Raw genomic sequence first — 55,198 nt, forward strand, 5'->3', positions numbered from 1 at the left:
GACGCCCGGGTCGTGGTTCTCGGCCTCCAACGGCGTTCCCTTCGTCTCCTTGACCAGGGTGACCCCGATGAACGAGATGACGCACAGCCCCATGATGTAGAGCCCGATGGAGCCGGACCAGCCGGTGCTGCTGAGCAGGGCCTCGGCGATGAGTGGCGCGAACGCCCCGCCGAGGATGGCACCCAGGGCGTACCCGATCCCGATCCCCGAGTAGCGGACGTTCGCGGGGAACATCTCCGCGTACATTGCGGACATGGGCCCGTAGGAGAGTCCGAGCCCGATGGTCAGGATGAAGATGGCGATGCCGTAGGCCCAGACATTGCGGGTGTCGATCATCATGAACATCGGGATCATCCAGACGAAGATGAGCCCGTACCCGAGCTGGAACGTCCGGACCCGGCCGATCCGGTCCGACAGGATCCCTCCGTACAGCGTGAAGATGAGCCACCCGAAGGAAGCCAGCAGTGTCGCGAGCAGGACGGGTGCGGCGGGCATCCCGAGCGCCCTCTGCGCATAGGAGGACAGGAACGCTATGACGAGGTACCCGGCGGCGTTGTTGCCGATGAAGATGGCGGCTGCCAGGACGACCTGCTTCTTGTTCGTTCGCAGCAGGCTCCGCAGGGGAGTCGCGGTGTCGCGCTTGCGCTCGATCATCCGCTTGAACACGGGACTCTCCGCCACGGCTGCTCGGATGAAGTAGCCGACGACGATGAGCACCACCGAGAGCAGGAACGGGATGCGCCAGCCCCAGGCGAGGAAGGCTTCTGGTGACATCGAGCTGCGGAGCAGGAACAGCACGAGGGTCGCCAGGATCATGCCCACGGGTACGCCGATCTGCGGATAGGCGCCCCAGAAGCCGCGTTTGGCCACCGGCGCGTGTTCCACGGCCATGAGGGCTGCTCCACCCCACTCGCCGCCGGCGGAGAAACCCTGGAGGATGCGCAGGAGGATCAGCATGATCGGGGCCCAGACGCCGATCTGCGCGTACGTGGGCAGCAGCCCGATCAGTGCGGTCGCGGAGCCCATCATCACGAGGGTGAAGACAAGCATCGCCTTGCGCCCGATCCGGTCACCCAACCGTCCCGCGATCACGGCGCCGAGCGGCCGGAAGAAGAAGCTGACGCCGATCGTCGCCCAGGAGGCGAGCTGGGCGAGGGTCGGGTTGTTCTCGTTCAGCGGGCCGAGGTACAGGCTCGCGAAGACGATCCCGGCGGCCTGCGCGAAGATGAAGAAGTCATACCACTCGATCGTGGTTCCGACCATTGTTCCCGCAAGGACCTTGCGGTCGGCGGCGCTCATCCGGCCTGCGGTGCCCGCGTCCGGACGGTCTGATGCTAGTGCCATGAAAAACCCCTTTGTCTTTCGGTGTACGTACAGGCGATCGCCCTACAGGGTGCCGTCGCAGTATTGAGTACGAAATCGTATACGAATGCTAGGCCTCCCTTCAGGGGCGGTCAAGGACTTCGGGCCCCGGATGCTCCCCTGCGGAGGAGCTCGAAGGGTTCCAGCTCAACGAGTGATTGCCACTCATCCGACGTGGATGAGTGGCAATCACTGGTTCGACCCTTATCAGGCGGTTGGTCCTACAGCCCCACAGCGGAGGTGGCGGCCCATGCCAGGGCTGTGATCGCGAAACCCGTGATGCCGAGGATGGTGGTCAGGACCGTCCACGAGCGGAGCCCGTCAGCGACGGACAGGCCGAGGAAACGGGTGACGATCCAGAAGCCTGAGTCGTTGATATGGGAGAACCCGAGGGCGCCGAAACCGATGGCCACGGCGATCAGGGCGGTCTGCACCGCGCTGAACCCGCCACCGGATACCGCCGCTGCGAGGAGGCCGGCGGTGGTGATGATAGCCACTGTCGCAGATCCCTGGGAGATGCGGAGCACCGCGGCGAGGATGAACGCCAGCAGCAGGACTGGGAGGCCGGCCGTCGTCAGCGTGTCGGCCAGCGCGGCGCCGATGCCGGACGTCGTCAGCACTTTCGCGAAAACGCCTCCCGCACCGGTGACGAGGATGACGATCGCCGTCGGGGCGAGGGCGGAATCCATGATCTCGCCGGTCTGCTGCGACGACCATCCGCGGCGGATGCCGAGGAAGTAGTAGGCCAGCGAGATGGTCACGAGCAGGGCGAGGATCGGTGCTCCGATGAAGGCGAACAGGGGCTGGAGCGCGCTTCCCTCCGGCAGGACGACGTTGGACACGGTGCCGACCATGATCATGGCGATGGGCAACACGATGAGGGTGATGATCATCCCCGGCGAGGGGGTTGCGGGCGCAGTGGCGAGGGCCACGCCACCTCGCTGGACCTCGGTGCCACCTGGGGCAGTGGAGGTCGCTGTCTGGCTCGCCGCGGCGTCCCGCTCGACCTCCGACGTTCCCGATCCGAACAGGCGGAACTGCTCGGCGGTGGCGGGCAGCATGACGAAGTCCCTGCGGTTGATGCGCTGGGCAACGAAGTACCCCAGGATGCCGACGGGTACGCAGATGGCGAGTCCGAGGATGGTGATCCAGCCGATGTCCGCTCCGAGTACGCCTGCGCCTCCGACGATGCCGGGGTGCGGTGGCACCACGACGTGGATGGCGAGCATGATGCCGGCGACAGGGAGACCGAACTTGACGGGATTCAGGCCCGCGGCTTTCGAGAAGCCGTAGATGATCGGCACGAGGATGATGAATCCGACGTCGAAGAAGACGGGGATGGCGAGCACGAAGGAAGCGGCGGTCAGGGCGGCGATGACGCGTTTCGGACCGAGGATCGAGGTGAACCGCCCGGCGAGGGCTTCGGCTCCGCCGGAGACTTCGATCATCTTGCCGAGCATGGCGCCCAGACCGACGAGTATCGCAACCGATCCGAGGGTTCCGCCCATGCCGTCCGTGACGGTCTTGATGACATCGCCGATGGGGATGCCGGCAACGAGGGCGGTCAGGATGCTCACCATCAGGAGGGCGAGGAAGGCGGGGATCTTGAACTTGATGACGGACACCAGCAGCAGGGCCACTGCTGCCAGTGCTATCAGGAGGAGGATGGGCGTGCTCATTGCGAGTCTCCTTTGACTGCGGGGTGGAGGAAGCGGGTCAGGCGTGCGAGTCGGGCTTGCGGGGTGCGACGACTGTGATGACTGCGGAGTCGTCGCGGGCTCCGTGTCCTTGCGCCTGACCCTGCAGGAAGAGCTGTTCGGCGGCGGCGGCGAGGGGGGTCGGTAGTGCAACGGCTCGGGCGGCCGAGGTCACGATGCCGAGATCCTTGACGAAGATGTCCAGTCGACTCAGCACTTCAGCACCCTCTGGGTCCCAGGCCTGCAGGATGCGGGGGCCGCGGTTTCCAAGCATGAAGGACGCCGCTGCACCGGCTTGGAGGGCCTCGAGTGTCTTCTCCGGATCCAGGCCCAGTGACTGCGCGAGTGCCAGCGCCTCGGCGGCGGCGGCGATGTGGACGCCGCAGAGCAGTTGGTTGACGGTCTTCAGTGCCTGCCCGTCGCCCGGCTTGTCGCCGACCACGGTGAGGGTCGAGGCCAGCAGGTCCAGGACGGGAGCTGCTGTCTCCCGGGCCGACGGTACCGCGCCCACGACGATGAGGAGGTCACCTTGACCGGCGCGGAGCGGACCGCCTGACAGCGGCGCATCGACGAGGTCGACGCCGAGCTCGGCAAGGCGACCGGCAACCTCGACGACGGCGTCGACTCCGACCGTACTGGTCATGATCACCACGGCGCCCCGCTTCAGCGTCGGCGCGATCCCATTCGCGCCGAAAAGAACCTCGCTGAGCTGTTCGGCGTTGCGGACTGCGAGCAGAACGGCGTCGACGCCTTCCACGGCCGAACCCGCAGTGTCGAACGTGGTGATGCCGGATTCACTCGCGAGCATCGATCGTTCGGGAGCGATGTCGAATCCGTGCACCGTGAGGCGGGAGGCGAGGCGGGTTGCCATGGGCAGACCCATGGCCCCGAGCCCGAGCACGGCGGCGGAGTACGAACCTGAGTACGAACCTGGACCGGACGGGGAGGTGGCGGGTGCACTGCTGGCATCTGTGGAGTTCATCGTGTTCCTTAACGTGCGTTGCGGGTGGGGACGGTCGTCTCGAAACGGCTGCTCAGTGTTCGGGTGACAGCCGCGAGGGAGGAGTCATCCCCGACATTGCCGGCGAAGACCACATAGGGGATGCCCTGCGCCGGCCCCTGTACGGGTTCCCAGAGCGACACGATCCCCGGCAGCATGGGACCGCGGACAAGGGCGCGGCGTATCTCGAGGCCATGGGTGGCGACGTCGGAGGAGGTGATGCCTCCCTTGGCGATGACGAAGCGCGGCGCATAGGTTTTCAGGGTGCGGTTGACGACCTCGACGAGGGCATCGGATACGCTTCGCGCGATACGAAGACTGGCTGCCGCGTCATCGGCACGAACCAGCTGCCGGCTGGTGTGGAGGACGACGTCGCCCGCCGTGAGCGCTGCGGTCACCTCACCCACTGCCTGGTCGAGATAGGCGCCGCGTCCGCCGGCGAGCAGGATCTGGACGTCGATCTCGATGACAGTCGCCGCGGGGTGCTGGCGAGTGAGTTCGGCCAACTGGCGACTCGTGAGACCGACGTGGGAGCCGACCACGATCAGGCCGCCCCGGTCCCGTGGTTCGAGGGCGCCGAAGACGTCGTCCGCGGAAAGGGGCGCGCGCATCTCCTGGCCGATGCGGCCCCTGACGAACGGCGGCCCCACCCGGTAGATGAACCGCTTGCCTCTGGCTTCAGCGGCCTCCAAGCCCAGAGCGAGCCTGCGCAGGTCGTTCTCGCTCACGCAATCCGCGACGATGATCGAACCGTCGTGTGCGCGGTCCAGGATGGCTGCGACAGCATGGGCCGTCCGCTGTTCATCGGGCTGGCGCAACACGGACAGGTCGATGCCGATGACCGACGCAGCCGGGATGCGGCCACCGGATTTCTCCTCGACGTACCGGGCCAGCTCTGAATGGGTGAAGCCGAACGTCGCATCCTGCGCGAACTCCGTCTCGCTCACCGGCACTACCGTGCCGTGGTCCTGGCGCATGTAGTGGACGCCGCCGATGGTGATGCGGCCGGCCTCGGGGAACGCGGGGACGATGACGACACCGTCGATCTGTTCGTCGAAATCGTTCGCGAGGGTCCCCGCGATGGCGTCGGGTTCCAGGGGGAAATGACCTCGAAGAGTCGAATCGCTCCGACTGACGAAGGTCACAGCTCGGCTCTCACCTGCGGCGACCCGGGCATTGCGGACCACCTGCCGGTTGCGCTCGAAGGCTTCCTGGGGATCGAGGCTGCGGGTGTTGGTGAGGACGTAGACGGCAGGCCCGTCCATGGCGAACGCCCATGCGAAGTCCTCCACCGTCCACGTCGTCAGGACGGGAAGATCGGCAACCGATTGTGTGCCTGTCGGGTCGTCATCAAGAACGACGAGGACTGGTTCGGCCTTGGTACCGCCCGCGTCGATCGCCTTCCGCACCGCTGCTGCGGACACAGGGGTGTCGGGCGGAAAAGAAGAAAGAAGCTCTGATTCGAGAAACACTGTCCACTCCGTCGTGCAAAAATCAGACGTCTGATGTCTGTTGCGTGTTAGTGTTGCAGAACACATGCCGTGGCGCAACCCGTGTCGCGTAGAGGTTTGGAACAGCTGGAGTGAGGGTATGGCGCGCAGGTCCTTGTCCGACGAAGTGGCAGATGCCTTGCTTCAGCGCATCGTCGTCGGGGAGTTGCCTGCGGAAGCGCTCGTCCCGGGCGAGAACGAGCTCAGCGCCCAGCATGACGTGAGCCGCCTGACCATCCGGGAGGCCATCAGAACGCTTGCAGCTCAGCGCATCCTGAGGGTCGAGCGCGGTAGGGGAACGTTCGTCAATCCCCTCGGACGATGGGCGTCGATGGATGCCGTCCTCCGTGCGGTGTCCGAGGGCCAGGACGACGCAGCCACCTCACTGCAACTCATCGAGCTCCGGCGCATGATGGAGACGGGGGCGTGTGAGCTCGCTGCCGGGAAGCTCTCCGACGAGGATCTGGCTGGACTGGCCGAGGACATCGAAGCGATGCAGGCCGCGCACGAGCTCCAGGACGTCCCCGGCTTCGTCGCCGCGGACCTTCGTTTCCACGAGCGGATACTTCAGGCATCGGGCAACGTGTTCGTGGCGGTGATGTTCGAGCCCCTGCATCGAATTCTCGAGGCCCGGCGCACGCAGACCTCCAAGGTGCCGCAGATCCAGGTGCATGCCATCGCCGAGCACCGGAAAATCCTCGCCGCCCTCACCAGCGGGACTCCGGGCACGGCCCGCCAAGCGATGGATGACCATATGCAACAGACCCGGGATGACCTGCAGACGTACATCCTCTCTGCGGGGGCCCCTCCGGCCCCTGCACCACCGGCTGCCGCGAATTAGGCAACAGGTTCGACGCCACCACGAACGACCCCCGAAGAAGGATGACTCTTGCGCGCCAATATGCTGAACGTCGTTGCTGACGCACTTGGAATGAACACTGCCGTTCCGGCTCTCACCACCTATGACTTCACCACCGCTCAAGCCGTGGTTGCTGCAAGTGAAGCCGCTGATCGTCCGGTCATCCTGCTCGTTCCGCCCAAGGCCGCTTCCGGGATGCAGGGGCTCCGGTTCGTCCGGGCCCTTCGGGGGCTGGCCGATGACGCAAGCACGCCGGTGTGCGTGCAACTCGACCATGCCACAGATCTGCAGCTCGTTCGCGCCGCTGTCGATGCCGGCGCAGACGCTGTCCTGGCGGACGGATCGGCGCTGCCCCATGACCAGAATGCGGAATTCGTCCGCCAGGCCCGGGCAGTGGTGGGCCCCGGGATCGTCCTCGAGGCCGAACTGGGTGATCTTCCGGGTGATGAGGACATTGCCCACGCCTCGGCTGCTTCGGGGATGACCGATCCGGACACGGTCCCTGACTTCCTCGAACAGTCGGCAGCCGACCTGCTCGCCGTTGCGGTCGGCAATGTGCACGGCCACTACGCAGGCGCGCCGAAGCTCGACTGGGATCGCATAGCGAAGATTTGCGTCCGAGCCGGAGATACGCCGCTGGTGCTCCATGGAGCGTCGGGTATACCGCAGTCGAGCCTGGAGCAGGCCGGCGCGGCGGGCATCGGCAAGATCAATATGAATACAGAGCTCCGATCGGCTCTCTTCACAACCCTCGCGGGCTCGTTGGATAGCCGAAGGGCACAGGGCCTCAACGTGCTGGCCCTCCTGCAGGACTGGACTTCAACCGTGGAGCACGTCACAGCCTCGATGCATGCCGTGACGACTGCCCGTCGGGACAGTGTGACGGGCTGACCGACCGATCGCCGAGGACGACTGGCGGCGACCCGTCATCGCTGTCTGCAGGGACAGGGGCGGTCCGCCCGCGAGGGCAGGGGTCCCCGCCCCTTTTGGTCGTAGTGTTCACGAGGCGCCGCACGTCTCCGGTGGATAATGCGCGGCAGTCCTCAGTAGTGTTTGAGCATGGCCACCTCCCTCAGAAACAGCCGCGCCGCTGCGCTTCCCGCCAAGCTCTCCCGATCCTGGCTGCTGGCGTCCGCTGCTTCCGAGGACAACTTCATCCCCGCCCTCACGTCCGAGGCGGATTCCGTGGTGTTCGACATGGAGGACGCCGTCCCGGCAGCGGGCAAGGCCGAGGCTCGTGATCGCGTGGTGGAGGCCCTGTCCACCGGCATGACGGCGTGGGTGCGTGTCAACGGAATCGAGACCGACTACTGGGCCGACGACCTCGCAGCCCTCTCCAGGGCGCCGGGCCTGCGCGGAGTCATGCTCGCCATGACGGAGAAGCCCGAGCAGGTTACACACACCGCCATGCGTCTCCAGGCGGGTACTCCGGTCCTCGCGCTGATCGAATCCGCCCTCGGCATCGAGAACGCGACGGCGATCGCGAGTGCGCCCGGCACCTTCCGTCTGGCCTTCGGCGTCGGAGACTTCCGCCGGGACACCGGCGCCTCGGATGACCCCATGGCGCTCGCCTATGCGCGATCCAAGCTCGTCGTGGCCTCGCGCGTCGGGCAACTCCCCGGTCCGATCGACGGACCGACGGTCGGAGCCCTGGGCGAGGAACTGCTCGAGGCGTGCAAGGTCACGGCATCGATGGGGATGACGGGCAAGCTGTGCCTGCTGCCCGACGCGACCGACACCATCAACAAGGGCCTCTCGCCGAGCGAGTCGGAGATCAACTGGGCGGCCGAGCTCCTGCGTGAGCACGCAGCGGGAGCGGTGGTAGGCGATGGCTCCTATCTTCCCCGCCTGGCGCGAGCGCAGAAGATCTCCTCACTCGCTGATTCCTACGGGTTGTGGAACGCCTAGCCTCGATCAGCGAGCGAGCGCGCGCTCTTCCGAGCCGCTGATCCTCGAGGTGCCGCCGCAATGGGTGCAGACCTGCAGGCGTGTCTTCTTGAGGGTGAGCAGTGGGATGAAGAACACCGAGAGCTTCGTCTTGCGCTCGATCACCTGCTGCGGGGCGTGCATACTGCAGTAGCGGCAGGTGGCGGAGCGCGTGAACCGCAGGTTCTCGCGCGTGGTCAGGCCGAAGAGGAAGAACATGGTTCCACCGTAACGGCCCGGCGGCGAAAAAAGACAGCTGACTTACTATCTTGTACCACCACGGTATGAGTGCCTACCGGGAGGTTCAGACCGCGGCCGGACGCGCCTGTGGGGGCGCCACCGGAAGCATGGAGGCATGACAACGAACCCCTCCGGCACCCCCGTGCCGCCCCGCCCTGCGACCACCGGCACCGCCGTCTTCAGCGCGCGCGGTCTGACGAAGAACTACGACGCGACCCGTGCGCTCGCCGACCTCAGCCTCGACATCCGTGCCGGTGAATCCGTTGCCGTCATGGGCCCCTCGGGTGGCGGGAAGACCACACTCCTCCACTGCCTCGCCGGGATCATCACGCCGGACGCCGGGCAGGTCCTCCTCCAGCGGGACGGCGGCACCACCGACGTCGCCCGCCTGTCCGACCGCGACCGGTCCGCCCTGCGGCGTTCGACCTTCGGCTTCGTGTTCCAACAGGGTCTGCTCATCCCGGAACTGACCGCCCTCGAGAACGTGGCCGTCGCCCTCATGCTCCTGGGTGTCGATCGTGCGAGCGCTGAACACTCGGCGGCACAGTGGCTGGCCGCGCTCGGGCTCGCCGGCATGGAGGACCGGCGCGTGGGCCAGTTGTCCGGTGGCCAGGCCCAGCGCGTCGCGATCGCCCGCGCACAGGTGACCGGCGCCAGCGTGATCTTCGCGGACGAGCCGACAGGTGCCCTCGACTCGGGCACATCTGCGGAGGTCATGGACATCCTCCTGCACTCGACCACCGGGACGGGGAAGACGCTCGTGGTGGTCACGCACGACGACGACGTGGCCCGGCGCTGCGCACGCACGGTTCGTCTGCGCGACGGCCGCATCGTCAGCGATTCCCTCCGGGCAGAAGTAGCGGCATGAGCGCGCGTGCCGGCACCGTCACCCTCCCGGCCACCGCAGTCGAGGCGTCCGCGCCGAGCGTTCCACTGATGGTTCCGCTCCGGCTCACCTGGCTGCTCGCCCGGCCCTCCGCGAACGGACTCTCGGCCGCGGCCCTCCCGGTGACGGCCTTCGCGCTCGTCACCGCGCTCCTGCTGACCGTCGTCGCCGGTGGCCTGTCCTTCTTCCAGTGGAAGGACGACACGGGTGAGCTGTACCTGGCCCTCGCCGCGATCGCGACGGCACTGCTCGTGGTTCCGCTGATGACGCTCGGCGGTTCCGCTGCGCGCCTGTCGGCACGGCGGCGGGACGAGCGGCTCGCGACCCTGCGCCTCCTTGGAGCGCCGGCCTCGACCGTCGCCGTCATGACGGTCGCCGAATCGGCGTTGCTCGCCGCCGTCGGCGCCCTCGCCGGAGTCATCGGGCACCTGCTGCTGGTGCCCCTGGTGCAGCTCATCCCCTTCCGCGGCGAAGCCCTGGGACGCTCCGTCTGGATGGGACCGGGGCCCATTGTGCTGGTGGCGACCGGCGTCGTCATCCTCGCCGCGGTCAGCGCGATGCTCGGGCTGCGGAAGATCGTCATCTCCCCCCTCGGGGTGCGCACGCGCCAGCAGCCCCCGAAGCTGCACTGGCTGCGAGCTGTCGGCGCGGTCGCGGTGATCGGCGCGGTGGTAGCAGTGATGAGCAACCTCGACGGCATCAGGGACTTCGCCGTGGTCGTCGTCGTGCTCGCCACCGGGTTCGCCGGGGCCCTGGCCGTCCTCAACCTGGTGGGACCGTGGCTGATCGGGGTCCTGGCCCGCCGGCAGCTGCGGGCGGCGCAGCTGCCCGAGCGGCTCCTCGCCGCGCGTCAGATCCTGGACTCCCCGAGAGGTTCCTGGCGCCAGGTCAGCGGTGTGGCGATGACGTGCTTCATCGCCGTCTTCGGCGGCACCGGGGCGGCGTTGATGAATGCGAGCGGCCCTCTGGAGGGCAGCGAGCGGTTCCTGGGCGACGACGTCCGCACCGGACTGCTGATCACGATCGTGGCCTCGTTCCTGATGGTCGCCTGCTCGGTCGGCGTCAACCAGTCCTCGCTGCTGCTCGACCGACGGGATCTCTACGTGAGCCTGGACCGCCTCGGCATGCCGGTCGCGACGATGAACGCCGCCCGGACCCGGGCCGTGATGTTCCCGCTGATCGTCGTGTCAGTGGGTAGCGCGCTCACCGCCGTCGTCGTCGTACTCCCGCTTGCCGGGATGGCACTGATCTTCGCGCCTCTGTCCGTGGCCGTGATCATCGGCTGCCTGGCGGGCGGTGTCGCGCTCGTGCTGCTGGGCCTCCGGGCCACGCAGCCGATCCTGGCACACATCCTCCGGACGCCCGGCGCCGCTCTGTAGCAGCAGCGACAGCCGGGTCAGGGCATGGAGGCGGCCCCGCCATAGTGCCCGGGCCATTTCTCGACGGGGATGCGCGAGATCTCGCGGACCGTTCCTGCAGTGCCCCACTCGTTCTTGCCGAGCCTCGAGAGGGGTCGGAGTGCGTCGATGGCCGGCAGTGCGCCGTCGAGCACCTCCTCGGACACCACGGCGTGGAGCACTTCGCCGAAGACGAGCGTGCAGTTCCCCATGTCCTGAATGAGGTGCAGCCTGCACTCGAGTGCGACGGGTGACTCGAGGACGCGCGGTGGCTTCACCGTCGCGCTGGGCTCGCGGGTAAGGCCGACGGCGTCGAACTCGCTGACATCCGGCGGGAAGTTCGTGCCGGTGGCATTGACGGCTTCGAAGAGGTGTTCGGGGGTGAAGCCGACGACGAACTCCCGGGTGGCCTCAATGTTGCGCACGGAATCCTTACGGCCCACGGAGGTGAACTGGACGATCGGCGGATCGACGGACGCGATCGTGAAGAACGAATAGGGTGCGAGGTTGTCCACTCCCTGCGTGGACGTCGACGATATCCAGGCGATGGGACGCGGCACGACGACGGACGTGAGGAACGAGTAGAAGGCCCGGCTGTTCGCCGGCTCCGGGACGACGTCTCTGCGCATGCTGCCGCTAGTTCTTCGCCGCGAGGAGGTCGTGGAGTGCGAGCGGCGGCCGGCCCGTGAGGTGCTCGACGTCCGGCGACACCTCCGCGAGCTCGCCGCGCGCGATTGCCGTGTAGGTGCTGACCCAGGCCTCGACCTGCCATCGGGGTGCGCCGTGGTGTGCGCGGCTCGCCAGCGCTTCCTCGTGCGTCTGGTCCTCGAAGCGGACCGTGGCCGGCGTCAGCTGCGTGATGGTCGCCGCGGCCTCGGCAAGGGTGAAGGCCTCGGGCCCCGTCAGGTCATAGGTCGTCCCGACGTGCGCCTGCGGAGCGCGCAGTACGGCTGCTGCGGAGCGGGCGACGTCGGCCTGTGCTACGGCGGACAGCCGCCCGCGTCCGGCAGGGCCGCGGATCACGCCGTCCTCGGCAAGGGCGGGCACGAAATCGAGGTAGAGGTTGTCCCGCAGAAAGGTGTAGTCCACTCCCGATGCGCGGATGTACTCCTCGGTGTACCAATGGTCCCGCGCCAGGAGGAACGCGGCGTCCGGAGCGGCACCGAGGAATGACGTGTAGACGATATGCCGTACCCCGGCAGCGCGGGCGGCATCGATGAAGGTGCGATGGGTGGCCACGCGGTTCTGCTCCTCGCCGGCGGACACCATGAAGAGGGTACCGACGCCGGCAAGGGCTTCACGGGCCGCGTCGGCATCGTCGTAGGCACACTGGCGGACCACCGACCCGGGAAGGTGCTGCACCCGATCCGGCGAGCGGGCCGGCAGGACGAGTGGCACTCCCTCGGCGGCGAGGATCCGGGCAACCCTGCCACCCACGGTGCCGGTCGACCCTGTCACTCCGATGCGTTGCTCCATGCGAGCTTCAGCCGCGCGATGCGGGCTTTTATTTCCGCGGCCGCGCTGCGCTCTCCAGGTCTGGTTCCTGGAGGAGCCCGGAGGTAGTCTGCGGGCAACGTCCTCGACCCCGCCGGGTGTCGGCGCCGACGAAGCTATGGTCGACGAAGCTATGATCAAGGAGGTCCCGTGGCGCGCAGGGTGATCTATTCGATGAGTATGTCGCTCGACGGCTACATCGTCGGGCCGGACGGCGGCTTCGACTGGTCGGTCCCGGACGAAGAGGTGTTCCAGGCCTCAATCGACGAAGTACGGGGGGTCGGCGTCCACCTGCTCGGACGCAACCTCTACGAGACGATGCTGTATTGGGAGACCGCCGATCAGGACTCCTCGCTCGACGACAAGGAGCTCGAGTTCGCGGACATCTGGAACCGGCTCCCGAAGCTGGTGTTCTCCAGGACCCTGGCGGCGGTGCAGGGGACCTACGGTCTGGCCTCCGGCAGTCTGGCCGACGAGATCCGTCGACTGAAAGCGGAGTCCGAAGCCGGTGACATCGCGATCGGCGGGGCGACCCTCGCCGCCGAGGCCGCCGCAGCGGGTGTGATCGACGAGTACCGGGTCCGGGTCTACCCGGTGCTCGTCGGCGGAGGCATCCCGTATTTCCCCGGACCTCAGCATCTCTCCGGTCATCAGCGGCAGATCGATCTCGAGCAGGTGGAAACCCGCACCTTCAGCTCGGGTGTCGTGTATCTCCGCTACCGCGTGGTGCGCTGACCGGCGGGATGCTACTCGTCGTGGGCGAGGGAGGCTGACAGTACGCCCGCGCAGCGAAAGTTCATCGGGGGTTGGTCCCACTGTTGCCCCGCGATTCATCCCCGACGGCTAGCGTTGCTCGAATGGCTGGCCGGTATGTTGCGATCGGAGACTCCTTCACCGAAGGCGTCGGCGACTGGAACAAGAGCTTCCCGAACGGCGTGCGGGGCTGGGCTGACCGGGTTGCCAAGCAGCTGGGCCGGCAGGACCCGAGGTGGGAGTATGCCAACCTCGCGATCCGCAGCAAGCGCCTGCACCAGATTCGCGACGAACAGGTGGAGCGGGCGCTGGCGTTGAAGCCCACGCTGGTGAGTCTCTACGCCGGCGGCAATGACATCCTCGAACTCCGTACCGACATGGGCGCGCTCATGCGGGAGTACGAGGCCATGGTGGCCCGCATCGCCCGGGCAGGGGCCCGTCCGCTTCTCTTCACGGGGTTCGACATCCCGTTGAGCCCGGTGTTCGAGCCCATGAAGCGGCGCAACTGGCTGTACAACGACCACGTCCGGCGCATCGCCCGCACCTACGACGCTGTACTCGTGGACTACTGGTGCTTCGACGAGTACTCGGATCCAGGCCTCTGGGATGCGGACCGCCTGCACATGTCACCCGCAGGGCACCGAAACCTGGCCGCGCACGTGCTGCGGATCCTCGGAGTCGACCATTCCCTGACGCCACGCCTGCCCGAGCGTGAGGGATACGCCGGATTGGTGGCGGGACTCCGCCGCGAGACAACCTGGCTGGGCGAGTGGGTGGTACCGATGTTCGGGCGCCGCCTGAGGAGGATCACCCTCGGTGACGAGCTGCAACCGCGGTGGCCCGAGCCCGTCCGGCCGGCGGACGGAATGAAGCGCCTGGCACGTGCGCAACGGGAGGCGTCCGTCCGGGCACGGACGAGCGGCGGAGGCTAGACTGGGGCCACTATGGACCACATGCGAAAGCTCCGCACCCCGATCGTCTGGCTCCTCGTCGCCGCCCTGGTCCTCAGCGTCGGTGCAGGTTTCTTCTCCGTCGTCTTCTAGCTCGGGGCGGTCACGCGCCTGTTGCGGGAGATATTCGTGAGCCCTAGGGTAATAAGTAGGCTTAGCTTTAACGGCCCAGTCGACAGCCCATATGCGTCCGACGCGGCGCGGGACACGCACTCTGAACAGGGAGAACACCTATGACCTCCGAGAGCACAGCAGGATCGACCGATCAGTACACCTTCCAGAACCCCGTCACGAGGTTCGAGAGCATCACGCCCCCGGCAGACCAGCAGGGAGAACCCGGGCTCGAAGCCGACATGGATCTCAAGGCCGACCGCGGCGAGACCTCCTACCGCGGGACGGGCCGGCTCACGGGCCGCAAGGCCCTCATCACCGGCGCCGATTCGGGGATCGGCGCAGCAGTTGCCATCGCCTACGCCCGGGAGGGTGCGGACGTCGCGCTCTCCTACCTCCCCGAGGAGGAGGAGGACGCGCAGGTCGTCAAGGGACTCATCGAAGCCGAGGGCCGCACCGCCGTCTGTATTCCGGGTGACCTGAAGGATCCCGCATACTGCACCTCACTGGTGCAGCAGGCCGTGGACGGGCTCGGCGGTCTCGACATCCTCGTCAACAACGCGGCCAAGCAGGTGGCGGTCGAATCGCTCGAGGAACTGACCGACGAGCAGCTGGACCACACCTACAAGACGAACATCTATTCGTTCTTCCGTGTGACGAGGGAAGCGCTCAAGCACCTCCAGCCCGGCTCGGCGATCATCAACAGCACCTCGATCCAGGCATACGAGCCGTCGCCGACCCTCATCGACTACGCGAGCACCAAGGCGGCGATCAACAACTTCACCAAGGGGCTGGCGCAGCAGCTCGCGCCGAAGGGAATCCGCGTCAACGCGGTGGCGCCGGGTCCCATCTGGACGCCGCTGCAGCCCTCGGGCGGCCAGCCCAAGGAGGCATTGCCCGAATTCGGCAAGGACACGCCGCTGGGTCGTGCGGGTCAGCCGACCGAACTCGCCCCGGCGTACGTCTTCCTGGCGTCGTCCGAGGCAAGCTACGTGCTCGGTGAAACCCTGAACGTCAACGGTGGAATGCCCTCGCCCTGATCCTCGTGGCCACCTGACGCAACAGCCCCGGACTCCTGCGAGTCCGGGGCTGTTGCGTTGTTCAGGTGGTGCTGCGGCGTGTGTCCGCAGCTCCTACTCGGCGTCCTCGAGTGCGTCGAAGTCCGTCCGGTCGATCCTCCGGTGGTATCGCATGCCCACGAGCCCACCCAGGATCGCACCGACAAGTGCGACGGCGGCCACCACGAGGAGTCCGAGGAGCCCGGGCCCGGTGAGCTCCTGCGAGGAGGGAACACCGAGACCCTGGAACCGCTCCGTGATGTTGGCCTGGTTGCCGAGGATGAAGCCGACGATCGCCAGCACGACGGCGACGATGATGGCCCACAGCCACACGGCGACGCCCTGCTTGACCCCGCTGAAACGCGCCATCCGGCCGGCGACGTACCCGCCGGCGAAGTAGGAGACCAGGAGGATGACGCCGAGGACGACGGCGGCCGTTATTCCGGTGGCCTGCGCTTCGCCCGAACCGCTCGTCACGTCCGACCTGGACAGGTTCGCTCCGAAGCCGAACGCCGTGGCCAGTGCCCCGACGAGGGCGGACAGCAACACGAACATCCCGGTGGCGGTGAGCCACCCGAAGAACGCCGAGCCGAACTTCATGCCACCGAAATGCTCCTTCTCGCGTTGGTGGAGCACCTTGCGGTCCTCGAGGCTGGGAACGCCCGATCCGACGCCCGCCCCTGCACCTCCTGCGGCAGCAGCGCGGGGCAGTCGGTGTTCGCGGCCCCGCTCGTCGTCGGACCGGGAGTCCGAGTGCTTCGTCGCCGTCACCGGGACCACCTTCGTGTGTGCCTGTGTTTCCGGTCCGTGCCGGCGGGTCGCCGGGACGTCGCGGGAAGCTGCCGGCTGGTTATGTTCACGTGTGGGGGTCGGATCACCAGCACCTGAGCCTCCGGAGTACATCCCCGGCACGTAGTCACCGCTCGTGTCGTCGTCCGCCGAATACGCACCGGGCACGTAGTCGCCTCCATCGGTGCCGTCCGCGCGGGTGGAGCCGCTCACATGGTGTCCGTTCGAGCCGCGGCCGGTGCTGCTCGCGCCTGCCCCGGAACGGCCGGTGTCCATCACCTCGGTGGGATTGTCCGGGTTGTCGGCGTGCCGTGGTCCGTCAGCGGATGCACCCTTGCGCTCGCCGTCCGTGTTCCCTGTTCCTGGTGTACTCACTGGTCCTCCTGATCTCAGGGCCCGCAGGCTCGCTAAGTTGGCTTAGTATTCACTCCAGTATTCCACGGAGCAGCGCGTCGGGCTCGTTCCATTGCTTCGGGTCGCGATCCGGGTGCAAGACTGGGGACATGGATCTACAGGTCTTCATGACGGTCGTGTGTGGTGCGCTCATCGCTGTCGGTATCGCTGGTGTCGTGGTCCCTGTGCTGCCCGGGAGCATCCTGATCATCGTGTCCCTGCTCGCATGGGCGCTGACGGTGGCGACGACCGAGGGGTGGGTGGTCTTCGCGATCGGGACGGTGCTGGCCGGAGCCGGTCTCGCTGCCGGGATCGTCCTCACCGGCCGGACGCTGAAGCAACGCCGGATCCCCGGGCGGTCGGTGACTGTCGGCGTTCTCTCGGGGGTTGTCGGCATGTTCGTGATTCCCGTCGTCGGCCTGTTCGTGGGCTTCGCGCTCGGTCTGTTCGCGAGCGAATTCGCCCGGCAGCGGAACGCCCGCGCCGCCCTGACGTCGAGTCTCCACGCACTGAAGGCGACGGGGCTAGGGATCCTCGCCGAACTCGGTCTCGCCTGCCTCGCCGGGACCACCTGGGTCATCGGCGTGTGGGTCTACTTCGCCACGGCCTGACCCTCAGGATTTGCCCGAGATGGACAGGGCGGCCACGATCAGCGCGAGGTGGCTCAGTCCCTGCGGGACATTGCCCATGAACGCGTTGTTTGAGGGCTCGATCATCTCGGACATGATGCCGACGTCGTTCGCGAGCGGCAGCAGTTCCTCCATGAGGTCGACGGCCTCGTCGCGACGTCCGACGGCGACAAGGGCCGACACCATCCAGTAGGCGCAGGCCACGAAGGTAGCCTCCTCCCGCTGCATCCCGCTGTAGCGGTAGAGGAGTGGGCCCGCTCCCAGCTCGGCGCGGAGGGCGTCGAGGGTGGACGACATGCGGGGGCCCGTGTCGAAGCCGCTCATGGCGTGCAGGAGGATCGAGGCGTCCAGGTCGGTCGATCCCGGGTACCAGATGTAGCTCTGGCGTTCCTCGGACCACCCGTGCTCGTGCACCCAGTCCCGGATGCGGTCGCGCTCGGCCGACCACCGCTCGACGGGACCCTGCAACTGCCCGCGCTCCACCAGGAGCACGGCGCAGCGCAGTGCGTTCCAGCATCCCAGCTTCGAGGTGACGTAATGGCGTTCCTCGGGCAGCTCCCACATGCCGGCGTCGCGCCGATGCCAGATGTCGCACGTCAGGTCCGCCAGATCGGCGAGCTGGCGCATCGTGGCCGGATCGAGCACATGACCGGCCTGGACGTACTGCCAGACGATGTCGAAAACATCCCCGAAGACGCCGAGTTGCAATTGGCCCGCCGCGGGATTGCCGTCGACGACGGGAGCGATGCCGCGCCAGCCCGTGAGGTCGGGCCGGTCCGTACCCTCGGGCAGCTGGCCGTTCAGCCGGGTGAACACCTCGAGGTCCGAACCCTGGGACCGGAGATTCTTCAGCATCCACGACACCGCGGCATGGACCTCCTCGCGGAGCCCGGCACGCGTGAGGGAGTGCAGTGTGTACGCGGTGTCCCGGACCCAGGCATAGCGGTAGTCCCAGTTCTTCCCGCCGGCCGCGCTCTCCGGCAGCGAGGTGGTCGCGGCTGCCGCGATGGACCCGGACGGGCTATGCAGCAGCAGTTTCAGGGTGAGCGCGCTGCGCAGTACAGCGTGCCGGTAGTCGCCGTCGTACGCGAAGTTGTCGGACCAGGTCTGCCAGTTGCGGATGGTGCGGTCCACGCCGTCGTCGATGGTCTGCGGATCGGGGAGCGGAAGTGGCTCGCCATGGGTGGAGACGACGGCGACGAGGTGCCGCGAGCCTTCCGAGGTGGTGAAGGAGCCCTCGATGGACTGGCCTTCGGGCGCCTTCAGCCCGTGATTGATACCGCGGATGCCGAGACCGACGGCATCGATGCGGAGGACGGGATCGTCGGGTCCGTTGTCGAGCCAGGGCGAGGCGGCTCCGAAGCAGGTTCCAGGGCTGATGGACCATGCCATGTCCACCGCTCCGGCCAGGCCGTCGACGCGGCGGGCGAGTTCGCCCCACGGCAGTCTGCCTGCCACGCCCGTGTTCAGGGAGTCGGTGACGCGGACGGTGCCCGTGTCCGTGGTGTACGTCGTCTCGAGCACATTGGAACCGTCCGCGTAGCGGCGTTCCACCGTGAAATCCCCCGTCGGCGCCAGCGCCATGAAGCCTTCGTCCCGGTCCAGCAGCCGCGCGAAGGCCGGCGTCGAATCGAGGTCGGGCGTCGGATACCAGTCGATCGCACCATCGAGCGACACCAGCGCGACGGTGCGGCCGTCACCGATTGCTGCGTAACTTCGGATGTCGGCGAAGCCGGCCTCGTCACGAGGTGCGATGATCAGTTCCTTCCTGGTCCCGGAGAGCCTTCCTGCTACCTGCCGGAACGGCCCCTGTAGCGGGTCTTGTTGGCGCGGGGCTGCTGTCCGGCACGCTTGTTCAGCACACGGGAGGCGATGACGGGCACCAGGGCCCAGAGGATCCTTTTCAGCACGATGAAGTCCTTATGGTCGGTAACCGACGGCGGCTGTCGCTGCGGTATCGATCATCCTACGTACTATTCCGGGCGGGATCGTCCCTCGGTGACGAAGGCTCGCAGGGCGCGCAACTGTGTATCCCGTGCTACCGGATTGAGGTACATCATGTGCCCGGCCTCGTGATAGTGGTGGGTGAAGCGGGCGCGGGCGGCGTCGTCCAGATCCATGTGCGCCCACACGTACTCGGCTGCGAAGTGCGGGGTCGCACCGTCGTGGTAGCCGTAGTCCACATGCACCCGCAGGTTCGGGTTGTGGACGAGGAGCCGTTCGAGGACTCCCGAGACGTCCACGGGAGCGCCCTCGAACGTGCGGTAGCTCCACGGCTGCACACGGGCTGTCAGGATCTCGTAGGGGAGATCGTTCTCGTATCCGAGTTCCGCGCGGACGTAGTGGTTCATCGCGGCGGAGTACGGTCCCGTGATGGCCCGGATGCTCGGATCATCGAAGGAGTCAGACGCCTGCAGGTTGTTCGGACGCGCGGCGAATCGGCCGTCGATGCGGCCGACGGCCAGCCCCTCGGCACGGAGGATCTCCGCCGCGAACTCGTGGTACGCCCAGCGGAAGTTGGTCCGGCGGATGAACCCCTCGTCGAGGGTGGTGATGGCATGGAGCCGTGCGACGACGTCGTCGTGCTCCTCGCTCGTCAGGCGACTGCCCTGGGTGAGGGCATAGCCGAAGTCCCGCGCTGCGTAGTCCTCGGCTTCCCGCAGGACGTCGGCGAGCTCCCGGTCACCGTGCCTGCCGTGGTAGTGCGCGATGGCGGCATAGGTGGGCAGGTGCAGTGCGTAGGGGAGGTCGCTGCCGGGGAAGAAGCGCAGCGTGGACATGTTCAGCACCGTGGAGATCAGGCCCAGGCCGTTGACCGCCATTCCGTAGGCATCGAACAGGCGCCCTGCGACGGCGACGGCGCGAAGGGTGCCGTAGGACTCGCCGACCAGGTACTTCGGGGACAGCCAGCGGTTGTTGCGCGTGGTCCAGAGGCGGATCACTTCCGCGACGAGGTCCCTGTCCTGCACGAATGCATGGAACTCGTCGGCCTTCTCGCCCGCGACCACGCGGGAGAATCCGGTGTTGACGGGATCGATCATCACGAGGTCGCTCGATTCGAGCAGGGTGTCCGGATTGTCGATGAGACCGAACGGTGCGCTCGTCATGGCCCCCACATCACCCGAATCGACGAGCCGTGGACCCAGCAGGCCCAGGTGCAGCCAGACGGAGGCGGACCCCGGCCCACCATTGAACGCGAACGTCACGGGCCGTCCCGGGTCGGCGTCCTGCTGGGTGTACGCGACGATGAAGATCTCGGCCTTCGGCTTGAAGCCGTCGGCCTTGCCGTCCTTCGTCTCCTCCCGGCGCAGCACAAGGCGACCGGTGGTCGTCCTGTACTTCAGGCCCGAGGGCGAGGTGTGGTCCCGGATCGTGAAATCATCCGACACCTCCTTGGCGTCGACGGGTCCGGAGTCCTTCGACGTGTCGTTCACTGTGTCCTGCGTCTCATCAGCCATGGCAGAAGACTACCGGTGGTTCCCCGAGGCAACAGCTCAGGGATCCGCAGGTGTCGTCTCCCGCCGACGATCCGCGGGCCCGTCGTCCTTCCCGGCTGGTGCGGCACCGGCGCCGCCGGACCACGCTGCGTTCTTCTGCGGCCTGGCGAAGAACAGTGCAGCAGCCAGGCCGAGGAGGATGACGACGGCGGGCAGGTAGAGCGCCTGCCCCATCGACAGGGCGTAACCCGCGCGGGCCCGGTCGGGAAGCGCCGCGCCCGGTGTGGCGCCCATCGCGCTGCCTCCGAGGTTGGCCATCAGGCGCGATTGCATCACAGCGGCGATCGCGGCGCTGCCGAGGACTGCACCCATCTGACGCGTCGTGTTGTAGACGCCGGATCCCGCGCCCGCGAGGGAGGGCGCGAGGTTGCGGGTCGCGGTCAGGGACACGGGAGCCCAGATGCCGGCACTCGACAGGCCGAGGAGCGAGACGGGGAGCAGCAACTGCCAGATCGGGACGTCCGGGGTGAGGATGGACCCGAGCCAGAAGAGCGCGCCGGACATGCCGGCGAACCCCGCGATGGCGATGTACTTGGGGTTGTTGCGCTGCACGTACTTGCCGACGAACGGGGCCAGTACACCGGAGACGACGGCCATCGGTGTCAGCAGGAGGGCGGCCTGCGTCGGGGAGAGGCCGCGGACGGTCTGTGCGTAGAGCATAAGAGGCAGCGCCAGGGTGGTGATCGAGAAACCCATGGCCGTGATCGAGGTGTTGGCGAGCGAGAAGTTGCGGTCACGGAAGAGCGTGAGGGGAACCAGGGGTTCGCCGCGGTTGACGTGCTGCCAGATGACGAACGCGACCAGGAGCACGATGCCCGTGATGATCAGCGACCACACGGAGAGAGGGCCCGCGATCCTGCCCCAGTCGTAGCTCTCGCCCTCCTGGATGCCGAACACCAGGCAGAACAGACCGGCCGCGCTGAGGAACACGCCGAGCATGTCGAACCGGCGCGACGTCGTGGGCAGGGTGGGAACCAGGCGGGAGGCAAGGATGAACCCGACGACTCCGACGGGGACGTTGATGAAGAAGATCCATTCCCAGCCTGCGGAATCGACCAGCACGCCGCCGAGCACCGGTCCGATGAGCGTTGCGATGCCCGCGACCGAGCCCCAGAGCCCCATGGCGGCCCCGCGGCGCTCGGGCGGGAAGATCCGCGTGATGACGGACATCGTCTGGGGCGTCATGAGTGCTGCGCCCAGGCCCTGCACGACCCGTGCCAGGATGAGCGCCTCCACGGAGGCGGAGAGTCCGCACCACGCACTCGACAGCGTGAAGACCACGAGGCCCACGAGGTAGACGCGCTTGGGCCCGAACCGGTCACCGAGCCTGCCCGTCACGAGCAGCGGCACCGCGTACGCCAGCAGGTAGGCGCTGGTCACCCAGATCACGCTGTCGATGCCGGCGCCCAGCCCTTCCATGATGGCGGGGGTGGCGACGGAGACGATGGTGGAGTCGACCAGGATCATGAAGAAGCCGATGACGAGCGACCACAGGGCGGGCCAGGGTCTGATGTCGGTGGACGTGTGCGGGCCGGGGGTTGCCCGATGGGGCGTGCGGGACATGGGGAGAAGACTACTCCCGGCCCGTGACACCCCGTCTCGGGATCAGGGTGCCGTTGATGCTTTGGGCTCAGGCCCTCCTCTTGGGTACAGTGTTGGTGTCCGCTAGTGGTTCCGGGGCTTTAGCTCAGTTGGTAGAGCGTTTCGTTCGCAATGAAAAGGTCAGGGGTTCGATTCCCCTAAGCTCCACGGATGACAGAAAGGCGAGGCTCCTGCAATCAGGGGCCTCGCCTTTCTGGTTCCCAGCGACGGCAGCTACTCCTCGGGCGCCTGCCGGACCCACGGTCTCGCTGCCAGGATCCGGACGAGCGGCCCGAGCCAGGACATCACCACGAGGAGGGTGAACGTGCTGCTCAGGGAAGATCCGAGGGACGTCGAGGGGAAGAGCTGATGCACGCCTAGGAGGATCGCGCCCACCAGCAGCACCTTCTTGACGCCGTTGAGGATGTGCAGCGGGACCGGCCGTGGCCAGGGCGTGAAGTCGACCGCGACCTCTGCGCCGTGTTCGTCCACGCCCATTCGCCCCACCTCCGCATTGTTCCGTTGGTTGAATTATCCACCGCCAGCCATTCTGCCGCCCGGCGGAGCGGGATGTGCAGGCGCGCGGACGACGCTCAGCCCAGGACCGCCCAGGCCCTCCCGGGCAGCACAGCCTCGCCGGCGGCAACCGAAGCCTGTCCGGCGAGCACGGAGCCGGCGCCCGCCGCATCGACCGACAGGGTGCCGTGTGACAGGTTCAGCGCGACCACCAGGCTCTCCGACGAGCTGGCGGCGATCCGATACACGAGCACCTCGTTGGACAGCTGAACGATGTCCGTCGTCGCTCGGTGCAGCCACGGATGGCGCCGCCTCAGGCCGATCAGCTCCTGATGCGCGGAGAAGACCGGCTGACCGATCGGGGACAGCTCCGAGGGCGAGGAGGGGAAGAGCGGCCTGACGTCGTCGTCGCCCCCTGCCCTGTCCTCCTTGATGCCCCTGTAGCCCTGCTCGTCGCCGTAGTAGATGGACGGCGTGCCGCCGACGGTGAGCAGGACGGCGACGGCGTGCTGGACCAGCGCAGGGTCGGTGAGCTTGCTCGCTATGCGGGTGACGTCGTGGTTGCCGATGAAGGTCAGCGGCGCAAACGTCCCGAGGAGGGCGTTGTGGCGCTCGAGGGCGGCTGCGAGCTCGAAGAAGTTCGCATCGTTGAGCGAACTCCACACCGCCTTCCACAGCTCGTACTGCGTGACCGAGTCGAGGCCGCCGTCCACCACCGCGGAGACGTAGTCGCCGTGGATGTACTCCCCGACGAAGTAGGAATCGGGGTGGTCTGCGCGGACGCGGGCCGTCACGTCGGCCCAGAACGACGACGGCACCGCGTAGGCCGCGTCGAGGCGCCAGCCGTCCGCACCGCGCCGGAGCCAGTGCTGCATGACCTCGACGACGAAATCCGCGACAGCCGGTTCCGTGTGGTCGAGCGCCACGAGATGGTGGTGCCCCTCGAAGTCCCGGTACCCCGGTTCGACGCCTGGAACTGCTCCTGCAGGCCATTCGAGCGAGAACCAGGACGCACTGGCCGCGGCGGGACCCTGCTCGAGCACTTCATGGAAGAGGCCGAAGGAGCGGCCCGTGTGGTTGAAGACGCCATCGAGCAGAACCCGCAATCCGCGCTGGTGGGCTTCCGAGACGAGCGTGTCGAAGTCCTCGGACGTGCCGAGCCGGGAATCGATGCGGAAGTAGTCGGTGGTGTCGTAGCCGTGCGTCTCGGAGGCGAAGACGGGACCGAGTGCGATCCCCGATGCACCGAGCCCCACGGCGTAGTCGAGCCACGGCACCAGGTCCAGCAAGCGGTGAGTGTCAGCGGGGTGCGGGGTTGCCGCCTTCTCCGCTCCTACGAATCCCAGCGGATAGACCTGCCACCAGATGGCGTGTTGTACCCACTCGGGCTCGTTCATTGCAGTTCACCCTTGCGTTGGATCGTGGCCGGCCCGTAGCGGACAGGGCGCCCGGGAACGGGTAGCGCCCTGACTAGCCTACGTCGACAAGCAGGTGGCTACCCGAGGCGAGCTGCCGCACCTCGCAGGGTTCGAGGTGGGCCGCTTCCGCGATGTCGGTGATCGCTGCACCCGCATCGGCTGCCCGGAGCACCGCCGATTCGAGTTCGGTCGTGAGCTGGTCGAGGTGCCACTGCACCGACTCGAGGTCCGCGGCGGCGGCTGCGACGCGACGGAGAGCGGGAGACAGCGGGAGTGCAAGCTCGGCGGGCTCCTCGTGGGAGAGCTGGAACCCGCACGAGCACGCCCAGACCAGTTCGACGTCGAACGCGGCGACCGGCTGCGGCAGCAGGCCGTAGGAAGACCCCCGATAGGACGTCTCGCGCAGGGTCATGGGTTCTCCGCAGTGGAGGGGGGCACCGACGGCCGTATCTCCTCGGCCAAGAGTGTCACCGATCGTCTGCGTCATCGCTCTTCTACCTTCCACCCAGAAATACGAAGTGTGCTGTCAACTAGTTCTACAAACTAGTTATATGCGGACTGACTCAATGCTGTCCACTTCATCATCATGAACAGCAGGAGACGGCCAGGGATCAAGGATGTGCTCGGGGCTTAGAGGGAATTCCGGAATGTGCCCTGCCATAGACCTGTGCGCAGAACACGACCAGCAGCAGCACGTGCACCGAGTCCCCGCCGTAGTACATGAGCTGTGCCGCCTGCTCCGTGTCCGCCGGCTGTCCGTCCCGATCGCCGACGGCATACAGGTGCTTCGCCACGATTCCGTGCACAGCGATCGACAGTCCGATCATGCTGCCCCGGAGCCAGGCGGGGGCGCGGTGCGGATTGGGGTCCAACCCGACGACGGCGTAGGTGAACAGGGTGCCCGAGGCCACGAAGTGGAGGTGCAGGAGGGGCCCGATCACCGGATCGTGAAGCATCGTCAATCCGGTGCCGTCCCAGTACAGGAATGCCATGGGCAGGGTATTCAGCAGGGTTGCGACGACAGGGTGGGTGAGCAGGCGCAAGGGTGCCGCCCGGAGCAGCCTGCTGAAGCGCCGACCCACGTCGACGGGGACCGCTCTCAGGAACAGGGATACCGGAGCGCCGAGGACGAGCAGCAACGGAACGAGCATGCCGAGGACGAGGTGCACGGCCGTGTGCACGGTGAAGCTCCCGGCGGCCGCATCGGCGACCGGCCCCACTGTCACCGCCAGGCCCAGCCCCGCGCCGGCCGACCAGGCGAGGGTGCGCCGAGCTTTCCAGTCGTCGCGTCCGCGGAGGGCGGCGGCCCGTCCGGCGAGTAGGTACAGCACGGCGAGCCCGATCCACACCAGCGCCACCGCGGTGTCCGCGACGAAGCCGGAGGGATCCCCACCGGCGAGTCCCGTGCCGCCTGGGTGATGGGAACTGTCGGTCAAGGCCGGGGGTTGGCCGGCCGGTTCGCTCGCCGGAGCGTCAGGAGCACCAGGATCCCGGCGATGAGGAATGCGAGAGCTGCACCGTTCCACATCAGGTCGTAGGGCAGCAGGTTGACTCCATAGCGGACCTCGTGCAGGTCGAGCAGTTTGTGCTGCACCAGGCCATCGAACAGCTGGAAGGCGCCGATGCCGATCAGGATGCCGCCGAACCAGCGGCGGATCGACAGGGCGCTGCGGCGCCTGAGGTCCGCGAAAAGGAAGAGCGAGGCGACCGTCGCGAACCAGCTGAAGGCGTGGAATACGCCGTCGGACACGAGACCGGCGGCCGGGGTGGAGCGGTCGTAGAAGTGGTGCCAGTGCAGCAGCTGATGGAAGACGGCCTCGTCGACGAACGCGATGATGCCACATCCGAAGAGGACGCCGACCAGCACGTTGCGGCGCTGCAGGTGGCCGCCCGGGGTGGGTGAAGCCGGCGTGGGAGGGGTCGACGAAGCGATGGCGATCTCCGTGGGTCGGATGGAGAGGACTGTCCCAGCGTGCCAGCGGCGTGCGAGGGCGTCCAGCATCTTCTTCCGGACGCACGCCCCGGCGGGGTATGACAAGCATCACGGGGACGGTCCCCAGACGGGTTCGGGCGCGCTCCCGGCCACTAGACTCGATTGCTGCACAAGCCCCAGCGGCACCAGTACCTCCCAGAGAAACGGCACCAGGCATGGCAACTGACTACGACGCACCGCGCAACAACGACGAGGACAAGGAAGCGGAATCACTGGAGGCGCTCCAAGCCAACCGGGGCGGTAGTACCCAGTCATCCTCCGTCGACGTGGAGGACGCCGACACCGCGGAGGGCATCGACCTGCCGGGCGCCGACCTCTCCGGTGAGGAACTCCTCATCCAGGTCATCCCACCCCAGGACGACGAATTCACCTGCGCCTCGTGCTTCCTGGTGCGCCACCGCAGCCAGATCGCCTCGGAGAAGGACGGACAGCAGTTCTGCAGCGACTGCGTGGGCTGAGCCGCCCTACGCCATCACGATTGCAAGGCACGGACGGCGCTTCCCGGGAGGGAGGCGCCGTCGTCCTGTTGTCGTCGTCCTGATGGTGGCGGCGCCGATCAGGACACCTTCTCGCCGTACCACCAGTGCGCGGATTCCGGCCGTGGCTGCTGGGCGAGCGGCAACTGCACGACGACCCCGTTGTGCCGAGGATGGGCCAGCACCATGCGCGCGACGGCGAGCAGGGCCGCGGGAAGGGACACGAGGACGACGACGGCGATCGCGTACATGGCGAGGGCTGCATGGAGGGGCGAGTGATAGAGATTGTCCAGCAGGGTGGCGCTGCCGAGCCACACCCACAACCAGAACAGGCCGATGACGTACAGCAGCGACCGAGCGCGCCTGTAACGCAACGGATAGTGCACCCGCCCACGCTTCATGTGCTGTCTCCCCAGACTCACGATCCGAGCCTGTCCCGACAGGCATAGCAGAAATAGTAGCGCCCGGCCGGGACAATTCCGGCGCTGGGAATCGCACGACGACCGCGCGACAGCGCTCCCTTCCCGGGAGGCGGACAGGGGTCGCCGGTGGAGCAGGTGCGGGATGGTATCGGAGGTCTCCGCTGGGAGTGGAAACCCCCGGGAGTGCTTCCGGCCATTGACAGCCTGCTGAGCTTTCCAATATGGCGGAGGTCACCTAGACTGCAGGAACTGGTCGAGCAGAAGGCCATGGGCCCACCGGACGTGGAGTTAACCATGGAACAGCATCCCCAGATCCTCGAACATCCGACCGTACCTCAGCATGGGGTGACGCAGTCCTGGGGAAGCGAGCGCGCGCTCCTGGCTCCCGTCCCTGGCACCGAGGACATCGGCTTTCCCGGCGATCTCTCCGCCGCATCGACGCGCCAGTTACGCATGCTGTGCAACCGCACGTACCAGCTTCTGGACATGGACCACCCGGCCCCCGAGTTGCGGGAGCGGTACGACGCCCTGATGGAGGAGCTCGGGCGCCGCGAACTCCAGGCCGGGAATCGTGGGAATGTGGACGATGCCCGCGAGAAGTTCCGTGACAACGCGCTTTTCTCGCGATTCGAGCTGTACCGCAACGGCGTCATGGCCGGCTACGTGCAGTACGACATGCGCGGCGGAGACGTCCACCTGCTGCACGCGGTCATCGACCCGAGGTTCCGCCGCCTGGGGCTCGAGCCCGTGCTCATGCAGGCGGTGCTGCTCAACGCGCACCGGCGGCGTCTCGCCGTCGTGCCGTACTGCCCCGAGGCCCAGGACTTCCTGCGCGATCACCCGCAGTTCCTCTCGCTGATTCCCGCCAAGCAGCGCCGACGCTTCAAGCAGCTCGTGGCTGCGCGGGGCGCGGCGGCGGACCGGGACCGCCGGTGACGTCGGTCGACGTCCTCTCCGAGGCGTTCGGGCGGTTGCCCGATCTGGTGCGCAGCGCGGTCGACGGCCTCGACGCGGAGCAGTTGTCCATCCGCCCCGCAGGCTCGGCCAACTCCATAGCGTGGCTCGTCTGGCACCTCACCCGGGTCGAGGACAGCCACTTCGCCGAGGCCTTCGGCCACGACGAGGTATGGCTGTCGAGCGGCTACGCCGATCGGTGGGGACTGGCGCTGGAGAGCGCCGACACCGGGTACGGACACTCGTCCGACCAGGTCGACGCCGTGCGGGTCGGGTCGGCGCAGCAGTTGCTGGACTACTTCGACGGTGTTCACACGCTCTCCGAAAGCCTTGTTGCAGGCCTCAATGACGAGGATCTGCACCAAGTGGTCGATGAACGGTGGGATCCACCGGTGACGCTGCTCGTCCGGCTCGTGAGCGTACTGGACGACGCCGTGCAGCATGCCGGCCAGGCCGCCTATGCGCGGGGAATCATCCTCGCCGGAGGCTAGGCAAGTCCGGTCTGCCTCAGCGTGATGTTGAGCCGACCGTCGAAGCCGATACCCTCGGGGGCCGTGCCGGGTAGCGTCCGGAGGACCCCGTGATAGGCGAACCGTGAGGGGCCTCCGAAGACGAAGAGGTCTCCGGACGCGAGTTCCACGTCCTGCCACGGCCGATTGCGGCTCTCCGTGTTGCCGAAGCGGAAGATGCACGCCGATCCCAGGCTCAGGGACACGACCGGCGCGTTGATGCGCTCCTCCCTGTCCTGATGCATCCCCATCTTCGCTGCGTCGTCGTAGTAGTTGACCAGGGCGGCATCGGGCTCGTAGGACGAGCCGGCCTCCGCCCCGTACGCGGTGGCCGCGGCGTCGCGCCCGAGGAGCCGGAGCATGGCGGGAAAGGGGGCGACGGCGCCACCGCCGGCGTCGTCCGCCGTGCGGCTGTACCGGTAGGGGAGCCAGTGCCAGCCGAGGCTCACGCTCCTCACGGACATCACGCCGCCGTTCGGCATCGTCACGGCCCGCATGGGCACCGGTCCGCTCGCCCACCCTCGGCACAGGTTGACGAGTTCCTGCTGGTGCTCCAGGCCGAGCCAGCCAGGAACATGCACGGCTCCTGGAGCCAGCTCGCGCCGTGGACGGGGGATCAGTGCATCCGTCAGCTCACTCACTCCACCATTGTGCGCCGCTACCACCGGAGACGCTGCCGTGATCCGGCATCGGGGGGAAGCCTGAGGAGCCCGCATTCCCTGGATGCTCCCGAGCGAGGAGCATGTGCGCTCCGTCAGGTCTCCGGGTCCTTCTCGCCGGCCTCGATCGGTGCGTCGATCGCGTTTCCGCTGACCGGCATCGGGCAGGTGCCGTAGAGGGGTGAAGGCGCTCGGGTAGTTGATGGCGCGGTTGAAGTCGAGGATGACGGTTCCGTCGGGTCGCGGTTTGCGCGCGGTCACTTTCCGCCAGGCAGCCGTAGACGTTCCGTTGGTGCTGTCATTGAACGTGATGACCAGGGAACCGGCGTCCTCCTGCGAGGCTTCGAGGCGGAACTCCCGACCATTGCCCGGCAGGGAGAACACGACGGCACCCACGATCCGCTCCGTACCCGGCACCTCCGGGTGCGCGGTGCGGATGCGTTCCTCGCGCGGTTCGTCGTACGGCTCGAACCGGCCCTGCACCACGAGGTCGGGACGGTAGTCGAACACCGGCACTTTGGCGAACTGCGTCAGCGTGGGAGCTTCGGCGTCCCTGGTCCGGACGGCGTAGCGGCCGGCGCGACGCGCGAGCTCCACGACGACCCGTCGGCCATCCGGCCCGCCGTGGGCCACCCACAGCAGCGAGGCGTCGTCGTCCAGGGCCGCTGTGATCGTGCCGTCCACGAGCTGTCCGGTGGCAAGGTCGGTCAGGCCGTCCTCGGGACGAGCGGTCAGGCGTGCCGTCCCTCCGGCTGCTGACCAGAGGCCCGGAACGGAAGCGACTTCGGCGGCCTCGCTGCCGAGCCACTGGAAGGACGTCAGGGTGAGCCAGCCGTGGGTTTCCGCGAGCGCTGCGTCGCGGCCCTCCCGGAAGCGGGCCCAGCGCTGCTCTGCGGTCTGCGGTGTGGTGGTCATGGCGTCCTCCTCGCTCGGCGTCGTGCACCGGCTAGAACCCCGGGACGGCGTTCCCCATTCCCCGGTACCGGCGCAGGTTCGTGCTCAGGCGACGGGCGGAATGACCTTGTCGGTAGCCAGCCCCTGCAGGAGCTCGATGAACCTGTCCTCCGTATCGAGGCAGTCCGCGAACCCGTGCTGGCGGGCCTTGATGGTCGAGGTGACGTTGTCGAAGCCCGACCGGAAGATGAAGTCGCCGAACGACCACCCTGCAAGGTCCCGGAAGGGCGTGGACACGAGGTCGTGCTCCACGACCATCTCGTTCCAGAGGTCCTCGTACTGGGGCATCGCTTCCGCGAGCAGGACGGGCTGCGGCTCGGCGTAGTCCATGTCGAAGTGGCGGGCGAAGGCCGGCCAGAGATGGCGCCAACGGATCTGGTCCCCGTTGGTGATGTTGTAGACCTCGCCCGCAGCTCGCGGTTCCGAGCCTGCCCACACGGTCGCCCTGGCCAGCAGCGAGGCGTCGGTCACCTGGTAGAGCGCATCGTAGGCGGCGTGCGTGCCCGGGAAGCGCAGCGGCTGTCCCAGTTCGCGGGAGATGCTCGCGTAGACGGCGACGACCATGAGGATGTTCATCGGGTTGCCGACCGCGTATCCCACGACTCCCTCCGGTCGCAGCATCGTGGCCTCGAAACCGTGCTCGGCCGCCGCGGCACGCAGGATGTCCTCCTGCTCGTAATAGAAATTCGGCTGGATCAGCCGTGGGTCACGTTCCTTGGCGGGAGTGTTGAAATAGCCGAGGTGGGCTCCATAGGCCTTTCCGCCCTGGTACAGGGTCACGTGGCGCAGGGGTGCACCTGCTGCCTCCAGGCCCTGCAGGGCGTTCCGCAGCAGGGCCGAATTCACCTCGATCTGTTCCCTGGTGGTAGGACGCTCGATGTAGGCGCCGAAGACCAGATGGGTGGTGTCAGCTGCCGCCTCGATCCCGGTGCGCGCTGCGTCTGCGTCCAGCAGGTCGACGGACAGGTGTTGCCAGCGCGCACCGGCGACCGGGCGGCGGCTCAGCCCGCGCACGGGCACGCCACGGCGAACGTATTCATCGGCCACGTGGCGGCCGATGACCCCGCCCGCTCCGGCCACCAGGACGCTCTTCACGTCGTCTCCTGCCGGGCGTGGCGTGCGTGTCTGCTCCGAGTGGGTCAACGGGTCTCCTGCGACGATGGCGATCAGTGCACGGTGTCGACTATAACTCGCACCCGCAGGCGGAGTTCTCCGGCCGACCGGGGGTGCCGGCCGTCCACGAAGGTGTGGTAGATCCGGGTCCCCGTGCGCTACGGGTGGCGCTCCGCCGAAGCTCTAGCAAAACGCCGCCAGCCCGTCCACCACCGTCCAGCCCACCTGGCCCAGGTGGTCCGTCTGGGACGATGGAACCGCGGAAACGCCGCCTTGAGCCACACCGGGACGCCCAGGTCGAGCACGAGGAGGGGCCCGATCGGTCGCACCAGGAGGAGACGGACATGGCGGAAGCATCAGTGACTGCGGCAGCGCCCGGGGGGAGCGACGGACTCACCGACGAGCCGACCGACGAGCCGACCGACGAACTGACCGATGAGCCTACCGATTCGCCCGCTGATCTGGCGGGGGAGGCGGCGGCCGACGTCGAGGACGAGACAGAACCCGCGGCTGTCCCCGTGCCGACGCCGCATGCCGACGGCGGGGACCATGTCCTCCTGCCACACCCGGACCAGCCGACCTGGCGGGAGGACTACCCGTACGACAAGCGGATGACGGAACGTGAGTACCAGAAGGCGAAGAGGGCCCTGCAGATCGAGCTGCTGAAGATGCAGGGATGGGTGAAGGCGAACCGTGCCAAGGTCGCCGTCCTGTTCGAAGGGCGCGATGCCGCAGGCAAGGGCGGCACGATCAAGCGGTTCACGGAGAACCTGAACCCCCGCGGTGCGAGGATCGTCGCGCTCGACAAGCCGAGCGAGAAGGAACAGACCCAGTGGTACTTCCAGCGCTACGTATCGGTGCTTCCGTCGGGCGGGGAGATCGTCCTCTTCGACCGGTCCTGGTACAACCGGGCGGGTGTGGAGCGTGTCATGGGCTTCTGCACGCCCGCCGAGTACCTCGAGTTCATGCGGCAGGCGCCGGAGCTCGAGCGCATGCTCGTGCGCAGCGACACCCACCTCATCAAGTTCTGGTTCTCCGTGTCCCGCGAGGAACAGCGGCGCCGCTTCGCCCAACGCCACACCGACCCGGTGCGCCGCTGGAAACTCAGCCCCATGGACCTGCAGTCCCTCGACAAATGGGACGCCTACACCGAAGCGAAAGAAGCCATGTTCTTCTACACGAACACGGCGGATGCGCCCTGGACGGTGATCAAGAGCAACGACAAGAAGCGGGCTCGGATCGAGGCACTGCGCTACGTGCTCTCGGTGCTCGACTACGACGAGAAGGACCACGACGTCGTCGGCACGCCCGACGCGTTGATCGTGGGAACGGGCCCGCAGTCCGGGGTCTTCGAGTCGGGCGAGCAGTCGACCAGTCTGTTTCCGAAGCTCTGACCGGGTTCCGGCTCGTTCCGGGACGGCTCAGCCGTTGTAGCCGGCAGATGCGCCCAAGCCGACCATGATGAGGATGAAGAACAGGATGCCGGCGAGAATCGCCAGCGCGTAGAGGATCGTGGTGATCCACCCCAGGACCTTGCCTGCTGTCGCGGGTACACCGAGGCGCTCGGCTTTCCGCGCCTGCCAGATAGCCATCGGCCCCAGGATGATGCCCGCCACGAAGAACCCCACGAGCCCGAGGATCAGGGAGAGCTGGGCTGCCTTCTCGCCCTCGATCGTTCGGGAGGAGGACTGGTACATCCCCTGCTGGTACGGCTGCTGGTACGGCTGCTGGTAGGGCTGGGTGGGCTGGTACGGGCCGCCACTGCCCTGCTGGCCGAAGGCGTCGCCGTCGTACGGGTTCTGACGGCTGCCGGAGAAGGGCCGCTCGCTGGGATAGGGGTCCTGGGACATGGTGGCGTTCCTTCGCTCGGCTGGTGTGATGGTGCACCCGGAGCTTCTGCTTCGGGGGCACCATCATCTCGCGGACGGCGTACTGGTGCACACCGCAGGGGGAGTAGGCCTACGCGTTCACGCGCTGTTCGGTGCGGAGGCGGGAATGCCGGTTGCCGTAGGCGAAGTAGATCGCGAAACCGACCACGAGCCAGATCGCGAAGAACAGCCAGGTGATGGTGGCCAGGTTGAACATCAGGTACAGGCAGAGGACTGCCGAGGCGATCGGGATGACCTTGCCGAACGGCACCCGGAAAGCAGGCTTCAGGTCCGGACGCTTCCGGCGGAGCACGATGATCCCGAGGCTCACGGTGATGAAGGCGGACAGCGTGCCGATATTGATCATCTCCGCGAGCACCTCCACCTTCGTGAAGCCGGCGAGGACGGCGACGACGACGCCGCACAGGATCTGGGTGCGGGCCGGCGTCGAGTGCTTGTCCGACGTACGGCTCAGTCCCCGGGGCAGGAGGCCGTCACGGCTGAGCGCGAAGATGACGCGGGCGAGGCCCATGAGCAGCACCATGATCACCGTGGTCAGGCCGATCAGGCTGCCCAGGGAGATGATCCCGGCGGCCCAGTCCGCTCCGACGAGCTGGAAGGCCGTCGCGAGCGACGGCGCCCCCGAGGCTCCGAGCTCCTTGTAGGACACCATCCCCGTCACCACCAGCGTCACCAGGATGTAGAGGACGCTCACGACGGCGAGGCCGGCGAAGATACCGCGAGGCAGGGTGCGGCTCGGGTTCTTCACTTCCTCCGCAGACGTGGCGACGACGTCGAACCCGATGAACGCGAAAAAGACCAGGGCTGCGCCGGAGATGATGCCGGTGAAGCCGAAGGCGGCCGGTGAGGCGCCGCTGAGGAAGGACAGGAACGGCTGCTCGGCCCAGCCGGCGCCACTCTCGGCAGCAGGTTCGGAGGCGGGGACGAACGGGGTGTAGTTCTCCGGGCTGACGTAGAAGAAGCCGACGACGATCACGAACAGCACGATGCCGATCTTGATCACGGTGAAGACGCTGTTGACCCTCGCGGAGAGCTTCGTGCCGTAGATGAGGACGGCCGTGAAAATGGCCACGATCAGCAAGGGGCCCCAGGTGAGGTTCAGGCCGAGCAGGCTGATCTCGGCCGGGATGTCGGCGTTCAGGACGCTGAAGAGGTCGCTCAGGTACACGCCCCAGAACTTGGCGATGACGGCGGCGGCCATGAGCAGTTCGAGGATCAGGTTCCAGCCGATGATCCATGCCAGCAGCTCACCCATGGTGGCGTAGGTGAAGACGTAGGCACTGCCTGCGACGGGGAGCGCCGTGGCGAACTCGGCGTAGCACATGATGGCCAGGGCGCACGTGATCGCGGCCAGGACGAAGGAGATGGTGACGGCTGGGCCGGCATTGAAGGCCGCAGCCTGCGCGCCTACCGAGAAGATGCCGGCGCCGACGGCTACGGCGACGCCCATGATCATGAGGTCCCAGGTGTTGAGGGACCGTTTGAGGCCGTGTCCCTTTTCGTCGGAGTCCTTGATCGACTGCTCGATGGACTTGGTCCGGAAGAGGTCCATGGGGGTGCTGGTCCTTCACTGCTCAGGGGGTGGTGTGGACGCCGGGTGCGGCAGGCCCTTGTGAAGGATAGGAGGGCGCACGCACCCGCCGCATCTTCGTTACGAGGCGGCGGGTCCGGGCGCGGCGGGGTCAGGCGTCGCGCTTCAGGAGTGCGTGGCGGGGGCTGTCCGGGTTCATGAGGGAGTGCTTCCGGCCGTAGAACCAGTAGACGGCGAGGCCTATCAGGAGCCACACGCCGAACCTCAGCCAGGTCTCCCAGTGGAGCTGGAGGATCAGGAAGAGCGAGGCGAGGACACCGAAAGCAGGGACGATCGGCATCAGGGGCAGCGTGAAGGTACGGGGGACCTCAGGCCGCGTGCGGCGTAGCACGATCACCGCGATGCAGACGACGATGAACGCGGCGAGGATCCCGATATTGGTGAGGTCGGCGACGGCGCGGATGGGGAAGACGCCCGCGAGCAGTGCCGATGCGACACCGGCGATCCAGGTGACGCGCTGCGGCGTTCCGTTCCGGTCCGTCGTCGAGAACCATGCCGGCAGCAACCCGTCCCTGCTCATGGAGAACCAGACGCGGGTCACGCCGAGGAGGAAGGTCAGCATGACCGTGAGGATCGAGATCACGGCGAACGCCGAGATGATCGTGGCGACGACGGGCAGACCGACGGACTGGAAGGCGGAGGCGAAGCCCGCCGTCGGGCTGATGTCCTCGTAGTTCTGCATGCCGGTGAGCACGAGCGTCGCGAGGACGTACAGCACCATGGCGATCAGGAGGGACAGGAGGATCGCCTTCGGCATGTGCTTCTTGCCGTCGGTGGCTTCCTCCGCCGCCGTGCTCATGGCGTCGTACCCGAAGACCGCGAAGAACACCGTGGCAGCGCCGGTGAACACGGCTCCGAGGCCCGAGGGCAGGAACGGCGAGTAGTTCTCCGCGTTGACGTAGAAGAATCCGAGGCCCACGATTCCGAGGATGAGCAGGATCTTGAGCCCGACGGCGATGAGCTCGAACTTGCCGAAGGTCTTGGTGCCGCGGCTCAGGATGAACGTGATGAGGAGGCACACCACGATCGCGGGTACGTTGACCACACCACCCTCGATGGTGTCCGGGGTGCCCTGCATCCACGTGGGCACAGTGACGCCGATGCCGGACATGAACTCGGTGAAATAGCCCGAGATGCCGATGGCGACGACGGCCACGATCGCGATGTACTCGAGCAGCAGGTCCCACCCGATGAACCAGCCGATGATCTCGCCGAGGGCTACGTAGCCGTACGTATAGGCGGAGCCGGCGCGCGGGATCATCCCGGCGAATTCCGCGTACGAGAGGGCAGCAGCCGCACTGGCGAGCCCTGCGACGAGGAACGATATCAGGACGGCCGGTCCGACGGGGGATCCGTCTTCGCCGCCGTTCGCGACGAGTCCGGCCAGGGTGAAGATGCCGACGCCGATGATGCCGCCGACCCCGATCGCCGTCAGTTGCCAGAGCCCCAGGCTCTTGAAGAGGCCGGTGCGGCCCGTCTCGTCCTCGACGTTGTCGATGGGCTTGCGCCGTAGGAGGGATTGTGGGCTCTGCACGCCTGGGTTGTCTGACATCATTGTCCGTTCTCGAAGGGAAGTGCTTGTGGCACGTGCCAAGTATGAGCGGCACAGTCGGTGAGGGGAAGTTGACGCTTCCGAAGGTGAATGGTCAGTTCTGCTTAACTGTCAAACGCAGTCGAGCGACGGACGGTTCGTCCTCAGACCGGATGATCGCGCACGGCCGTGCGATGCAGTCGGAAGGTCAGGAAGAGCCGGTGCGCGGTGATCACGACGGCGAGCCATGCGATGCCGAGTGTCCATGCCACGAGGACGTCGGTCAGCCAGTGGTGCCCCAGGAAGACCCGGCTGAGGCCCATCGTCACGGCGAAGAGGACGGCGAGCGTGATGGTCAGGGCACGGGTGCGCTTGCGACGCTGCCGCAGCACGAGCAGGTAGGCGACGATGCCGGCGATGACGAGGGCGTTGAGGGAATGCCCGCTGGGGAAGGACGGCGAGGATTCGTAGGGCGGAACGGCGAGTTCGACAGGGGGCCGCAGGCGTCCGATGGCGTCCTTGCCCGCCACGGTCATCAGCAGGGAACCGAACGCCGCGGCCGGCAGCAGGATCACGGGCGACCAGGATCGTCGGCTGACGGCGAGGAACACCATGATGAGGATGGCCAGGATCGGCATGCCGATCGGTCCGCCGATGTTCGTGTAGCCGGTGATGAAGGCGTTGAGCCAGTCCTGCCGGAGTGACACGGCGAGGTTGAGGGCGGGCTGGTCGAGGGCCGCGACGCCGTCCGCCTCCACGACGGACTCGTACACTTCAGCCGATGCGGCTGTCAGGGCCGCAGCGATCCCGCCGCCGATTCCGATGATGAGGAGCAGCGCTGTATGCGGACCCACCCATCGCACGAGGGGGCGGATGCGCCGGACGAGGAAGCGGCCGACCGGCGTCGTCCAGCGGGTGAGGTCCCGCGGCCCGACGTACTGGTCCTGGTGAGCTGGCATCCATCGACTCTATGCCGGAGCCGACGTCGGCGGCACCTCGGATGCCGGGCCGTGCTTCCGTTTGCGTCACCCGTCCATGTGCTGGTCTCCGTTGGTCTGCTCATGCTCTCCCGGGTCCGGCCGAGATAACCCGGCGTGCCATCGAGCATGCCATGAGGTATTCGCAGGAAGAGTCGCCGACCATCGGGGGGATGCAACTAGGCTGACCGCATGAGCGAGCCACGACAGATCCGCGACATCGTACGCGGCGTCCCCGTCTTCCCGGACGAGATGCCGCCCTTCGATCCGGGGGCGGCCCCTGCCTCGCCGATCGCACTGTTCATCGAGTGGCTGGAGCGTGCGGTGGAGGCCGGCATCGCAGCACCCCACGCGGTCAACCTGTCAACGGTCGGCGACGACGGAGCACCGGACGCCCGCGTCGTGATCCTCAAGGACGTCGTCGAGACGGGATGGCAGGTGGCGTCAAGCAGCGACAGCCCCAAGGGTAGGCAACTGACGGCCCGCCCAGCCGCGGCCCTCACGTTCTTCTGGCCGGCAGCAGGGCGGCAGGTCCGGGTCCGCGGGGCCGTGTCCACCGGCAGCACGCAGGAGAACGACGCCGATTTCCAGCGCCGGCACCCGGTGGCCCGGGCGCTCGTGCTGGCGGGTACGCAGAGCTCGGTGGTGCGGGGCCGGGACGACATCGACACCGCGGTAGCGGAGCAGGTACGCCGCATCGAGGCGACGGATGGACTGACCTCGACGACATGGACGGTCTTCACGATTGCACCGGACGCGGTGGAGTTCTGGCAGGCCGACCATGAGCGCCGGCACACCCGCCTCCTCTACACCCGCTTCGGGGAGGGCTGGCGCCGGGAGATCCTCTGGCCGTAGCGGGTTGTCTGCCTTCGCCAGGGTGTCGACGGGCGAGAACAGCAACTATGCTGCCGCCTACTATCGAGACGAAGATCGGAGCTCTGATGTTGGTCCGCCATCGTGACGCTGAACCGTCGATCGATCCCTCTGCGTATGTTGCACCGTCCGCGGTGATCGTGGGTGATGTCCGTATCGCTGCGGGTGCGCGTGTTCTTCATGGGGCTTTGCTCTCCGCGGAGGACGGCGAAGTCGTCATCGGTGAGGACACGGTGGTCATGGAGCAGGCGCTCATCCGTGGCCGCGCAGGTTCTCCGGCCCGCATAGGAGCGGCGGTGATGATCGGTCCGCACGCTCACGTGAACGGCAGCGTGGTGGAATCCGAGTGTTTCATCGCGACCGGGGCGGCATTGTTTCCCGGCAGCCGGGTAGGTGGGGGCTCGGAGATTCGGATCAACGGCGTCGTGCAGGTCAACACGGCCGTGCTTCCCGGTTCGATCGTACCGATCGGCTGGGTCGCCGTAGGCGATCCCGCCTCCATCCTTCCACCCGAACGACACGACGAGATCTGGGCGATCCAGCGTGAACTCGACTTCGGTGGCACCGTCTACGGTGTGGGCCGGGACGTATCGCTGCGGGAGATCATGCGCCGCCAATCCGAGTACTACGGTGTGCATGCCACAGACACCGTCATTGCCCCACAGCGGATTCTCCCAGCCGGCACATTCCCTCGCCCGCCATGGGCTTTGTCATCCTGCTGTCGACGGCGCCCGGAGGGGATGAAGACCCTGCGATGGCCCGCTACGCCGTCGTCGTTCCGTCGGCCGGTTCGCCGACGCGCACGCGCAGCTTGTGCACGAAATCGAGTTTGGCGATCACCGCAGGCGGCAGGACGAAGGGATACAGGTCGTTCGCGCCCATGCTGCGATTGACCTGGTTCAGTGCGACGGAGAGCGGGATCCAGGTCTCACGGACGACGACGGCGAAGTCCTCGGTGCTGTTCGGGCCGGGGCCGGAGGCGAGTCCGTACTGCAGGGCCGTATCAACGGTGTCGCAGATGTGGAGGTAATGCGCGAAGGTCTCGGCGAAGTCCTCGTAGGGGTGCATGGTCGCGTACATGGAGATGTGGTTCTTCTCCCAGCCCTCGGGCGCTCCCTCGTCGTAGTGCCGCTTGATGGCGTCCTTGTAGCTGGCCCGGTCGTCACCGAAGATGCTGCGGGCCCTGTCCGTCACCTCGGGATCCGAGAAGACGAGGGTGCCCTCGAAGTAGTGGCCGGTCTCGTGCCGGAAGTGCCCGAGCATGGTGCGATAGGGCTCGTCGAGCTTGGCGCGCATCTTCTCCCGGTGTGAGTCCACCGTCTCGGCGAGATCGATCGTGATGAGACCGTTCTGGTGGCCGATCACCACCTTTTCCTCGACGCTCGAGAGCAGGTCGAACGCGAGGCCGCGTTCCGGGTTTTGGATCCGGTCCTCGATGGGGAGTCCCAGGACGTCGAGTTCGTAGATCAGGTGCCGCTTCGACCGCTCGGCATCGAGGAACTGCGCCAGGCCGGTCGTGTCGTGGTCCTCGGGGCGGGTCCGCGTCAGGGTGCAGCTGAAGCACTCGTCCCCGTCCTCCCGGACCAGCCAGGTGCAACCGGACAGCGCGAGGTTGGTGCAGCGCCGGAGTTGCTGGCCCTGCAGGTCGCGGTACACGCCGGCGTCGTCGAGCGGAGCGATGATCCGCTCTCCGCGGTGGTAGCCCAGCTGCGTGCCGCAGGCGAGGCAGCGGGAGTTCTCGAAGAACAGGGCAGAGGCGCAGACGGCGCAGGTGAAGCGTTGCATGGGGTCCTGGATCTCGTGGTTTCGTGTTTTGGTGGGGTCAGCTGAAGAAGACGATGCGGATCAGTGCCGCGCTACCGATCACGAGGATCGTTGCGCGCAGCGCGAGCGGGGAGAGCTTGCGGCCCACGCGTGCCCCGAGGAAACCTCCGAGGGTGGCGCCCACCGCGATGATGAGCACCACGGCCCAGTCGATCGACTCCCACGCGAAAACCATGAAGGTCACGGCGGCGACGGCGTTGACGGCGGTGGTCAGGACGTTCTTGATGGCGTTGATGCGCTGGAGGCTCTCGATCGTGACCATGCTCATCAGTCCCACGATCAGGATCCCCTGCGCCGCACCGAAGTAGCCTCCGTAGACGCCCAGCACCGCGATGCCGGCGAGGAGGAGCAGCGTGCGGCGGCGCGACGGACCGACATCGGGCGGCGCCTCACCGGCCTTCGCGGCAGCGGCGCGCTGCACGCGCGGTGCAAGCGCCACCATGACCAGACCGATGATGATCAGGACCGGGACGATCGCCTGGAACGCTTCGGCCGGAAGCACGAGCAGCAGGAGCGCCCCGCCGAGCCCGCCGAGGACGGACAGGGGCAGGAGCCGCAGCAGGAGGCGCTTGTTCGCGGCGATCTCGCGGCGGTAGCCCCACGATCCCGAGAGTCCGCCACCCACCAGGCCGATGTTGTTCGAGATGTTGGCGACGATCGGCGGGTATCCGAAGAGCAGCAGGGTGGGGAAGGTGACCAGCGTGCCGGAGCCGACCACGACGTTGATCATCCCGGCCCAGAAACCCGCGAGGAGGATGACGGCGATCTCGATCACGCGGGGAGTTCCCTTCCGGTCGTTGAGGGCGCCACGACATACGACTGCCGTGCCATTGTTCCGGCACGGCAGTCGATGGAAGGGGCGCTAGGCCAAGGATATGTGAGCAGCGAGGGCGCCTCTGCCCTCAGGCGTCCTCGCGGTTGGGGCTCTCCAGGATGAAGAAGTTGGACTGGTTCCCGTCCTTGCGCTGTTCCTGGTAGATGAAGTTCAGCTGGCGCTCGTCGAACGTCCTGAACCATTCGTCCCAGCTCACGTGACGCAGCTTGTCCGTGTCCTCGTTGAAGTCGAAGCGGAGGACGCCCAGGTGATCGCCGTGCTCCGTGCCATCGACCGTAGCAGGGCGCGCGCCGCGGGACTCCGCCCACTGCTTGATGACCTCGTGATGGGTGGTCGCGAGACTGCGGCCCTCCCGTTCGGGGTCCTCGTCGGGTGACGTGATCTCCTGGGAGTACTTGAGCGACTTGGACGTCTCGGAACCCGTGCGGATCCTGCCGCCGTCCGGTCCTGCGCCGACGTCGTCCGACGCATCGTCCGGCTCGCTTCCCGAAGCGTCGTCGTCCCGTTCATTGCCGGCGGCGTGCTCCTGCTTCGCCTTGGCAACGGCGTCGACGAGCTCGCCCTTCCGCATGCCGGAGGTTCCTGAAAGGCCTTCCTCCTTCGCCTCGCTGCGCAGCTCGTCCACCTTCATCCCGCGCAATTCGGTCTCGCTGACGTCGGGTGTGTCGGGGGTCTGGTTCCCGGGCTCGTTCGCCATGCTGAACTTCCTTCCGGTCGACGTTCCCGGTGGCGGGCACTGGATGCCCGGACCGAAGAACTAAGCGTGCTTACTACCCTCGTCGTCGGGAGGTCGGCTGTCAAGGAACGACCCGCCGACGCATTCCGCCTCAGTGACCGAACTCGTCCGAATCGACGATGTCCGCTGCGCCGGTATCGAGCAGGTAGATATTCGCCAGCTCGGCGCCCGAGAGCTCGAAGTCGAAGATGTCGAGGTTCTGCGCGAGCCGCTCGCGGTTCGAGGACTTCGGTATGGCCACCAGTCCCTGCTGTACGTGCCAGCGCAGCACCACCTGCGCCGCCGTGCGGCCGTGCGCCTCGGCGATGGCGGCGACACCGGGTTCGTCCAGCAGGCCGCTGCCCGGGCCCAGGGGACTCCAGGACTCGGTCACGATGCCGTGCTCGTTGTGGAAGGCGCGCTCCTCGATCCGCGGGCGCTGCGGGTCGAGCTGGATCTGGTTGACGTCGGGCACGATCCCGGCGTCGATGACGTCCTGCAGATGGGTGGGCTTGAAGTTCGAGGTTCCGACGGCACGCACGAGCCCTTCCTCGAGAAGCGCTGCAATACCCTGTACGGCCTCGACGTAACGGCCCTGGGCCGGGTTGGGCCAATGGACGAGCAGGAGGTCGATGTAGTCCACGCCGAGCAGTTTCGTGCTTTCCTCGAACGCGCGACGCACACCGTCGGTGGAGTGGTGCTCGCGGTTGAACTTCGTCGTAATGAAGAGTTCCTCGCGAGGGAGCCCCGAGCGGCGGATCCCCTCGCCAACGCCCTTCTCATTGCGGTAGTTCTCTGCGGTGTCGATGAGCCGGTACCCGGTCTCGATCGCGAGGTCGACCGTCTCAGCGGCTTCCTCGTCGTGCAGCGGCCAGGTGCCGAGACCGAGGACGGGTAGGCGGGCGCCGCTGCGCAGTTGGACGGTGGGGGCGAGTGCCATGGGGTAGCTCCTGCTCGAAGGTCGGTGTCCGACCCACCATTTCCCCTCCGCGTGCGCCTCGTCAACACACCTCGTCGGCATACCGGGGTGACGTGCGGGATCGCCCGTGCGGGTGGACCTAGCTGGTGAGCGGTTGCCACGCGAGGTCGGGTACCTCGGTTGTGGAGCTGGTCGCGGCACTGAAGGGGCCACCGGAGGAGCCACCGGAGGAGCCACTGTAGGAGGCACGCGGGCCCTGATGGGGCAGGCCGACAGCAAGCAGATCATCGATCAGCTCATTGATGGCCTGCGCAATGCAGTCCCGCTCCTCACGGGGGAGGGGCGCGAGGCCATGGAGGTAGGCGTCGATCTCCAACTCGTCGAAGAAGCCCCCCGAGTTGAGGTAGTGGGAGTGGATGTCCTGCACTGTGAGTGCCGACGTCATCATCGCCGCGTGGGCGGTTTGGAACTGCACGACGGGCTCCTCATGGCAGGATCACCGGCGATGCCGGCGCCGGATGTTCACGCAAACTTACGCCCAACTCCTTCAAGGCGTCCCTCACGGAACCTCAAGATCTGCTCAAGCGGTCGTCCTGCACGCGATGGCGCGGACGAAATTGATAAGGGTACTTAATTTCACAATGCGGAAGAATGCGCCTATAGTTTCGGACAGGCCTAGCAGCGGGCCATCGAACCACCTACCAGTGGAGCTGACCATGGAAACTTCCCCGCTCGTCGATGATCGTCCCGAAGCTGTGCGACTGCCCGAGGCGGAGCACGTTGCCTGGGGGAGTACGCCGAAGGCCGTCCACGCGCCGCGCCCCGACGAGTCCGAGTTCCCGAGTGACCTGGCCACAGTCAGCACGCGCCAGCTGCGGGTCCTGTGCAACCAGGTGTACCGCCTGCTCGACAGGGACTTCCCGCCGATGGAGGCCCTGCATCGGTACGAGATGCTGGTCGAGGAGATCGAGCAGCGCGAGGTCCAGGCCGAGACGAGGACTGCTCCCGTCCGGGTGCGCAGTGGTTTCCGTGACAACTCCCTGTTCTCCCGCTTCGAGCTGTTCAGTGACGGCACGATGGTCGGCCACGTGAAGTACGAGATGAAGGGCTCGCACGCCGTCCTGATCCAGGCCGTCGTGGACCCGCGCTTCGATGCAGTCGATGTCGAACCGGCGTTGATCCGCCAGGTGCTCCTCAATGCCCACCGGCGGCGTATTGCCGTCGTCCCCTATTGCCCGAGGGTTCGTGACTTCCTGGCGGAGTTCCCGCAGTACCGCACGCTCCTGCCGCCCGACCAGCGCAAAAGGCTCGAGGCCGCACTGGTCGCCGCGGAGGGCTAGCCCTTCGCGGGCAGCCGCGTAGCGACGAGGAAACGGTTGCGGGCTGTGATGAGGTAGCGCAGGCACGGTCGGAGCAGGATTCGCTCCACCGCCGCGCCGACCACCCCGAACGGTGCCGAGAACTCGATCCTGTCCACCATGGTCGTTTGTCCGCCCTCGGTCGAGAACTCGTGGACGTGCCTGAAGGTGCGGAAAGGGCCGCGGCGCTGCTCGTCGACGAAACGACGAGGGGCGTCGAACTCGGTGATGAAGCTCGTCATCCTGATCGGGAGCCCGAAGTGCCAGGCGCGCCATGTCACGTGCTGGCCCGGTCCGATCAGGCCGCTCGTGACGCCTCCTATTGCACGCTCACGGGTCAGACGCATAGAGCCGACATGCGCGTCGATGCTGCGCGCCCGGTCGAACAGTTCGGCCTGCGGAAGATCGGTGGTCGTCGTGCAGGTGAAGGCGACGGTCATGCAGCCAGTATTGCAGCCGGAACGAAGGACGCCGGAGCGAGCACTCGGGTCAGCCGGGAAGAGGCTCGATCGCGGCGGCACTTTGCGTCCGGGCCACGTTACCAATGGGTAACATGTCGGTCATGCACCTGATCTTCCGCACGCTGCTCCAGCTGTTCCTCGCGCGCAGGCGCCCCGCCCTCAGCGTGTGGGACCCGAGCAGCGTCGCCCTTCGGGTGCTGGTGACGGACATCGATATCGCGATGCACATGAACAACGGGATGTACTTCTCCGTGTTCGATCTCGGACGCTTCGACCTGATGGTGCGCAGTGGAGTCCGGCAGCAGATGCGCCGGCGCCGATGGACGCCCGTTGCCGCGGGCGAGACGATCAGCTTCAGGAAATCCCTCCAGCTCAACCAGCGGTACACCATAGAGACGCGGATCATCGGACTCGACGAGCGAGCCATCTACTTCGAGCAGCGCGCTGTGACGAACGGTGAGATCTATGCACGTGCCGTCATCGCGACGCGTCTCGTCTCACCGTCCGGGCCGGTCAGCAACACGGAGATCATCGCTGCCTTCGGGGCCCCTCCTGAAGATGTGGTGTTGCCCGAGTGGATCCACGAATGGCGCCTCAACAACGCGCTGCCGAGCACGCGCCGCCCTGCACCGCATGCCTGGTGATCCGTCGCTCGGGGTGCAGGCCGCTAGGGGGTGCCCTGCGACTTGCTCCGACCCCGAACCAGCCGCTGAACACCGTACAGGGCGAGCCCCAGCGCGAGCAGGATGCCGGCGCGCAGCCAGATCTCACCGGTCTGTTGCGTGAGGAGCAGGATGCAGGACGCGATCGCGAGGTAGGGGAAGATGACGGGGATCCGGAAGTGCCGGTGTTCCACGTCGTCCTTCCGCAGCACGAGCACCGCGATGTTGGTGCTGAGGAATACGAACAGGAGCAGCAGTACGACGGTCTGGGACAGCGATTCGAGCCCGCCCGTCAGCGTCAGCGCCATGGCCACCAGCGTCGTCGCGACGATTGCCACCCAGGGTGTGCGCCGGTTGGGGAGGACCCGGTCGAAGATGGACGGGAAGAGACCCTGTTCCGCCATGCCGTAGGTGAGGCGGCTCGACATGATCATGGTCAGCAGGGCACCGTTCGCCACCGCGATGAGTGCCACGAGGCTGAAGAGCCAGTTCGGGATGCCCGCGCCCGTCGCAGCGACGACGTCGAGCAGCGGTGAACTCGAGCCCGCAAGATCCTCCGGGGCCATCGCGGCCGAGGACGCGAGCCCGATCAGGAGGTAGACGACGCCGGCTGTCAGCAGGGCGCCGAAGATGGCCCGCGGGTAGACCCGGCTGACGTCCTTGACCTCCTCCGCGACGTTGGCGGAGACCTCGAATCCCACGAAGGAGTAGTAGGCGATCAGTGACGCCGCGAGGACGGCTGAAGCTGCGCTGACCCCGGGCGGGAATTCGGTGACCCGCGAGACATCGCCGTTGCCGCCGCCAACGAAGATCGCGACGACCACGATCACCAGGACGAGCCCCGATACCTCGATCACGGTCATGACCACGTTGCTGCGGACGGATTCCTTGATGCCGCGCATGTTGAGCAGCGCGAGCAGGACGAGGAATACGAGGGCAGCGGGAACCGCGGGTACGTCGATGAACGTGGTCAGGTAGCCACCGGCGAAGGCCTGGGCGAGGCCTGCCGCGCTCGTCACTCCGGCCGCCAGCATGCAGAAGCCGACGAGGAAGGAGATGAACGGCCTCTTGAAGGCGCGTTCGGCGAACACGGCGGCGCCGCCCGCTTTGGGGTACTTGGTCACGAGCTCCGCGTAGGACCCGGCGGTCAGCAGCGCCAGGGCGAGGGCCACCATGAGAGGAACCCAGATGGCGCCGCCCACCTCGGCGGAGATGACGCCGACGAGGGCGTACACGCCGGCTCCGAGGACGTCACCGAGGATGAAGAGGTACAGTAGCGGCCCCGATATCCCCCGCTTGAGTTTGGTGTCCGGTACCTGCTCGATAGTGGCCATAGGGGTCAGTGTAGGGGAAAGTGCTAAGCCTGCTGGGTAGTTTCTCACGCTGTGCGCCATTCGTCGCTCATAAACTCCCGTAAATCGTAGGGTGTTCCCCACTCGGTGTGATGCACCGCATAATTGCCTCCATCAACGATGGCCCGGGGATGGCCACTCATACGGACGAAGAGGGTAATGATGAGTTGGCTTGACCGCGACCACAGCATCGCGCCACCGGGGTTCAACCGATGGCTGATTCCACCGGCGGCGCTGGCCGTGCACCTGTGCATCGGCCAGGCCTATGCGACGAGCGTCTACAAGACGGCGCTGACGGCCCACTTCGACGCCACCCTGACCCAGATCGGCATCATCTTCTCCATCGCGATCGTGATGCTCGGACTCTCCGCTGCCGTGCTGGGCACGTGGGTGGACCGGCACGGGCCGCGCAAGGCGATGTTCACCTCGGCGCTCTTCTGGACCTCCGGCTTTCTGGTGGGTGCCCTCGGGATCTTCACCAACCAGTTGTGGCTCGTCTACCTGGGGTACGGCGTCATCGGCGGTATCGGTCTCGGAATCGGCTACATCTCGCCCGTGTCGACTCTGATCAAGTGGTTCCCCGACCGTCCCGGCCTTGCCACGGGCATGGCCATCATGGGCTTCGGGGGCGGCGCCCTCATCGCGAGTCCGCTGTCCACCCAACTGCTCCGCATGTACGATCCGAACTCGGATGCGGAGGGCTGGGTCGCGAGCGGCGACGCCGTCGGGAAGCTGTTCCTGACCCTCGCCGTCGTCTATTTCGTCTACATGATGTTCGGAGCCTTCACCATCAAGGTACCGGCCGAAGGCTGGAAGCCGGACGGGTTCGATCCGTCTCAACTGAAGTCGAAGCCGCTGGTGACGACCGACAACGTGTCGGCCGCGAACGCGATCAAGACACGACAGTTCTGGCTCGTCTGGATCGTCCTGTTCTGCAACGTCACGGCGGGTATCGGCATCCTCGAGCAGGCGTCCCCCATGATCCAGGACTTCTTCCGCGGCGCTGATGGTTCGACGGCGGTGTCCGTCGCGGCGGCCGGCGGTTTCGTGGGGCTGCTCTCGATCGGCAACATGGGCGGACGCTTCGTGTGGTCGACGACGTCGGACCTCATAGGCCGCAAGCGCATCTACATGGTCTATCTCGGTGTCGGGGCGGCCCTCTACCTGGTGCTGGCCCTGGCCGGGTCCTCCACCACGCTGCTGTTCGTCGCTCTGGCCTTCGTCATCATCTCCTTCTACGGCGGTGGATTCGCCACGGTGCCGGCCTACCTCCGGGACCTCTTCGGCACCTACCAGGTCGGCGCGATCCACGGCCGCTTGCTGACCGCATGGTCTGCCGCAGGGATCGCCGGGCCGCTGATCGTGAACGCCTTCCTCGATGCGCAGGGCACCCCGGGTGAGCTGACGGCCGGGGCCTATCAGCCTGCGCTGCTCACCATGGTGGGACTGCTGATCGTGGGGTTCATCGCCAACCTGCTCGTCAAGCCGGTCGATCCGCGCTTCCACGAACCGGCCAAGGGCACCCCGAGACAATTCGCGAAGGAGGCCTGACATGGCCGGAGCACGTATCGCCGCAGTGTGGGCGCTCGTCGGAGTGCCGCTCGCCTACGGCGTCTTCCAGACCCTGACGCGCGTCGCCGCCCTCTTTGGCGGCTGACGGGGAATGCCCCACGCGCCCACCGATGGACAGTGCCGGCACTTCGGTACTGTTCATCGGCGGGCGTTCGGGCGTCGGCAAGACGACGGTGGCGCTGGCCCTCCACGACCTCCTCGTCGAGCGGGGTGTACGGCACGCCGTCGTCGAGGGTGATGCCCTGGACCTCGCCTACCCCGAGCCCTGGGAGCATCGGCTCGCGGAGCGCAATCTCGCCGCCATCTGGTCCAATTATCGGGCGCTCGGCTACCGTCGCCTGATCTACACGAACACTGTGTCCGTCCTCGAGACAGGGGTCCTCTCGGCTGCCATGGGTGATGCCCCCGCGGTCGTGGCGGTGCTGCTCGAGGCGGATACGACGACGGCGAACACGCGTCTCGCGGGTCGCGAGACCGGCCGGCAGCTGGAGGACCACCGGCTCCGCAGTGCCCGGGCCGCCGAGCGGCTCGCCCGGGAGGCGCCGGACGCCGTCCACCGAATCCGGACGACGGCGCGCTCGCCTGAGGACGTCGCGGCGCAGATCCTGGCACTGCTTGAATGGGACCAGTCGACCTGAGGGGAACCATGGCCAACACCAGCACCAGCACCAGCAGGCAGCAGGAGGAGGCGCTCGTGCGTGGTGACCTACCGCCGCTGGAGCAGGTGCGCGACGACGTCTGGGCCCTCGCGCAACCGATGCCCGGCGACCACCTCGCCTACTCCTTCACCTACCTGCTGCGGGATTCCGACGGCGGCGTCCTCGTCGTCGACCCCGGCTGGGACTCGGACGAGAACTGGCAGCGGCTGATCGATGCGCTGCAGCAGCTCGTCCCGGGGTGTTCAGGGGCGGATGTCGTGACGGGCATCATCGGCACGCACCTGCACCCGGACCACGTGGGAATGGCCGGTCGCTTGCGTGACGCGTCGGGGGCCACGCTCGGGATGCATGTCCTCGAGCGTGAGGCGCTCGAACGGCACCACGCTCGGGCGGTCGGTGATGTGCCGGCGGACGATCGGCTGGAGACGTGGGGTGTACCGGCCGAGCGGAGGGCGGAACTCGCCCAGTACGTGGATCGCTCGCCCGAGGGGCTCGTCCTGGCGGTCGATCGGGAGCTCGCCGACGGCGACGTCCTCTCCGTCCCGGGATTCCGGCTCGAGGTCTTGGCGACCCCCGGGCACACAACCGGCCACCTCTGCCTGCGTGACGACGCCCGCGGCCTCCTCCTGACGGGTGACCACGTGCTGCCGACCGTCTTTCCCGGTCTCGGGCTGGGTGGGGAAACACCGTCCAACCCGCTTGCCGATTACCTGGCATCGATCGACGCCGTCTGCCGGTATCCGGACCACGAGGCGCTGCCGGGACACGGTTACCGGTTCACCGGCGTCGCCGAGAGGGCCCGGGAATGCGCGGACCACCATCTGAAGCGAGCGCGGGAGGTCGCCGAGGTCGTGGCGGCCGAGGGCGGACGCTCAGGAGAGCCCACGATCTGGGACATCGCCTCGCTCATCACGTGGACCGGGGGCTGGAAGGGGCTGCACGGGTTCCAGCTGTTGTCCGCCCTCCACCAGACGCAGATGCACCTGGACTTCGTCCGGAGCGGCGGACTCGCCCTTCGCTGAAATCTTCGGACTTTTCCGTGGAGGGTGGCGCTCGTTCCTACGGGCATCTATACGCTTCCTCCATGGAGATTGCGGAGGGGCCCGACGGCACGGAGTTCGATCGCGCCATCGAGGTGCTGGAAGAGCAGACGAGCGTGCTGTGGCGCCGGGAGCGGACGACATCGCATTCGCTGGCGAAGACCGTCCATCCCGAGATGGAACCGGCAGCCTACGGGATCCTGACCCTGCTGCAGCGCGAGGGATCGCTGAGGGCCACGGACATCGCCCACAGCATCGGCGTCGGCAAACCGTCCGTGAGCCGGCAGCTCGCGGGGCTCGAGCGACTGGGCCTCGTCAGCCGGCAGCTCGATCCGGATGACGCCCGGTCCCAGCGGGTCGTGCTGACGCCGCTCGGGAAGCAGCAGCTCACCACCGCACAGACCGGACGGCGCACTGCCTTCACCGACCTCATGCGCAGCTGGAAGCCGGAGGACGTGGCGAGCCTCGGCTCGCTGATCGCACGCCTGAACAGCACCTACACGAAGGACACCTGGTGAGGGGTCAGTCCCCGCTCCAGCCCGATCCCTCCCGGAAGCTTCCAACGCGCCGGCCCGCTCCGGCCTCGAGGGATTCCTCCGAGTCCTCGAAGAGCTCGCCCGCATCGGCCTTGCTGTGGAGGAGGAGCTGCTCCGCTTCGGCACGAGCCTCGTCCAGCGTGCCCGCCAGAATGCGGCTGCGGGCGGGCAGGGCGTCCAGGTGGATCACGCGCTCGGCCGTCTCGCCGACGGGAACCGTGAAGCCGTCATTGGCGTCGTCGACGGGCACCTCCGCGCCGTCATTCTCCGCGGGGACGAGGTATTCGAGGAAGTAGGCCATGCTTAACAGTTGCACCGGGAGGGGAACCGTCGCCACCCGGACGGTGGAGCGCCGGATGCTTGTCCGGCGCTCGGTGGGCTGCTAGCGGGACCGGATCCGGCCGGGTAGCGGGAGCCGGAAGTGCCGCGTCAAATCAGGGGGAAGGTACCGGGCCGGATGCGCAGCCTGCTGATCGACGCCTAGATTGGTGGAATGGCAGACACGACGCAGCAAGAAGAAGCCCCCCGGAAGACCCCGACTCCCCTCGAGCAGCTTGCGGAGGCCCACCGCGTCGGCACCACCTTCAAGGGATGGGACGGCGAGCCGGCGCGCGTGGCGCCGGACACGCTCGTGGCGGTGCTCGCCGCGCTCGGTGTCGACGCGTCCTCCGATGCGGCGATCACCCATGCCCTGGAAGCCGTCGACGCCGGGCCTTGGCGCTCCGTGCTGCCCGCCGTCGTCGTCGTGCGCGAGAGCGACGACGACCCTGTGACGATCCACGCGCCCGCGGGCGCCGGGGTGGACCTGTGGGTCGTCGACGAGGACGGCACCCGCTTCACCGGAACGGTGGGAGAGGCGACGGTGACCCGGTCCATCGACGGGCAGGACATCGAGCGGAGGAATGGCACCTTGCCGCCTTCGCTGCCCCTCGGCTGGCACACGCTGCACGCGAGCGTCGACGGACAGGAGTCCTCCTGCACCCTCGTGGTGACGCCTGACCGGTTGAGCACGACGGCGTCGCTCATGGACCGACGCACCTGGGGACTGATGGCCCAGCTGTACTCCGTCCGCTCATCGCGGTCGTGGGGCATCGGAGATCTCGCCGACCTCGGTCAGATCGCCGTCGCCGCCGCGGCGCACGGCGGCGACTTCGTGCTGGTGAACCCGTTGCACGCCGCGGAGCCCGTACCTCCCGTGGAGCCGTCGCCCTATCTCCCGACGACGCGGCGCTACTTCCATCCCCTGTACCTGCGCGTCGAGGACATCCCTGAGTACTCGCGGCTGGGTGATACCGCGCAGGCGCGGGTGCAGGAGCTCGCTGCCGGCTTCCGAGCCGCCAACACGACCGCGGACCTGCTGGACCGGGACTCGTCCTACGCGGCGAAGCTCGAAGCGCTCGAACTCGTCTTCGCCGTCGAGCGGCCCGAACAGCGTCAGCGGGATTTCGACTCCTACCGATCCCATCAGGGCCAGGGCCTCGCCGACTTCGCGCTGTGGTCCGCGCTCGCCGAGACCCTCCCCCCGGGCGCGCCGGAATGGAACGACGTCGGGCGCCCCGGCTCGGCGGGCGCCCGCGAGTTCGCGGAGCGGCACGCGGCACGGATCGAATTCCATGAGTGGCTGCAGTGGCTCGTGGACGAGCAGTTGCAGGAAGCCCAGCTGGAAGCCACCGGTGCCGGCATGTCCATCGGCGTGGTGCACGATCTCGCTGTGGGCGTGCATCCGAGCGGAGCCGACGCATGGGCGCTGCAGGACGTCCTTGCGACCGGCATCAGCGTGGGGGCTCCGCCGGACATGTTCAACCAGCACGGCCAGGACTGGAGCCAGCCGCCGTGGCATCCGGAACGGCTCGCAGAGTCGGGCTACGCGGCCTTCAGGGACATGCTCCGGAACATACTGCGTCACGCCGGTGGGATCCGGGTGGACCATATCCTCGGCCTGTTCCGCCTGTGGTGGATCCCGCAGGGCAAGGCGCCGGGCTCGGGAGCGTACGTGTACTACGACCACGAGGCCCTGATCGGCATCCTCGCGCTCGAGGCGGAACGTGCCGGTGCGATCGTCGTCGGCGAGGACCTCGGCGTCTTCGAGCCGGGCGTGCAGGAGTACCTGGGGGAGCGCGGAATCTTCGGAACCTCGATCCTCTGGTTCGAACAGGACGAGGATGGGCCCCTGCCACCGGAGTCGTATCGCAAGGGCTGCCTGACGACGGTCACCGTCCACGACCTTCCGCCCAGCGCCGGCTACCTCGCGGGCGAGCACGTGACCCTGCGCGAGAAGCTCGGGCTGCTGAGCCGCCCCGTCGAGGAGGAACGCGCCGAGGACCGTGCCACCCAGGAGAAGTTCCTGGCGCTCCTCCGGGAACGCGGTCTTCTCCGGAGCGGGACTGCGACCGTCCAGGAGACAGTCGAAGCGTTGCACGGCTTCATCGCGCAGACGCCGTCCGTGCTGCTCGGAGTCGCGTTGGCCGACGCCGTCGGGGAACGCCGTACCCAGAACCAGCCGGGCACGAACGACGAGTACCCCAACTGGCAGATCCCGCTCGCCGACGCCGATGGCACCGCCGTCCTCGTGGAGGACATCGCCGGGAACCAGCGGTTCTCGTCGCTCGTCGCGGCACTGGGTCTACCGTCCGCGGACGGGGCGGAAACGGGACCCACTGCCTGATCGCAAGCAGAATCTGCTGCCGCACCGGGTCGGCGGCGCGTGGTCGGATAGAGGAATGGACAAGCAGGAGAGTTTCGACGTCGTCATCGTCGGCGGTGGAGTTGCGGGACTGAGCACTGCACTCGTCCTCGGCCGGGCCAGGCGGAACATCGTCGTCATCGATGCCGGGACACCGCGCAACGCCCCGGCGAAAGCCGCCTACGGCTTCATCACACGCGACGGCACCGCGCCGGAGCAGCTGCTCTCGCTCGCCCGGGAGGATCTGGAGCCCTACGCGGTGCAGTTCCTCGAGGGCAGTGCGGAACGTGCGGCCCGGACGACGACCGGCTGGTCCATCCGCACCGGGGACGGGACGACCGTGCAGGGGCGCCAACTGGTTCTCGCTTCCGGCCTGCGTGACAACCTCCCTGAGGTGGGCGGTGCGCGTGAGGCGTGGGGGCGGGGGCTGCTCCAGTGCCCGTACTGCCACGGCTGGGAGGTGCGGGACCAGGCACTCGGCGTACTCGGTTCGGCCGAGACCGCCATCCATCAGGCGATTCTGCTCCGGCAATGGTCCGACGACGTGACCTTCTTCCCCCATCTCCTCGGGCCGCTCTCCGACGAGGACGAGCGACGGCTCCGTAGCCGCGGGGTCCGGGTGGTCGAAGGGACGGTGGAGGGCTTCGCCCTCGGACAGGCCGACGACGGCGGACCGCGTTCCATCCGTGGTGTTCGGCTGGAGGACGGGTCGCTCGTCCCGTGCGCGGCCATGTTCTGCGAACCGGGTGCCGATGCCGGCACGCCGTTGCTCTCCGACCTGGGCTGCGAGATGCGCGACGACGGCTGTGTGGTGACCGACGATATCGGGCGCACGACCGTCGAGCGCGTGTGGGCCGTCGGCAATGCCGCTGATCCCGCGGCGCAGCTCGTGCCTGCGGCGGGAGACGCCTACCGCGCCGCTGTCGCCATCAATGCGATGCTCGTCGAGGAGGACTGCGAGCTGTGTGTCGACGCGGAGGAGACCGTCAGCGGAAGCGTCTGATCCGCATCCGTTCGGCGTCCGAGGCGGCCCCATCGCCCGAGCGGGCATGCTTCAAGCCCCGCGGTAGGGGTGCGCCGGACGTGGATCCGCGATGGACGCAGGAGGGCTCGGTCACGACCCGGGCCCTCCTGCGTCGTCCATCCGCTGTGGAGTCGGTCCTACCTCTGGGGGTCCGGGCGGGTTGCCTCGTCCTGCCCCTCGAACGGTGTGTCCGCGATGTGGCTGGGATCCCCGCCGCTGGGGCCCGTGTCCGTGGGGGCTCCCGTGTCCATGGCAGTCACGACCGGTGGCACGTCGAGGGGGAGATCGCCGCTCGCGCCGACGTCCTTTCCTGGATCCTGCGGCGCCTTGGCGCCGTCGTTCGATCCCGAGCCGCTTCTCTTCAGCACGCCCTTGAGGGAGTCCTGCACTTCCGGCGCCTTGCTCTTGAGGGCGCCGGTCGTCGAGGCGACCGTCTCCTGCACTCTCGGACTGTTCCAGAGCTGCTGCGCCTTCGTCCTGAGCTGCTCGTAGCCCTGACGTCCTGCCCGCGTGCCGAGGACGTAACCGGCCGCCATTCCTGCGCCGAAAACGAGTTTGTTCTTCATGCCGTTCTCCTATCGGTGGATTGCGTTGCCCTCGAATCTAGACCACGCTGCCGAGCGGAGCGAGGGAACTTTCCCGGAACCGGCAGTCTGTACAAGGCGCAGAGGTTTTGTCGGGACTACCAGCGATTGCTCCGATGCGGGAGGATAGGCCGGAAAGCGCTATCCAACCGAGGAGATCATGATCGTTCCGCAGCACGCCCTTCGAGACCACCGTCACGGATCTGGCCAGGCTCCCCGGCGCGTCCTGCTCCTCGTGGCTGCCCTCGCGATGCTGCAGGTGATCTGGCCGCTGACCATGGACCTGTACCTGCCGTCCTTCCCGGCCATCCGACGGGAGTTCGGCGCCGACGAGAGCGGGGTGCAGCTCACCCTGACCGCGGCCTTCATCGGTATGGGGATCGGCCAACTGGCATCCGGTCCGGTCTCGGACGCCGTCGGTCGTGCTCGCCCACTGGCGGTGATGATCGTGCTGTACTGCCTCGCGACGGCGTCGTGCGCCCTCGCCCCTGCGATGGGGTGGCTCGTTGCGAGCAGGGCTTTTCAGGGCATGGGCTCCGCGGCGTGCGCGGTCATAGCGCTCGCCGTCGTCCGCGACCTCTACAGCGGGAAGCAGCTGCTGGTGTTCCTTGCGCGCCTCTCCATCGCGTCGGGCGTGTTCGTGGTCGCCTCACCCGCGCTCGGTGCGCAGCTCCTGCAGATCGTGGGGTGGCGAGGCCTGTTCTGGGCTCTCCTCGGCTATGGCCTCGTACTGCTCTGCGTCGCCGGATCGATCCTGCTGCGGAACGAGACCCATCCGCCGGACCGCCGGTCACTCCGCAAGGGCGTGAGCCTGCGCGACGATTACCGCAACCTCCTCGGCGACGCGCAGTTCCGTTCCGTGGCTCTTGCCGGCGGACTGCTCTTCGCGGCGATGATGTCCTTCATGGCAGGCAGCGCATTCCTCCTGCAGGAGGTCTACGGCCTCACGCCTACGGGGTACGCGCTGCTGTTCGGGGCGCAGGGCGC

General features: G+C 67.3%; 55 protein-coding genes and 1 tRNA gene (2 of these 56 cut by a window edge). 24 read left to right on the forward strand and 32 right to left on the reverse strand.

What is annotated here, in order from left to right:
- From FDK12_RS05815 to FDK12_RS05830, 4 genes are all read right to left on the reverse strand, one after another.
- Positions 1-1,344, reverse strand: partial view of an MFS transporter gene (locus tag FDK12_RS05815; RefSeq protein ID WP_137368660.1) — the 5' portion only. It extends 27 nt beyond the left edge of the window; 1,344 of the gene's 1,371 nt are visible here — the first part of the coding sequence; the start codon lies at positions 1,342-1,344; its stop codon lies beyond the left edge, outside the window.
- Between the two features lie 239 nt (positions 1,345-1,583).
- On the reverse strand, positions 1,584-3,041 hold the full coding sequence (locus tag FDK12_RS05820) for a GntP family transporter (RefSeq protein WP_137368661.1): 1,458 nt from the start codon (positions 3,039-3,041) through the stop codon (positions 1,584-1,586).
- A gap of 37 nt (positions 3,042-3,078) precedes the next feature.
- A complete protein-coding gene (locus tag FDK12_RS05825) occupies positions 3,079-4,041 on the reverse strand; it encodes an NAD(P)-dependent oxidoreductase (RefSeq protein ID WP_137368662.1) in 963 nt (320 codons plus the stop codon).
- A gap of 8 nt (positions 4,042-4,049) precedes the next feature.
- Complete coding sequence (locus FDK12_RS05830; protein ID WP_137368663.1) at positions 4,050-5,531, reverse strand: four-carbon acid sugar kinase family protein; 1,482 nt, start codon at positions 5,529-5,531, stop codon at positions 4,050-4,052.
- Positions 5,532-5,649: 118 nt separating this feature from the next.
- Here FDK12_RS05830 and FDK12_RS05835 point away from each other — a divergent pair, with 118 nt between their 5' ends.
- From FDK12_RS05835 to FDK12_RS05845, 3 genes are all read left to right on the forward strand, one after another.
- Positions 5,650-6,390 (forward strand): FadR/GntR family transcriptional regulator, encoded by a 741-nt coding sequence (locus FDK12_RS05835; RefSeq protein ID WP_137368664.1) that lies wholly within the window; start codon positions 5,650-5,652, stop codon positions 6,388-6,390.
- A gap of 60 nt (positions 6,391-6,450) precedes the next feature.
- Complete coding sequence (locus FDK12_RS05840; RefSeq protein WP_223263139.1) at positions 6,451-7,299, forward strand: class II fructose-bisphosphate aldolase; 849 nt, start codon at positions 6,451-6,453, stop codon at positions 7,297-7,299.
- A gap of 168 nt (positions 7,300-7,467) precedes the next feature.
- Positions 7,468-8,316, forward strand: coding sequence for an HpcH/HpaI aldolase/citrate lyase family protein (locus FDK12_RS05845; RefSeq protein ID WP_137368666.1), 849 nt, complete (start codon positions 7,468-7,470; stop codon positions 8,314-8,316).
- Positions 8,317-8,322: 6 nt separating this feature from the next.
- On the opposite strand, the gene FDK12_RS05850 is transcribed toward FDK12_RS05845, so the two are convergent.
- Positions 8,323-8,553, reverse strand: coding sequence for a zinc-ribbon domain-containing protein (locus tag FDK12_RS05850; RefSeq protein WP_137368667.1), 231 nt, complete (start codon positions 8,551-8,553; stop codon positions 8,323-8,325).
- 136 nt (positions 8,554-8,689) lie between these two features.
- On the opposite strand from FDK12_RS05850, the gene FDK12_RS05855 reads away from it, so the two are divergent.
- Positions 8,690-9,442, forward strand: a complete 753-nt coding sequence (locus tag FDK12_RS05855; protein ID WP_137368668.1) for an ABC transporter ATP-binding protein — start codon at positions 8,690-8,692, stop codon at positions 9,440-9,442.
- The gene (locus FDK12_RS05860) at positions 9,439-10,839 is read left to right on the forward strand and encodes an FtsX-like permease family protein (RefSeq protein WP_223263115.1); all 1,401 of its coding nucleotides are present in this window, start codon (positions 9,439-9,441) and stop codon (positions 10,837-10,839) included. The genes FDK12_RS05855 and FDK12_RS05860 overlap by 4 nt, the downstream gene beginning before the upstream one ends.
- Before the next feature lie 17 nt (positions 10,840-10,856).
- Here the strand turns inward: FDK12_RS05860 and FDK12_RS05865 are convergent, their stop codons facing one another.
- Positions 10,857-11,486: a flavin reductase family protein gene (locus FDK12_RS05865; protein WP_137368669.1), complete on the reverse strand. Its 630-nt coding sequence runs from the start codon at positions 11,484-11,486 to the stop codon at positions 10,857-10,859.
- A 7-nt stretch (positions 11,487-11,493) separates the two neighbouring features.
- Positions 11,494-12,333, reverse strand: coding sequence for an SDR family oxidoreductase (locus FDK12_RS05870; RefSeq protein ID WP_137368670.1), 840 nt, complete (start codon positions 12,331-12,333; stop codon positions 11,494-11,496).
- Between the two features lie 168 nt (positions 12,334-12,501).
- Between FDK12_RS05870 and FDK12_RS05875 the strand changes: the two genes are divergently transcribed.
- The 3 genes from FDK12_RS05875 to FDK12_RS05885 all read left to right on the forward strand — a co-directional run bounded on the left by FDK12_RS05875 (position 12,502) and on the right by FDK12_RS05885 (position 15,205).
- Complete coding sequence (locus FDK12_RS05875) at positions 12,502-13,086, forward strand: dihydrofolate reductase family protein (protein ID WP_223263116.1); 585 nt, start codon at positions 12,502-12,504, stop codon at positions 13,084-13,086.
- A 122-nt stretch (positions 13,087-13,208) separates the two neighbouring features.
- Entirely contained in the window at positions 13,209-14,036 is an 828-nt protein-coding gene (locus tag FDK12_RS05880; RefSeq protein WP_137368671.1) for an SGNH/GDSL hydrolase family protein, read from the forward strand.
- Between the two features lie 251 nt (positions 14,037-14,287).
- On the forward strand, positions 14,288-15,205 hold the full coding sequence (locus FDK12_RS05885; RefSeq protein WP_137368672.1) for an SDR family oxidoreductase: 918 nt from the start codon (positions 14,288-14,290) through the stop codon (positions 15,203-15,205).
- 93 nt (positions 15,206-15,298) lie between these two features.
- Here the strand turns inward: FDK12_RS05885 and FDK12_RS15200 are convergent, their stop codons facing one another.
- Entirely contained in the window at positions 15,299-16,387 is a 1,089-nt protein-coding gene (locus tag FDK12_RS15200) for a YrzE family protein (RefSeq protein WP_223263117.1), read from the reverse strand.
- Between the two features lie 128 nt (positions 16,388-16,515).
- Between FDK12_RS15200 and FDK12_RS05895 the strand changes: the two genes are divergently transcribed.
- Entirely contained in the window at positions 16,516-17,016 is a 501-nt protein-coding gene (locus tag FDK12_RS05895) for a DUF456 domain-containing protein (protein ID WP_137368673.1), read from the forward strand.
- A 3-nt stretch (positions 17,017-17,019) separates the two neighbouring features.
- Here FDK12_RS05895 and FDK12_RS05900 read toward each other — a convergent pair whose 3' ends face one another.
- From FDK12_RS05900 to FDK12_RS05910, 3 genes are all read right to left on the reverse strand, one after another.
- On the reverse strand, positions 17,020-18,789 hold the full coding sequence (locus tag FDK12_RS05900) for a glycoside hydrolase family 15 protein (protein ID WP_137368674.1): 1,770 nt from the start codon (positions 18,787-18,789) through the stop codon (positions 17,020-17,022).
- A 218-nt stretch (positions 18,790-19,007) separates the two neighbouring features.
- A complete protein-coding gene (locus FDK12_RS05905) occupies positions 19,008-20,492 on the reverse strand; it encodes a S10 family peptidase (RefSeq protein WP_137368675.1) in 1,485 nt (494 codons plus the stop codon).
- A gap of 36 nt (positions 20,493-20,528) precedes the next feature.
- Positions 20,529-22,094: a DHA2 family efflux MFS transporter permease subunit gene (locus FDK12_RS05910; protein ID WP_137368676.1), complete on the reverse strand. Its 1,566-nt coding sequence runs from the start codon at positions 22,092-22,094 to the stop codon at positions 20,529-20,531.
- A 113-nt stretch (positions 22,095-22,207) separates the two neighbouring features.
- Here FDK12_RS05910 and FDK12_RS05915 point away from each other — a divergent pair.
- Positions 22,208-22,280, forward strand: a tRNA-Ala gene (locus FDK12_RS05915).
- A gap of 66 nt (positions 22,281-22,346) precedes the next feature.
- On the opposite strand, the gene FDK12_RS05920 is transcribed toward FDK12_RS05915, so the two are convergent.
- From FDK12_RS05920 to FDK12_RS05940, 5 genes are all read right to left on the reverse strand, one after another.
- Complete coding sequence (locus FDK12_RS05920) at positions 22,347-22,610, reverse strand: hypothetical protein (protein ID WP_137368677.1); 264 nt, start codon at positions 22,608-22,610, stop codon at positions 22,347-22,349.
- Between the two features lie 95 nt (positions 22,611-22,705).
- Positions 22,706-24,025: an alpha-amylase family glycosyl hydrolase gene (locus FDK12_RS05925; RefSeq protein ID WP_137368678.1), complete on the reverse strand. Its 1,320-nt coding sequence runs from the start codon at positions 24,023-24,025 to the stop codon at positions 22,706-22,708.
- A 73-nt stretch (positions 24,026-24,098) separates the two neighbouring features.
- Complete coding sequence (locus tag FDK12_RS05930; RefSeq protein ID WP_137368679.1) at positions 24,099-24,533, reverse strand: hypothetical protein; 435 nt, start codon at positions 24,531-24,533, stop codon at positions 24,099-24,101.
- A 124-nt stretch (positions 24,534-24,657) separates the two neighbouring features.
- On the reverse strand, positions 24,658-25,482 hold the full coding sequence (locus tag FDK12_RS05935) for a cytochrome c oxidase assembly protein (RefSeq protein ID WP_189636271.1): 825 nt from the start codon (positions 25,480-25,482) through the stop codon (positions 24,658-24,660).
- Positions 25,479-26,048: a DUF2243 domain-containing protein gene (locus tag FDK12_RS05940; protein ID WP_137368681.1), complete on the reverse strand. Its 570-nt coding sequence runs from the start codon at positions 26,046-26,048 to the stop codon at positions 25,479-25,481. Before FDK12_RS05940 ends, FDK12_RS05935 begins: the two co-directional genes overlap by 4 nt.
- 146 nt (positions 26,049-26,194) lie before the next feature.
- Between FDK12_RS05940 and FDK12_RS05945 the strand changes: the two genes are divergently transcribed.
- Complete coding sequence (locus tag FDK12_RS05945) at positions 26,195-26,497, forward strand: DUF4193 domain-containing protein (RefSeq protein WP_104116136.1); 303 nt, start codon at positions 26,195-26,197, stop codon at positions 26,495-26,497.
- 98 nt (positions 26,498-26,595) lie between these two features.
- Here FDK12_RS05945 and FDK12_RS05950 read toward each other — a convergent pair whose 3' ends face one another.
- Positions 26,596-26,916, reverse strand: a complete 321-nt coding sequence (locus tag FDK12_RS05950) for a hypothetical protein (protein WP_137368682.1) — start codon at positions 26,914-26,916, stop codon at positions 26,596-26,598.
- 315 nt (positions 26,917-27,231) lie between these two features.
- Between FDK12_RS05950 and FDK12_RS05955 the strand changes: the two genes are divergently transcribed.
- Both FDK12_RS05955 and FDK12_RS05960 read left to right on the forward strand, forming a co-directional pair.
- Entirely contained in the window at positions 27,232-27,873 is a 642-nt protein-coding gene (locus FDK12_RS05955) for a GNAT family N-acetyltransferase (protein WP_189636272.1), read from the forward strand.
- The gene (locus FDK12_RS05960) at positions 27,870-28,382 is read left to right on the forward strand and encodes a mycothiol transferase (RefSeq protein WP_137368684.1); all 513 of its coding nucleotides are present in this window, start codon (positions 27,870-27,872) and stop codon (positions 28,380-28,382) included. The genes FDK12_RS05955 and FDK12_RS05960 overlap by 4 nt, the downstream gene beginning before the upstream one ends.
- On the opposite strand, the gene FDK12_RS15395 is transcribed toward FDK12_RS05960, so the two are convergent.
- The gene (locus tag FDK12_RS15395; protein ID WP_317616716.1) at positions 28,379-29,974 is read right to left on the reverse strand and encodes an alpha-ketoglutarate-dependent dioxygenase AlkB; all 1,596 of its coding nucleotides are present in this window, start codon (positions 29,972-29,974) and stop codon (positions 28,379-28,381) included. The two genes, FDK12_RS05960 and FDK12_RS15395, sit on opposite strands and share 4 nt — an antisense overlap.
- 84 nt (positions 29,975-30,058) lie before the next feature.
- Positions 30,059-31,108, reverse strand: coding sequence for an SDR family oxidoreductase (locus FDK12_RS05975; protein WP_189636273.1), 1,050 nt, complete (start codon positions 31,106-31,108; stop codon positions 30,059-30,061).
- Positions 31,109-31,470: 362 nt separating this feature from the next.
- On the opposite strand from FDK12_RS05975, the gene ppk2 reads away from it, so the two are divergent.
- Positions 31,471-32,520, forward strand: a complete 1,050-nt coding sequence (gene ppk2 / locus FDK12_RS05980) for a polyphosphate kinase 2 (RefSeq protein WP_137368687.1) — start codon at positions 31,471-31,473, stop codon at positions 32,518-32,520.
- Between the two features lie 27 nt (positions 32,521-32,547).
- Here the strand turns inward: ppk2 and FDK12_RS05985 are convergent, their stop codons facing one another.
- The 4 genes from FDK12_RS05985 to FDK12_RS06000 all read right to left on the reverse strand — a co-directional run bounded on the left by FDK12_RS05985 (position 32,548) and on the right by FDK12_RS06000 (position 37,096).
- Complete coding sequence (locus tag FDK12_RS05985; protein ID WP_137368688.1) at positions 32,548-32,976, reverse strand: DUF4190 domain-containing protein; 429 nt, start codon at positions 32,974-32,976, stop codon at positions 32,548-32,550.
- A gap of 109 nt (positions 32,977-33,085) precedes the next feature.
- On the reverse strand, positions 33,086-34,567 hold the full coding sequence (locus FDK12_RS05990; RefSeq protein WP_137368689.1) for an APC family permease: 1,482 nt from the start codon (positions 34,565-34,567) through the stop codon (positions 33,086-33,088).
- A gap of 130 nt (positions 34,568-34,697) precedes the next feature.
- Positions 34,698-36,158: an amino acid permease gene (locus tag FDK12_RS05995; protein WP_137368690.1), complete on the reverse strand. Its 1,461-nt coding sequence runs from the start codon at positions 36,156-36,158 to the stop codon at positions 34,698-34,700.
- A 143-nt stretch (positions 36,159-36,301) separates the two neighbouring features.
- Complete coding sequence (locus FDK12_RS06000) at positions 36,302-37,096, reverse strand: phosphatase PAP2 family protein (RefSeq protein WP_137368691.1); 795 nt, start codon at positions 37,094-37,096, stop codon at positions 36,302-36,304.
- A gap of 210 nt (positions 37,097-37,306) precedes the next feature.
- Here FDK12_RS06000 and FDK12_RS06005 point away from each other — a divergent pair, with 210 nt between their 5' ends.
- Positions 37,307-37,969: a pyridoxal 5'-phosphate synthase gene (locus tag FDK12_RS06005; RefSeq protein WP_137368692.1), complete on the forward strand. Its 663-nt coding sequence runs from the start codon at positions 37,307-37,309 to the stop codon at positions 37,967-37,969.
- A 780-nt stretch (positions 37,970-38,749) separates the two neighbouring features.
- Here FDK12_RS06005 and FDK12_RS06015 read toward each other — a convergent pair.
- The 5 genes from FDK12_RS06015 to FDK12_RS06035 all read right to left on the reverse strand — a co-directional run bounded on the left by FDK12_RS06015 (position 38,750) and on the right by FDK12_RS06035 (position 42,755).
- Positions 38,750-39,772 (reverse strand): putative zinc-binding metallopeptidase, encoded by a 1,023-nt coding sequence (locus FDK12_RS06015; protein WP_137368693.1) that lies wholly within the window; start codon positions 39,770-39,772, stop codon positions 38,750-38,752.
- Between the two features lie 37 nt (positions 39,773-39,809).
- Positions 39,810-40,586 (reverse strand): sulfite exporter TauE/SafE family protein, encoded by a 777-nt coding sequence (locus FDK12_RS06020; RefSeq protein ID WP_223263119.1) that lies wholly within the window; start codon positions 40,584-40,586, stop codon positions 39,810-39,812.
- A 127-nt stretch (positions 40,587-40,713) separates the two neighbouring features.
- Positions 40,714-41,343 (reverse strand): Rho termination factor N-terminal domain-containing protein, encoded by a 630-nt coding sequence (locus tag FDK12_RS06025; RefSeq protein ID WP_137368694.1) that lies wholly within the window; start codon positions 41,341-41,343, stop codon positions 40,714-40,716.
- Between the two features lie 130 nt (positions 41,344-41,473).
- Positions 41,474-42,301, reverse strand: coding sequence for an aldo/keto reductase (locus FDK12_RS06030; protein ID WP_137368695.1), 828 nt, complete (start codon positions 42,299-42,301; stop codon positions 41,474-41,476).
- Between the two features lie 118 nt (positions 42,302-42,419).
- On the reverse strand, positions 42,420-42,755 hold the full coding sequence (locus FDK12_RS06035; RefSeq protein ID WP_189636274.1) for a hypothetical protein: 336 nt from the start codon (positions 42,753-42,755) through the stop codon (positions 42,420-42,422).
- A gap of 241 nt (positions 42,756-42,996) precedes the next feature.
- On the opposite strand from FDK12_RS06035, the gene FDK12_RS06040 reads away from it, so the two are divergent.
- A complete protein-coding gene (locus tag FDK12_RS06040; RefSeq protein ID WP_189636275.1) occupies positions 42,997-43,620 on the forward strand; it encodes a GNAT family N-acetyltransferase in 624 nt (207 codons plus the stop codon).
- On the opposite strand, the gene FDK12_RS06045 is transcribed toward FDK12_RS06040, so the two are convergent.
- The gene (locus FDK12_RS06045; protein ID WP_137368698.1) at positions 43,617-44,078 is read right to left on the reverse strand and encodes an SRPBCC family protein; all 462 of its coding nucleotides are present in this window, start codon (positions 44,076-44,078) and stop codon (positions 43,617-43,619) included. The two genes, FDK12_RS06040 and FDK12_RS06045, sit on opposite strands and share 4 nt — an antisense overlap.
- A 122-nt stretch (positions 44,079-44,200) precedes the next feature.
- On the opposite strand from FDK12_RS06045, the gene FDK12_RS06050 reads away from it, so the two are divergent.
- Positions 44,201-44,743, forward strand: coding sequence for an acyl-CoA thioesterase (locus FDK12_RS06050; protein ID WP_137368699.1), 543 nt, complete (start codon positions 44,201-44,203; stop codon positions 44,741-44,743).
- 23 nt (positions 44,744-44,766) lie between these two features.
- On the opposite strand, the gene FDK12_RS06055 is transcribed toward FDK12_RS06050, so the two are convergent.
- Complete coding sequence (locus FDK12_RS06055; protein WP_137368700.1) at positions 44,767-46,095, reverse strand: APC family permease; 1,329 nt, start codon at positions 46,093-46,095, stop codon at positions 44,767-44,769.
- Between the two features lie 180 nt (positions 46,096-46,275).
- On the opposite strand from FDK12_RS06055, the gene FDK12_RS06060 reads away from it, so the two are divergent.
- From FDK12_RS06060 to FDK12_RS06075, 4 genes are all read left to right on the forward strand, one after another.
- A complete protein-coding gene (locus FDK12_RS06060; RefSeq protein ID WP_137368822.1) occupies positions 46,276-47,664 on the forward strand; it encodes an OFA family MFS transporter in 1,389 nt (462 codons plus the stop codon).
- A 131-nt stretch (positions 47,665-47,795) separates the two neighbouring features.
- Complete coding sequence (locus FDK12_RS06065; RefSeq protein ID WP_137368701.1) at positions 47,796-48,323, forward strand: adenylyl-sulfate kinase; 528 nt, start codon at positions 47,796-47,798, stop codon at positions 48,321-48,323.
- An 8-nt stretch (positions 48,324-48,331) separates the two neighbouring features.
- Positions 48,332-49,366 carry an MBL fold metallo-hydrolase gene (locus FDK12_RS06070; RefSeq protein ID WP_137368702.1) on the forward strand — a complete coding sequence of 345 codons (1,035 nt, stop codon included), beginning with the start codon at positions 48,332-48,334 and terminating at the stop codon, positions 49,364-49,366.
- A gap of 62 nt (positions 49,367-49,428) precedes the next feature.
- Positions 49,429-49,902: a MarR family winged helix-turn-helix transcriptional regulator gene (locus FDK12_RS06075; RefSeq protein WP_137368703.1), complete on the forward strand. Its 474-nt coding sequence runs from the start codon at positions 49,429-49,431 to the stop codon at positions 49,900-49,902.
- Positions 49,903-49,906: 4 nt separating this feature from the next.
- On the opposite strand, the gene FDK12_RS06080 is transcribed toward FDK12_RS06075, so the two are convergent.
- Positions 49,907-50,221 carry a hypothetical protein gene (locus tag FDK12_RS06080; protein WP_137368823.1) on the reverse strand — a complete coding sequence of 105 codons (315 nt, stop codon included), beginning with the start codon at positions 50,219-50,221 and terminating at the stop codon, positions 49,907-49,909.
- 192 nt (positions 50,222-50,413) lie between these two features.
- Here FDK12_RS06080 and malQ point away from each other — a divergent pair, with 192 nt between their 5' ends.
- Together malQ and FDK12_RS06090 are read left to right on the forward strand one after the other, a co-directional pair.
- The gene (gene malQ / locus FDK12_RS06085; RefSeq protein WP_137368704.1) at positions 50,414-52,585 is read left to right on the forward strand and encodes a 4-alpha-glucanotransferase; all 2,172 of its coding nucleotides are present in this window, start codon (positions 50,414-50,416) and stop codon (positions 52,583-52,585) included.
- Between the two features lie 55 nt (positions 52,586-52,640).
- A complete protein-coding gene (locus FDK12_RS06090; protein ID WP_189636276.1) occupies positions 52,641-53,606 on the forward strand; it encodes an NAD(P)/FAD-dependent oxidoreductase in 966 nt (321 codons plus the stop codon).
- A 158-nt stretch (positions 53,607-53,764) separates the two neighbouring features.
- Here the strand turns inward: FDK12_RS06090 and FDK12_RS06095 are convergent, their stop codons facing one another.
- On the reverse strand, positions 53,765-54,193 hold the full coding sequence (locus FDK12_RS06095; RefSeq protein WP_137368706.1) for a YtxH domain-containing protein: 429 nt from the start codon (positions 54,191-54,193) through the stop codon (positions 53,765-53,767).
- Between the two features lie 178 nt (positions 54,194-54,371).
- Between FDK12_RS06095 and FDK12_RS06100 the strand changes: the two genes are divergently transcribed.
- A protein-coding gene (locus FDK12_RS06100; protein WP_137368707.1) for a multidrug effflux MFS transporter crosses the window boundary here: on the forward strand, positions 54,372-55,198 show its 5' portion. The gene runs 433 nt beyond the window's last position; only the first 827 of its 1,260 coding nucleotides appear in the window; it begins with the start codon at positions 54,372-54,374; its stop codon lies beyond the right edge, outside the window.

Origin of the sequence: Arthrobacter sp. NamB2, assembly GCF_005281365.1 — a bacterium.
Lineage (GTDB): Bacteria > Actinomycetota > Actinomycetes > Actinomycetales > Micrococcaceae > Arthrobacter_D.

Excerpts from the sequence above, each read along its gene's own strand:
- FDK12_RS06000 (WP_137368691.1), bottom strand. The coding sequence starts at position 37,096 with ATGCCAGCTCACCAGGACCAGTACGTCGGGCCGCGGGACCTCACCCGC.
- FDK12_RS06050 (WP_137368699.1), top strand. The coding sequence starts at position 44,201 with ATGCACCTGATCTTCCGCACGCTGCTCCAGCTGTTCCTCGCGCGCAGG.
- FDK12_RS05885 (WP_137368672.1), top strand. The coding sequence starts at position 14,288 with ATGACCTCCGAGAGCACAGCAGGATCGACCGATCAGTACACCTTCCAG.
- FDK12_RS05825 (WP_137368662.1), bottom strand. The coding sequence starts at position 4,041 with ATGAACTCCACAGATGCCAGCAGTGCACCCGCCACCTCCCCGTCCGGT.
- FDK12_RS05905 (WP_137368675.1), bottom strand. The coding sequence starts at position 20,492 with ATGGCTGATGAGACGCAGGACACAGTGAACGACACGTCGAAGGACTCC.
- FDK12_RS06025 (WP_137368694.1), bottom strand. The coding sequence starts at position 41,343 with ATGGCGAACGAGCCCGGGAACCAGACCCCCGACACACCCGACGTCAGC.
- FDK12_RS06090 (WP_189636276.1), top strand. The coding sequence starts at position 52,641 with ATGGACAAGCAGGAGAGTTTCGACGTCGTCATCGTCGGCGGTGGAGTT.
- FDK12_RS05855 (WP_137368668.1), top strand. The coding sequence starts at position 8,690 with ATGACAACGAACCCCTCCGGCACCCCCGTGCCGCCCCGCCCTGCGACC.
- FDK12_RS05880 (WP_137368671.1), top strand. The coding sequence starts at position 13,209 with ATGGCTGGCCGGTATGTTGCGATCGGAGACTCCTTCACCGAAGGCGTC.
- FDK12_RS06005 (WP_137368692.1), top strand. The coding sequence starts at position 37,307 with ATGAGCGAGCCACGACAGATCCGCGACATCGTACGCGGCGTCCCCGTC.
- FDK12_RS05840 (WP_223263139.1), top strand. The coding sequence starts at position 6,451 with ATGCTGAACGTCGTTGCTGACGCACTTGGAATGAACACTGCCGTTCCG.
- FDK12_RS05920 (WP_137368677.1), bottom strand. The coding sequence starts at position 22,610 with ATGGGCGTGGACGAACACGGCGCAGAGGTCGCGGTCGACTTCACGCCC.
- FDK12_RS05820 (WP_137368661.1), bottom strand. The coding sequence starts at position 3,041 with ATGAGCACGCCCATCCTCCTCCTGATAGCACTGGCAGCAGTGGCCCTG.
- FDK12_RS06075 (WP_137368703.1), top strand. The coding sequence starts at position 49,429 with ATGGAGATTGCGGAGGGGCCCGACGGCACGGAGTTCGATCGCGCCATC.
- FDK12_RS05940 (WP_137368681.1), bottom strand. The coding sequence starts at position 26,048 with ATGCTGGACGCCCTCGCACGCCGCTGGCACGCTGGGACAGTCCTCTCC.
- FDK12_RS06055 (WP_137368700.1), bottom strand. The coding sequence starts at position 46,095 with ATGGCCACTATCGAGCAGGTACCGGACACCAAACTCAAGCGGGGGATA.
- ppk2 (WP_137368687.1), top strand. The coding sequence starts at position 31,471 with ATGGCGGAAGCATCAGTGACTGCGGCAGCGCCCGGGGGGAGCGACGGA.
- FDK12_RS05850 (WP_137368667.1), bottom strand. The coding sequence starts at position 8,553 with ATGTTCTTCCTCTTCGGCCTGACCACGCGCGAGAACCTGCGGTTCACG.
- FDK12_RS05870 (WP_137368670.1), bottom strand. The coding sequence starts at position 12,333 with ATGGAGCAACGCATCGGAGTGACAGGGTCGACCGGCACCGTGGGTGGC.
- FDK12_RS05995 (WP_137368690.1), bottom strand. The coding sequence starts at position 36,158 with ATGTCAGACAACCCAGGCGTGCAGAGCCCACAATCCCTCCTACGGCGC.
- FDK12_RS05930 (WP_137368679.1), bottom strand. The coding sequence starts at position 24,533 with ATGACGCAGACGATCGGTGACACTCTTGGCCGAGGAGATACGGCCGTC.
- FDK12_RS06015 (WP_137368693.1), bottom strand. The coding sequence starts at position 39,772 with ATGCAACGCTTCACCTGCGCCGTCTGCGCCTCTGCCCTGTTCTTCGAG.
- FDK12_RS05945 (WP_104116136.1), top strand. The coding sequence starts at position 26,195 with ATGGCAACTGACTACGACGCACCGCGCAACAACGACGAGGACAAGGAA.
- FDK12_RS05835 (WP_137368664.1), top strand. The coding sequence starts at position 5,650 with ATGGCGCGCAGGTCCTTGTCCGACGAAGTGGCAGATGCCTTGCTTCAG.
- FDK12_RS05950 (WP_137368682.1), bottom strand. The coding sequence starts at position 26,916 with ATGAAGCGTGGGCGGGTGCACTATCCGTTGCGTTACAGGCGCGCTCGG.
- malQ (WP_137368704.1), top strand. The coding sequence starts at position 50,414 with ATGGCAGACACGACGCAGCAAGAAGAAGCCCCCCGGAAGACCCCGACT.
- FDK12_RS05985 (WP_137368688.1), bottom strand. The coding sequence starts at position 32,976 with ATGTCCCAGGACCCCTATCCCAGCGAGCGGCCCTTCTCCGGCAGCCGT.
- FDK12_RS06065 (WP_137368701.1), top strand. The coding sequence starts at position 47,796 with ATGGACAGTGCCGGCACTTCGGTACTGTTCATCGGCGGGCGTTCGGGC.
- FDK12_RS05955 (WP_189636272.1), top strand. The coding sequence starts at position 27,232 with ATGGAACAGCATCCCCAGATCCTCGAACATCCGACCGTACCTCAGCAT.
- FDK12_RS06080 (WP_137368823.1), bottom strand. The coding sequence starts at position 50,221 with ATGGCCTACTTCCTCGAATACCTCGTCCCCGCGGAGAATGACGGCGCG.
- FDK12_RS05990 (WP_137368689.1), bottom strand. The coding sequence starts at position 34,567 with ATGGACCTCTTCCGGACCAAGTCCATCGAGCAGTCGATCAAGGACTCC.
- FDK12_RS05845 (WP_137368666.1), top strand. The coding sequence starts at position 7,468 with ATGGCCACCTCCCTCAGAAACAGCCGCGCCGCTGCGCTTCCCGCCAAG.
- FDK12_RS06030 (WP_137368695.1), bottom strand. The coding sequence starts at position 42,301 with ATGGCACTCGCCCCCACCGTCCAACTGCGCAGCGGCGCCCGCCTACCC.
- FDK12_RS05860 (WP_223263115.1), top strand. The coding sequence starts at position 9,439 with ATGAGCGCGCGTGCCGGCACCGTCACCCTCCCGGCCACCGCAGTCGAG.
- FDK12_RS06045 (WP_137368698.1), bottom strand. The coding sequence starts at position 44,078 with ATGACCGTCGCCTTCACCTGCACGACGACCACCGATCTTCCGCAGGCC.
- FDK12_RS05925 (WP_137368678.1), bottom strand. The coding sequence starts at position 24,025 with ATGAACGAGCCCGAGTGGGTACAACACGCCATCTGGTGGCAGGTCTAT.
- FDK12_RS05895 (WP_137368673.1), top strand. The coding sequence starts at position 16,516 with ATGGATCTACAGGTCTTCATGACGGTCGTGTGTGGTGCGCTCATCGCT.
- FDK12_RS06060 (WP_137368822.1), top strand. The coding sequence starts at position 46,276 with ATGAGTTGGCTTGACCGCGACCACAGCATCGCGCCACCGGGGTTCAAC.
- FDK12_RS05865 (WP_137368669.1), bottom strand. The coding sequence starts at position 11,486 with ATGCGCAGAGACGTCGTCCCGGAGCCGGCGAACAGCCGGGCCTTCTAC.
- FDK12_RS06095 (WP_137368706.1), bottom strand. The coding sequence starts at position 54,193 with ATGAAGAACAAACTCGTTTTCGGCGCAGGAATGGCGGCCGGTTACGTC.
- FDK12_RS06040 (WP_189636275.1), top strand. The coding sequence starts at position 42,997 with ATGGAAACTTCCCCGCTCGTCGATGATCGTCCCGAAGCTGTGCGACTG.
- FDK12_RS06070 (WP_137368702.1), top strand. The coding sequence starts at position 48,332 with ATGGCCAACACCAGCACCAGCACCAGCAGGCAGCAGGAGGAGGCGCTC.
- FDK12_RS15395 (WP_317616716.1), bottom strand. The coding sequence starts at position 29,974 with ATGACCACCACACCGCAGACCGCAGAGCAGCGCTGGGCCCGCTTCCGG.
- FDK12_RS05910 (WP_137368676.1), bottom strand. The coding sequence starts at position 22,094 with ATGTCCCGCACGCCCCATCGGGCAACCCCCGGCCCGCACACGTCCACC.